This window comes from Nocardia sp. NPDC056064, from assembly GCF_042266925.1.
In the GTDB taxonomy this organism is placed as follows: Bacteria; Actinomycetota; Actinomycetes; order Mycobacteriales; family Mycobacteriaceae; genus Nocardia.
The window spans coordinates 57,672-112,271 of sequence record NZ_JBHJWO010000002.1 but is presented as its reverse complement, the minus strand read 5'-3'; the positions used below and the strand labels follow the sequence as shown (position 1 = coordinate 112,271).

The window sequence follows — 54,600 nt, the reverse complement described above, 5'->3', positions numbered from 1 at the left end:
TGCAGGGCGCGGTGCTCTCCGGTGCCTCGAAAGTCGTCGCCATCGACCCGAATCCGTGGAAGCGGGAGCAGGCGCAGAAGTTCGGCGCCACCCACACCTACGAGAGCATGGCCGCCGCGATCATGCCGCTGATGGAGGCCACCGAGGGCCGGATGGCCGAGAAGGTCATCCTCACCATGGGTGAGATGCACGGCGACTACGTCGAGGAGGGCCTGATCCTCACCGGCAAGGCGGGCACGCTGGTGGTCACCTCGATGGGCCGCATGGACGCCGGCGACGTGAAGATGAACAGCTTCCTGCTGTCCATGCTGCAGAAGACGGTCAAGGGCTGCATCTTCGGCGGCGGCAATGCCCGCCAGGACGCGCCGCGGCTGCTCTCGCTCTACAAGGCCGGCCAGCTCAACCTCGACGACATGGTCACCCGCAGCTACTCGCTCGAGGAGATCAACCAGGGTTACCAGGACATGCTCGACGGCAAGAACATCCGCGGCATCATCCGCTACACCGAAGCCGACTGGTAGCTCAGCCCCGACGTTCCCGCCCGGCGAGCCGGACCACGATCTGCGCGATCAGGTCGTACGGAATCGGTTCGCCGAGCGGGAATTTCACCGTTCCCCGCCCCGACACGTACGGGGCGACGGCCCGGTCGAACTCCGCGTCGCCCTCGGGGACGGGATAGAGACTCACATGGGCCTTCCAGCCCGCGAAGGAGACGAACGCCCGGCCGTCCAGGGTGGCCGTCGCCGATTCTAGGCGCCGACCAGCACGTCTTCCGGAAGACCCGCGGCGATCAACTGCCCGTCGCGCAGCAGCAGGCAGTGGTCGGCGCGGGCCGCCTCGTCGCGATCATGGGTCGCCTGCACGACCGTCACCCCGGACTCGGCCACCTCGGTGAGCACCCGCGAGATCGCGGCCTGGGAGGCCGTGTCCAGGCCGGTCGCCGGTTCGTCGAGCAGCAGCAGCTCCGACCGCTGGGCCAGGGCCTGGGCGAGCAGGGTGCGCTGGCGCTGACCGCCGGAGAGGGTGTCGAGGCGTCGTGACGCCAGATCCGTGAGATCCATCCGCTCCAGGCACTCGCCGACGACGGCGCGGTCCGCGCGCGTGAGCCGCCGCCACGGGCCGCGGTGCGCCCACCGTCCCATCGCCACCGCGTCGCGCACGGTGAGGGGCAGGGTGGGCGGAATCGCGGTGTGCTGCACCACGAATGCCGGGCGGCCCAGCGTGTGTTCGACCGTTCCCGACTCGATCGTCACGGTGCCCGCGAGCACGCCGAGCAGGGTCGATTTCCCCGAGCCGTTGTGTCCCACGATCGCGGTGACCTGCCCGCGCGGGATCGTCGCCGACAGCCCGCGCAGCACCGTGGTGCGCGCGTAACCCGCCGTCAGTTGGTCGATTCGGACCGCTGTGTGTTGCATCTCACCCCAATTGAAACGATAACCATTTTCAGTATAGCCTTCCGCGCTATGGATTGGCTGATCGCCCCGTTCGAGGTGGCATTCGTGCAGCGTGCGCTGTGGGGCGGACTGCTCGTGTCGTGCGTCTGTGCCCTGGCCGGGACCTGGGTCGTGGTGCGCGGCATGGCGTTTCTGGGTGACGCCATGGCTCACGGCATGCTGCCCGGTGTCGCGGTGGCCGCGCTGCTCGGCGGGAACCTGATCGTCGGTGCCGCGGTCAGTTGCGCGGCCATGGCCTTCGGTGTGTCCGCGCTCGGGCGCAGTCCCCGGTTCGGTGCCGATACCGCGATCGGGCTGCTGTTCGTCGGCATGCTCGCGGCCGGGGTGATCATCGTGTCGCGCTCGCAATCGTTCGCGGTGGATCTCACCGGGTTCCTCTTCGGCGACGTCCTCGCGGTGCGGTCCCAGGATCTCGGCTTCCTCGCCGCGGCCGTGGCGATAGCCCTGGTGGTGGCCGTGCTCGGCCATCGCTCGTTCGTCGCGCTGACCTTCGATCCGCGCAAGGCGCACACGCTGGGCCTGCGCCCGAAGCTCGCCAACGCCGCGCTGATCGGCCTGGTGACGCTGGCCATCGTCGCCTCGTTCCACGTCGTAGGGACGCTGCTGGTCTTCGGCCTGCTCATCGCGCCTCCCGCCGCCGCGCTGTACTGGTCGGACCGCATCCCGGTGGTGATGCTGCTCGCCGCGGGCATCGGTGGCCTGTCCACCGTGGTGGGCCTGCTCATCTCCTGGCACGCGCAGACGGCGGCCGGGGCGACCATCGCCGCCGTCGCGGTCGCGACCTTCTTCCTCTCGGCGATCGCGTCGTCGCTGCGGTCGCGATTGGGCCGCGCGGGGGCGGCCTCGGTCGCGGCGCTGGCCGCAGTACCGCTGGTCGGTTGTGGAACCGCCGAACCGCCGGTGCTGCCGGAGGAGACCCCGCACGGTTTCGTCGCGGGCGCCGAGGAGATGAGCGAGGTACAGACCCGGCTGATCCTGGCCGACCCCGCCGGTGCGACACGGGTGCTCGACCTGCTGACCGAACAGGTCACCGAGGTGAAAAGCATTACCGCGCAAGCTGTTCCGGCCGTCACCTCGATCGCCACGGACGGCCGCTTCGCCTACCTGGGCTCCGGCGACCGAACTGCCGTCGTCGACGGCGGCGCCTGGACCGTCGACCACGGCGACCACCGGCACTACTACAGCGCGCCGGTCCGCACGATCGGCGCCGTCGAGCAGACTGTCCCCGGTTCACCGTCCGCGCCGGACGCAGTGAACGCGTCGCCCACTCCGAGCGCTCCGCCAGCGCCGGGCGCTTCGCCTGCGCCGAGCGATCCGGCCGCGCCGAGTGGATCGGCCGCGTCGAGCGTGCAACCTGTGCCGAGCGTGTCGACAGCCCCCGGCTCGCAGGGGGAGCCGGGGGCACGAGTCGATGGTGACGTGGTGGTCGGCGCCTATGCGGACGCGGTGGTGGTGACGGTGGTGTCGGCGAGCGGACAGTCGACAGTGCTCGACCGGGCCGCGCTGGAGGCGGGGACCATCCCCGAGGCGCGGCCGGTGGCGGGTATCGCGGTGCCGTACGGCGAGCGGATCATCGTGGCCAACGGTGACGGACGTGTCGAGGTGCGTGCGCGGAACGAGCCCAGCGGACAGGCGCAGGCCGAGCGGTGCGCCCAGCCACAGGGGCAGGCGGTGACGCGGCGCGGTGTCGTATTCGGTTGTGCGGACGGGGCGCTCGTCGTGGCCCAGCGCGACGGCGAGTTCGTCGCGGAGAAGATCCCGTATCCGGGGCCTGCCGCCGACCGGGCCACCGCCTTCACCCACCGCCCCGGCAGCACCACGCTGACCGCGCTCGCCGGAGGCGACGGCGTGTGGACCCTCGACATCCGGAAGAAGACCTGGTCCAAGACTCCGATCGCCGACGCCGTCGCGGTGAACACCGCGGGCGAGGGCGCACCGCTGCTGGTCCTCACCGGTGACGGTGTCCTGCACGGCATCGATCCGGAAACCGGAACGCGGACAGCGCGGGTCCCGCTGATGGACGGCCCGGTGACCGGCACCCCGGCCATCCGTGTCGACCCGGAACGCGCCTACGTCAACGACATCCGCGGCCGCGAGATCCACGAGATCGCCTATAACGACAACCTGCGCGTCGCCCGTGTCTTCCCGCTCGACATCGAGCCCGCGCTGATGGTGGAGACCGGACTGTGAGCACGAGAACCCGCGCTGTCGCGGCGATGCTGATCCTGGCGCTCACAGCGCTGCTGGGCGCCTGCGCCACCGAGCCCGAACACACCGGCATCGTGGTGACCACCAATATCCTCGGTGACCTCACCCGCACCATCGTCGGCGACGCCGCCCCGGTCACCGTCCTCATGCAGGCCGGGGCCGACCCGCACTCCTTCGCCATCTCGGCCCGGCAGGCCGCCGACATCGAGCGCGCGGCACTGGTGGTGCACAACGGGCTCGGCCTCGAGGAGGGCATCGCCAAGCACGTGAGCGCCGCCGCGGCCGCGGGCGTGCCGACCCTGGCCGTCGCCGAACACGTCGACCCGATCGACTACACCGCCGACGACTCCGCGGGCACCCCCGACCCGCACTTCTGGACCGACCCGCGCCGTGTCCGCACGGCCGTGGAGACCATCAGCGCCGAGGTGCTCGCCCGCGTCGAGGGCATCGACGCCGCGGCCGTGCGCGCCAATACCGAGCGCTACCTCACCGAACTCGATCAGCTCGACCGCTGGATGACCGAACGCTTCGCCACCATCGCCCCCGAACGCAGGCAGCTGGTCACCGACCATCACGTCTTCGGCTATCTCGCCCAGCGCTTCGGCTTCCGGGTGATCGGCGCGGTGATCCCCAGCGGCACCACCCTGGCCTCACCCAGCGCCGCCGACCTCGACGGCCTGGCCACCGCGATCAGAACCGCGGGAGTCTCCGCGGTCTTCGCCGATTCCGCCCAGCCCGACCGCCTCGCGCGCGTGCTCGCCGAACACACCGGACTGCACGTCCGGGTGATCGCGCTGCACACCGAATCGCTGTCCGCCCCCGGCGGCGGCGCGGCCACCTATCCGGAGATGGCGCGCACCAATACCGAGGCCATCGTGCGCGGGCTGACGACCTAGTTTCACGCAGCAGAAATGGAGCAAGACATGCACACTCGGACCCGGACCACCACGCTGGTGGCCATGTCGGGGGTCCTCGCCTCGGTGGTCGCGCTGGCCGGTTGCGGCAGTGACGACACCGAGCACGACCACGCGCACACCCCGGGCGCCGAGCCCATCGCGCTCACCTACGACGGCGGCATCTACGTCCTCGACGGCGCCACCCTCGCCCAGCGCGGCCAGGTGGAGCTGCCCGGCTTCAACCGCCTCAACCCGGCGGGCGACGACGAGCACCTCATGGTCTCGACCAAGGACGGCTTCCGCGTCTTCGACGCCTACGACGCCGCCTTCACCGGTACCGAGTTCCCCGCGAACAAGCCCGGCCACGTCGTGCGGCACGCGGGCAAGACCGTGCTGTTCGCCGACGGTTCGGGCGAGGTGACCGTCATCGATTCCGGCGAACTCGGCGAGGACAAGCCCGCGACCGAGGTCTACAAGGCCGCCGCGCCCCACCACGGCGTCGCGATCGAGCTGAGCAACGGCAACCTCGTGCTGACCCTCGGCACCGAGGACAAGCGGGTGGGCATCGTCGCTCTCGACGGCGACCGCAAGGAACTCACCCGCAACGAGGACTGCCCCGGCGTGCACGGTGAGGCCACCGCGCAGGGTGAGGCGGTGGTGGTCGGCTGCCAGACCGGCGCGGTCGTCTACCGCGACGGCAAGATCACCAAGGTCGCGAGCCCGACGGCCTACGGCCGGATCGGCAATATGGCGGGCAGCGACGCCTCGCCCATCGTGCTCGGTGACTACAAGAAGGACAAGGACGCCGAACTCGAACGCCCGCAGCAGGTCTCGCTGGTGAACACCACCGACGGCACCCTGCGCCTGGTCGACATCGGCACCAGCTACACCTTCCGCTCGCTGGCTCGCGGCCCGCAGGATGAGGCGCTGGTGCTGGGCACCGACGGCAAGATCCACGTCATCGATCCGGTCGCCGGGACCGTCACCCGCACCATTCCGGTGCTCGGCACCTGGACCGAACCGCTGGACTGGCAGGCCGCGCGGCCCGCGCTGTTCGTGCGCGGCGGCATCGCCTACGTGAGCGACCCGTCCGCCAAGCAGGTGCATCGCGTCGACCTGGCCGAGGGCAAGGTCACCGCGAGCGCCACGCTGGCCTCGGCACCGAACGAGATCAGCGGCGTCAGCGGGCACTGACCCCCGCGGCACCGGCTGACGGCGGTCACCGTCACCGACCCCAGCGCCCGCTCAGCGGCTGCCCGCGTTCCCCGAATCACCTGGGGGACGCGGGCATTCGTCGCGTCAGCGGGTGGCGCACCGGATGACGGCCTCGCGCAGATTCCGGCTGCGCACATCGTCGAGGATCGCCATGCCGAGCCGGTTCATGCTGTAGCCGAAGCCGAGACCCGTTGCCGGATCGGCGAATCCGAACGATCCACCCAGGCCGGTGGTCCCGTAGGCGCGCTTGTCGGAGCCGAACCGGAAACTGCCGCGCGACTTGCGGAAACCGAGGTGGTAGCGGCTCTTGGTGTGCAGTACCAGGTCGTCGTCGGGGATCGCGGCGGTCTCGGCCGCGGCGAGCAGATCCAGGACCTCGTCGCCGATCGGCAGCGCGCCGGTGCGTCCGGCCGCCGCGCCGTACACCCGGGCCAGTGCCCTGGCATTGCCCACGCCGTTCATCCCCGGCCACTCGACTTCGAGGAACTCCCGGCGGGTGGCCCGGGCGGGCGCGCCGGGACGCGGATTGGTCAGCGCGGCATAGGAATACCCGCGCTTGGCGTAGACCTCGGCGCCGATGCGCAGCGGCACGTCGGCGAGCTCGTAGCGCAGGATGTCGAGGCCCTTGGTGGCCGAGAGCACGGCGATGCGCTCCATCGGCTCGCTCGCGGGCAGTCCGATGAACAGATCGGCCTCGACCTTGTCGGCGATCTCCTCGGCGAAGAACCGGCCCAGACTCCGGCCCGCCGGATCGACCCGGCGCAGCAGCTCGCCCTGGTACAGCCCCAGGGTCAGCGCGTGGTACCCGTGCCGGGTGCCCGGCGTCCACGCCGGTTTCTGCGCCGCCAGGATCCGCGCGAGCGCGTCCCGGTCGGCCAGCTCGTTCAGCTTCACCACGCGGTCGAGCCCGGACAGCCCGGCCTGGTGATCGATGAGCTGGCGCACGGTGATCCGCTCCTTGCCGTGCGCGCCGAACTCAGGCCAGTACGTCGCCACCGGCGCCTCGTAGTCGAGCAGACCGCGCGAGACCGCCACCGCCAGGGTGAACGCCGACATCCCCTTCGACGAGGAGAACACCGGCACGAGGGTGTCGCGCTCCCAGGCGACCTCCCGCGCGCGGTCGCGGTGCCCGGCCCACAGGTCGACCAGGGGCTGGTCACCGGCATAGACGGCGACGGCGGCGCCGATCTCGCCGTGGGCGGTGAAGTTACGGCGGAAGGCATCGGCGACAGGGCCGAAACCGGCCGCCACGTCACCGTGGATCGAGGGTGCGGGACTCATGGTGACCCGATCGTAGCCGCGTCTCGTACGCTGCCGGTATGCGTTCCTTCGAGCAGCTAGAGCACTGGCCGGTGCGCCACGCCGCCGCCGCGGTGCGCACCGCGGACGGAATCTCCACCACCGGCGACATCGACCGCGTCTTCCGGCTGGCCTCGGTGACCAAACCGCTGGTCGCCTACGCCGCGCTGGTCGCGGTCGAGGAGGGCGCGATCGAACTCGACCAGCCGGCGGGCCCACCCGGCGCCACCGTGCGCCACCTGCTCGCCCACACCTCCGGAGTCGCCTTCGCCACGCCCGAGGTGATCGCCGCGCCCGGGGCCCGGCGCATCTATTCCAGCGCGGGCTTCGAACTGCTCGCCGATTTCCTCGCCGCCGAGACCGGCATCGCCTTTCCCGAATATCTGCGCGACGCGGTGTTCACCCCGCTGGAAATGACCACCGCGGAGCTCGACGGGTCGGCCGGGCACGGCGCGCGGGCCTCGGTCCGTGACCTGACCCGGTTCGCCGGGGAGTTGCTGACACCCGAATTGATATCTCGGCAAACGTTCGACGAGGCGACCTCGGTGCAATTCCCCGGCCGCGACGGCGTGCTCCCCGGATTCGGTTCCCAGCGCCCCAACGACTGGGGATTGGGTGTCGAAATCCGCGACGGAAAAGCCCCGCATTGGACCGGATACCGCAATTCCGCGCGCACCTTCGGACACTTCGGGCAGTCCGGGACGTTCCTGTGGGTCGACCCCGAAATAGGGGTGGCGACCATCGCGCTGAGCGACGAGAATTTCGGCGACTGGGCGCGAACGGCGTGGCCGAAATTCAGCGATTCCGTTATCGCAGAGACATCCAACACGCAGTGAAGTAACACCCGCAACACCGAACACTTCAGTACACTCGGGCCACGCCAGTCCGCGACGGGTCGTTGGGGAAGACGCTCCTTGTCGAGGCTGGAGGTGTTGGTAGTGCGCGCATCGAGTCAGTTCGCTGACGCGACGGCGGGTGTGGTCTACATCCACTCGTCGCCCGCCGCGTTGTGCCCGCACGTGGAATGGGCACTGTCGACGGCACTCTCGTCGCCGGCGAAATTGCGCTGGAACGCGCAACCCGCCGACGGGCATCTGCGCGCCACCAGCGATTGGATCGGTCCGGTGGGCACCGCCGCCCGGATTGCCCAATCATTGCGCGCCTGGCCCGTGCTGCGCTTCGAGGTCACCGAGGACCCCAGCGACGGCGTCGACGGCGAGCGCTACAGCTTCGTCCCCGCCCTGGGTCTCTGGCACGGTTCCACCGGCGCCAACGGTGACGTGATGCTGGGCGAGATGCGATTACGCGCCCTACTGCAGACCGCGAACGAACTCGGCTCCCACGGCACCTACGACCTGTCCGCCGAGATCGACCGCGCGCTGGGCACCGCCTGGGACGACGACCTGGAGGCCTACCGGCAGGGCACCGACGGCGCGGGCGCCGAGGTCACCTGGCTGCGTCGCGACGTGGGCTGACCGGCCGCTTCGCTGGCCGGTGTCGGTGGGGGCTGCTAGCGTCATCGACATGAACTGTGGGGGTGGGGATGTCGTCGCCGTACGCTGAAATTCCGGAGGTGCGCGCGGCGACCCGGCGCGCGGGTGGGGCCGGGCTCGCGCTCGCCGCGGTCTTGCTGATCTGCGCGCTGGGGCTGGTCGTGTCCGGACTGAACTCGTCGTATCTGATCGTCGTGTGCGTGGTGGCGCTGGTGCCGGGCATGCTCGGGCTCGGCCTGCTCTCGGGCTCCCGGCGCATCCTGCGCGGCGAGATCCAGGGCGCGACGTACGCGATCGGGCTGCTGGCGACCATGTCCGGGCTGGCGGCGCTGGGCACGGTCGGCGCCCTGATCGACGGACCGTGGGGCGCCAAGATCATCATGGTCGTCCTGCTCTCCGGCACGATCGGTACCGCCGTGCTGGTCGCCCGGGCCGAGCGCGCGCTCAAGGGGCAGTACAGCGCGCGGTGATCAGCCGCGTCGGCGTCGCCATTGCGCCACCGTCACCGCCGCGGTGAACAGGACGACGGCCACGGCCACGAAGTAGAGCAGCGAACCGTTGCGCCCGAAGCGGGGCAGGAACGCCAGCTCCTGCCCGGTGGCGGCGACCGCGTTGAGGAACGGGGCGTAGGCCTGCAGGGTGTAGCCGTCGGGGAACAGGCTGATCGAGTTCTCCGCCACGTACACCCAGAACAGCAGCACCGCGATCGCGGCCGGTGGCGTCCGGATGACCGAGCCGACCGCGATACCGATCCCGCACGCGGTGAACGCATAGGTCGGCACCGTCCACAGGTAGCGCCACCCGGCGGGGTCGCCGAGCGAGACCTCGCCGTAGACCAGCGGGAACAGCGCGGGCAATGCCGTGAGCACGACAACGAGCAGCACCAGCGAGCAGACCGCCGCCAGCGTGCCGTAGAAGATCCAGCGGGCCAGCGCCGCGGTCCATATCCGGGGGAACAGGAAGGCGTCGAGGTCGCGCAGGTTCTCCCGCGAGCGGGTGGCGTGGGCGAACGCGGCGGTCACCATCATGATGCCGGTGGCGAAGGTGATCACCCAGTACACGGCATTGGTGGTGCTCACCGAGGTCACCTGGAGCTGGCCGGGAATCGCGGCGAATCGTTCGGCGACACCGGCGATCCCGAAGGTGATCAGCAACGGAAGGCCGAGTGTGAGCGGCACGGCGACCAGCCACAGGAAACCGCGACCACCGGTGCGGGTCCACTCGGCGGCCAGACCGCGACCGATATCGGCGAGGGGGTTTCTCATGCCGCGGCACCCGTGATGCGCAGGTAGGCGTCTTCGAGGCGGTCGCCGTCGCGGACCAGTTCGGTCAGCGGGGCGTCGGCCAGCACCCGGCCCGCACCGAGCACGACCACCCGGTCGGCATTGCGTTCGGCCTCGTCGAGCAGGTGCGAGGTGACCAGCACGCAGGTGCCCGCGTCGGCGAGTTCGCGCAGCAGCGCGCGGATCCAGTGGATGCCCGCGATGTCGAGGCCGTTGAGCGGTTCGTCGAGCAGTAGTGTGCGCGGCCGGGCCAGCAGCGCCGCGGCGATACCGACGCGCTGGAGCATGCCCAGGGAGTACTGCGCCAGCCGGCGATCGGCGACCTCGTCGAGTCCGGTCGCGTCCAGAACCTCGCTCACCCGCGCCGTGGGCAGTCCGCGGGAGCGGGCGATCCAGCGCAGATGACGGCGGGCGGTGTGCCGGGGATCGAAGGCCCGGTAGTCCAGGTGCATGCCGAGCCCGGCCGGGGTGGTGTGCCCGGCCCGCACCCGGACGCCGTCGACCGTGACGGTGCCCGCGGCCGGGGCGAGGATTCCGCACACGCAGCGCAGCAGGGTGGACTTGCCGGTGCCGTTGAGGCCGAGCAGATAGGTCACCGCGGCGTCGGGGACGCTGAGCGCGGGGATGTCGAGCACCGTGGTGTCCGCGTAGCGCACGGTGAGGTCGCGGATATCGATCACCGTCAGAAATCGCAGGGAATCGGCAGGCCGACAGTCTTCACTCCGGCGCACAGCGATTCGTTGGCCAGCTTCCAGCTGCCGTCGATGCGCTTCCAGGTGACCTGCATGGTGATGGTCGGGCGCCCGGCCGAGCCGCTGTGCAGGATCGCGGTGTGCACGTCGCCCTGGTGGGTCTCGGGACCGGTCACCTCGTTCCAGCCCCGGGGCGCGCGGAACAGGCCGAGGTTGTAGACGGTGCGCGGCACGATCACCGCGTTCACGCCGCCCTCCAGATTCGCGGCCTTGGCCTCGTCGGAGGCCGGGGTCTCGACCAGGAAGCGCACCTGCTCGTTGAGCTCGGCCAGCGTCGGGACATCGCTGGTGATGCGGAAGGTCCCCGGTTCGGCCATCGCCGCCGGGCTGCTCATCAGCACCGCCGCGGCGGGGACGGCGAGGGCGAGGGCGGACCGCAGGACTCGGCTGCTCATCATTTATTCAACCCTTCGGGTGAGCGGAGTTACACTCCGGATTCCTGGCAAAATGCCAGTTGATGGCAGTAAGTTAGCCTAGCCTTATGACTTCGGTCAAGACTCATTTAAATAAGATCGATCCCAGGCCGGGCAGTGCCCCGGCCGGGTGACCCGAGACGGGAAGGTGGTGGTGACGGTGCGGTGCTCAGCCCGCGATCGGCGCGCGGTGCGTCGATCGGGTGGTCAGGCGCAGCGTCACACCGCAGTCGCCGGCGGGGTCCGGACGCACGTCGACATCGAATTGTGTTGCCAGCGTGGGCGAGTGACGCTCGAGGACGCGTTCGATCATGCCCTGCTGGATGCCGCTGACGATCTCGGGCGCGTTGCGCGCGATGCGCCGCAGCGGGCAGTTGCACAGCTGGATCTCGTGCGTGCCGAAACTCGACACCGCCGCGGACACCTGGAATCCGAGCCGGGTCAGCGTGGTGGTCACCAGCGTCACCGGGTCCGGCAGATCGGCCTGCGGTTCGCCGGGATCGCTGAGGCTGTCGGCCCACATCCGCCCGGCCGCCGCGGCTTTGGCGCGCCGCGCGGCGGGGGTGTCACCGAGCTGGGCCAGCAGCGCGTCCAGCACGGGCGCGGCGGGGTCGGCGCCGACCGCCACATATCCCTTGCGCGGGCGGCCCACCGTCTCCGACGGCAGCCAGGTGCCCTCCACCAGACCCGCGTCGATGAGCGCGTTGAGATGGAAGCGCGCGGTGGTGATGTGGATGCCCAAGGTCTGCGCGATCACCGGCGCGTCCAGGGGTTCCAGGGAATCACGCACCAGCGCGAACACCCTGTCCCGCTGCCGGGGTGTGCTGACCATCGGCGCTCCTCTCACGCCGTGACCGGCGACTTCCCCTTCGATTGTAGGACCGCCGCACCCCGCGGCCGCACCGACAGGAGCACATCATGACCACACCACTGCCCTTCGACCATCGCGATTCCGCGCACATCCCCGGGCACTGGCTGCTCGCGCGCCTCGGCAAACGGGTGCTGCGACCGGGCGGGATCGAGCTCACCGAGCGCATGCTCGACGCCGCCGCGCTGCCCGGTGCCGAGGTGGTGGAACTCGCCCCCGGCCTCGGTCACACCGCCGAGGCCATCCTGCGCCGCGAACCCGCGGGCTACCGGGGCGTGGAGGCCGACGACGCCGCCGCCGCGCGCAGCGCCGAGGTCGTCGGCACCCGCGGCGCCGTCACCACCGGCGACGCCGCCGACACCGGCCTGCCCGCGGACTCCGCCGACGTGGTGGTCGGCGAGGCCATGCTCACCATGCAGACCGACCCGCACAAGGCCGCCATCATCGCCGAGGCGTTCCGGGTGCTGCGCCCCGGCGGCCGCTACGCCATCCACGAGCTCGCGCTGCACCCCGACGACCTCGACGACGCCGTCAAGACCGAGATCCGCAAGGCGCTGGCCCGCTCGATCAAGGTCAATGCCCGGCCGCTGACCCGCACCGAGTGGACCGACCTGCTCACCGCGGGCGGATTCGTCGTCGAGACCGTCGATTTCGCGCCGATGGCGCTGCTGCGACCGCGCCGTGTGCTCGCCGACGAAGGTCTGCTCGGCACCGCCCGCATCATCAAGAACGTGCTGCGCGACCGCGCCGCCCGGCAGCGTGTGCTCGCCATGCGCGCCACCTTCACCACCCACGCGAAGGCGCTCACTGCCATCGCGGTCATCGCCAGGAAGCCGAACGCATGAGCACTCTCGTCACCGACACGACCGCCTGGCAGCCCAGGGACGGCGAGCTGCCCAATATCCAGCGCCTGCTGGCCGGGCCCGGGATCACCCTGGTCCGCCTCAGTTTCCGGCAGGGCCAGGTGCTCGACGAGCATCGCGCGCCGGGCCCGATCCTGATCAGCTGTGTCTCCGGAGTGATCGATCTCGACGTCACCGCGGGCGGGGCGGTCGAGGCGCACCGGCTCGAACCCGGCGCCACGATCTATCTCGCCGCCGGTGACCCACACCGCCTCGAAGCCCGCGCCGACGCCGTCGTGCACCTCACGCTCCAGCGGAACCTGACTCCCGCGTGATCAGGCGGTGGTGAAGGCCGCGGTGTTGGCGGCCGCCCAGGCGGCGAAGGTGGTCGGTGGGCGGCCGGTGATGTCGGTGACGCTGGTCAGCGGGAGGGTGGCCGGGTCGGGGGAGTAGCCGGTGAGGACACTGTCGACATACCAGTTCGCCCGCTCACCCATGCTGGGCGCCAGCGCGGCGACGGTGTCGTCGCGGGAAGCCTGCTCGAAGGTGAGCTCGCGCCCGAGCGCGGTGGCGATGTGGTCGAGAAGCTCTACGCGGGTGAGGACTTCGGGTCCCGACAGGGTGAGGGCCCGGTTGCCGGTGTCCTCGGCGAGCAGGGCGGTGGCGGCGACCGCGGCGATGTCGTCCATGGCGATCGGTGCCGTCGCGGCCTGCGGATACGGCTCACGCACGGTGCCGGTCTCCCGGATCTGGTGCGCCCACATGATCGAGTTCTCCATGAAATCCGCGGGCCACAGATGCGTCCAGGACAAGCCGCTGTTCTCGACCGCCGTGCACACCGTGCCCCACCAGCTCTCCGGTTCGCCCGACAGGTCGACCACGTGCCGCACCCCGGCCGCGCGCGCCAGCGCCAGCACCTCGGTGACGGTGCCGGGCGAGGGCGCCAGATACATCCGGTCGACACCCTCGAATGCCGCGCCGAGGCTGTCCGGGCGGCCGATATACCCCTCGGCCACCTCCACTTCCGGCGGCAGGGCGGCCCGGCGGGGGTCGGTGGTGAGTGCGCGGACGTCGCTACAGCCGGCGGCCAGCACATGGTCGACGACCTTGCGGCCGATATTGGCGGTGGCTCCGGTCACCAGGATGGTCATGGGTTTCCTTCCGGTCGGGCTCGGTGAACCACCGATTGTGCCGACGGAATCGTCCTCTGGCACATGGCCTCAGCAGCCGTCCGGCAATCGGTGATGTTTTTCCGATATCACCGCAGGTGGTTCCGCTCGGGCGTGACCGATGCGAAAATGTTCGCGGACCGAGATCCGGTCCAGCAGAGGATGTTCCGCCGTCACCGGCGGGCAGACTGGAGGGGCACGATGACATTTTCGTCTCGAACTAGTTCCAGTGCACGGCGTATCGGAGCGGTCGCGGTTCTCGCGGCCGGGGCACTCGGTCTCGCGGCCACCACCGCGCACGCCGGACCCGCCGCGGCCGCTCCGATCGTCCAGGGTTCCGAAGGGGGAGTGGCCTTCACGGCGAGCCCGCTCGCCGACGGTTCCGGGCTCACCGCGTCCGTCGCCGACGGCACCTTCCGCCTCGCGGGCGGTGTGGTCACCCTCGCCGACCGCAGTGGTCGGGTGGTCGCGTCGGTGCCGACCAGGATCGTCACCGGCGCGGGCGATTTCGACCTCGCGGCGGGTGTCGCCGCCGACGGGCAGTCGGTCACCCTGCGTCCGGTCGCGGCGCCCGCGCTGGTCACCGACAATCTCGCGTCCTTCGTCGACGAGGCGAGTGACACCCAGGCCCGCAAGCAGTACAACGCGGGCATCGGCGCCCTGGTCGGCGCCGGGATCGGCGCGGTGCTCGGCTTCTTCCTCGGTGGGGTCGGCGCGCTGATCACCATTCCGATCGGTGCGGGCATCGGCGCTCTCATCGGTTACTCGACGCCGTAGTGAATCGGTGGTGGCCGGTGCCGACCGGTCACCACCCGCGTCGGCCTCGGTAGGTTGTCCGGGACGGGACAGCAACGGAGGCAGGCGATGACGTTGTTCGACTACGACGCGGAACTGCGGCGACACAACATCGCCCTGCGCGCCGCCGCGGGCGTCCGCGCCGGTGACCGGGTGCTCGACATCGGATGTGGCACCGGTCTGACGAGCCGCGAGGCGGCCCGCGCCGCCGTCGGCGGACAGGTGCTCGGTGTGGACATCACCCCGGCGATGCTCGCGGAGGCCGAGCGCGTCAGCGCCGGAGAAGGCTTGTCCCACCTGAGCTTCGAACTGGCCGACGCCCAGTCGCACCCGTTCCCACACGCCGGTTTCGACCTGTGTATCAGCCGCTTCGGCACCATGTTCTTCGCCGATCCGGTGGCCGCGTTCACCAATATCGGTCACGCGCTGCGCCCCTCGGCCCGCCTGGTGATGCTGGTGTGGCAGGGCTACGACCGCAATGCCTGGGCCACCGAGATCCTGCCGGTCCTCGGCGCCGCGCCCTTCCTCGGCAGCCCGGGGCCGTTCTCCCTCGCCGAACCCGCCGTCATCGAGAACATCCTCACCGCGGCGGGTTTCCGCGATATCGGCATCACCGATCTCGACGAGCCCGTCTACTACGGCCCCGACGCGGCCGCCGCTCTCGACAACCTGCTGCGTCTGTCGTATTTCCGGGTGAACTTCGCCGCCCTGGACGCGGCCGCCGCCGAGCGGGCCCGCCGCCGCCTGCTCGCCGTCCTCGCCGCCCACGAGACCGGCGACGGCGTCGCGTTCGATTCGCGATCCTGGATCGTCACCGCCCGTCGGTGAATCCTTTCGCTCCGCGCCCGCCTCTCATCTGTGTCCCGGCACGGTGCCCGGACGGAGACGGAGGTTGTCGTGGTCATCGGAATCGGCGTGGTGGTCGGCTTGACGGTGGTGTGTACGTGCCTGGTGGTCGTGCGTCGCGGGCGGGCCGGGCGTGACTGACCCGCGCTGGCCCGACGACACCGTGATCCGGGCCGCCCAAGGCGGTGACGTCGAATCGATCGCCGTGCTGGTCTCGGGCGCGCACCCGAATATCCGGCGTTTCGCGCTGTCGCTGTGCGCCACCCCGGAGGACGCCGAAGACGCCGCCCAGGAAGCGCTGATCATCCTGTATCGCAAGATCGGGATGCTACGCGCCTCCGGGGCTCTGGCGTCGTGGATGTTCCGCATCGTGCGCAACGAGTGCCTGCGGCGCGCACGACTCCCCGGTGGCCGCCTGCCGCTCCCCGACCGCGATGTCGCCGACTCCGCCGAGGACGAGATGCTGCGCCGCGCGGAAGCGAGCCGGGTGGCGGCCGCGGTGGCCGCGCTGCCCGCCGAACAGCGTCACGTGCTGGTCATGCGCGACATCCAGGGCTACAGCGGGCGCATGGTGGCCGACACCCTCGGCCTCAGCACCGCCGCCATGAAGTCCCGCCTGCACCGCGCCCGCGCGACCGTGCGCGAAACGCTGCGTCCGGCGCTCGAGCCCACTCCAGGAGAACACCGTGCCGAACACTGACAGCCCCGGCTTCGCCGGCACGTCCCTCCCGGCGCACCTCGTCCGCAGCGCGGTGGGTTTCGGCGCGCTCGCCGGCGCCCTCGCCCTCTACCCGATCCTCGGCCTGCTCAGCGTGGCACTGCTCCCGCTCGGCCTGTTCGCCCTGCGCGGCTGCCCGATGTGCTGGGTGATCGGCCTGGCGCAGACCGTGTCCCGCGGCCGGGTGCGGCGCAGTTGTCAGGACGGGCAGTGCTCGCTGACGGTCGCTCGGTCCGAAGAGCATTCCAGCAGCGAACGTGTCGGAGGTGTCACCTAGAGTTCGGCCGCGAACGGCAAGCGGCTGAAAGGGGACAGGCATGGGGTGGCCGAGGTCGACGGCTGGACCTTTCTCGCCGATCCCGACATGCGGGTGACCTTCGACGACGAAGTGCTGGAAGGGCTGTCCGGCTCCGGGGGCGTGCCGGCCTGCACCGAGGAGACGGCCGGTTAGCCGGTGCGGCGGAGTTGGTTGCGGTATCGCTCGCCCCAGGCTTCCATCAGGGCGATGATCGGGATGAGGTCGCGGCCGAAGCTGGTCAGCTCGTATTCGACCCGGGGCGGGACCTCGGGGAACACGGTGCGGGTGAGCACGCCGTCGCGTTCGAGTTCGCGCAGCTGCGCGGTGAGCATGCGCTGGGTCACCTGCGGCATGGCGCGGCGCATCTCGTTGAACCGCGCCGTGCCCTCGCTGAGCAGATAGACGATCATGCCCTTCCACTTGCCGCCGAGCACATCGAGGGTGACCTCGACCGGGCAGTCGAAATCGAGATCTTGCTTACGTGTGGCCATGCGCGTCCTCGTCTCACCGGCAAAGGTATGGAAAAGGGTACCGGGTAACAGAAATGTGCGTTCTTACGCGGAAATTCCCGGTCGGGCAGGCTCGGTCGCACACCCCGATCCAGACCTGAGGAGTTCCGAGATGGCCCAGCTACTGCGGCTCGACGCCAGCCCGCGCCAGTCCCGCTCACACACCCGCACCCTCGTCGGCGAGTTCGTCGACCAGTGGCGCGAGGCCAGGCCCGACGACACGGTGATCCACCGCGACCTGGGCCACCGACCGCCCCCGCACCTCACCGAGGACTGGATCGCCGCCGCCTTCACCACCCCCGACCGGCGCACACCCGCCATGCACGCCGCGCTGGCCGACAGCGACGAACTGGTCGACGAACTGCTCGACACCGATGTGCTGGTCCTGGGCGTCCCCATGTACAACTTCGGCATCCCCGCGATGCTCAAGGCCTACATCGACAACATCGTCCGCGTCGGCCGCACCTTCGCCTTCGACCCCGCCGCCGACGCGCCCTACACCCCGCTCACGGCGGGCAAACGCGCGTTCGTCATCGTCGGCACCGGCGACGCGGGCTACGACGCGGGCGGCCCGCTGGCCCACATGAACCACGTGGAGCCGTACCTGCGCACCGCGCTGGGATTCATCGGCATCGACGACCTCGAGTTCGTCTACACGGGCAACGACGAGTTCGGCGGCGAACGCCTGCGCCGTTCGCTCGAATCCGCCCGCGAGCGGGTCGCGACGTTGACCGCCGATCGTGAGTCGGCGATGGCGAGCTGACGGGTGGTTCAGCCGAGTGGAGCGAGGATCGCGACACCGGCACGGACGGCCGCCCAATCCGTTTCACCCTGGGCGGCCAGCGCCCGCGACAGCCATGTCCGGCGCTGGGCCTGTTCCCGGACCAGCGCCGGGAGGTCGAGTTCGATGTCCCGGGCGAGACCGGTTTCTGTGAGCCGGTCGATACGTTCCTGCATGGCGTCGAGCAGCCGTCGGTCGAAATCTGTCATGGCTGAGACGAATTCGGATGTCCCGATGGTCCGGCGTCCGGAAGGTGGTGCGGAGAACGCGATCTCACCCTCCGGATCGGCGTTTTGCTGCCAGGCCACGGTGATCGTGTCCTCTGGGCCGAGGGTGCGCCACCAGTGAAACGAGGGCCCGAACCGGAGGTACCCGCTGTCGGTCCAGCGCACGCCGTAGGCATCGGTGGCGGCATCGACCGCCGGGTCCTCGGTCTCGGCCCAGTGCCCTGACCCCGCGGCGAAGAACTCCACCAGGTCATCCGGGACCGGCTCCAGAGCCGACGGCAGCACACCGAGCAGGTCCTCCCACAGCCGCACGACGTAGTAGTCGGCCCAGGCGGTGGAACCGCTCTCGTCCGGCGAGTCCGTGGGCGGCGTCGCGTACCGCAGGAACTCGACACCGCCGATGTCCAGGCAGTACCGGCCCTGCGTGAGCGCGAACCAGTGCAGACGGCGATGCTCACCCCACGGAACGACCTCCTCGAGAGCCGACAGCTCGAACCGCACACCCATCCCGCCCCGCGTCACCTTTCACCGGTCTGGTGGTTGATATCGGGCACGGACCCATCGTGCCGCAGTGCCGGTTCGGTGGCAGGGCGACTGGCACATCCCGGCGGACCGTGCGAGCCGGGGCTAGGGTTGGTCTTCGAATCCAGGAGGCGCACCATGACGGAATCGACCATCGAACTCGCCGGATATCGACTGCCGCGCACAGGTTTCGGGGCGATGCGGCTGCCGACCGAACCGGCTGATGAGCGGGCGGCCTCGATCGCGCTGCTGCGGGAGGCCGTCGAGCTCGGGGTGCGGTTGGTCGATACCGCGCATCTGTACGGCTGGGGTGCCAACGAGGAGCTGGTGGCGGAGGCGTTGTCGCCGTACGCGGACGGGCTGCTCGTGGCGACCAAGCTCGGTGTCGAGCAGCGCGTCGACCATCCCGACGGCGCGGTGTACAACGGCAGCGAGAAGTTCCTGCGCACCCAGGTCGAGGACGCGTTGCGGCGCCTGCGCGTCGAACGGATCGATCTGATGCAGCTACATCGCGTAGACCCGCAGATCCCGGTGGCCGAACAGGTCGGCACCCTGCGCGATCTGCGCGACGAAGGAAAGATCGGCCACATCGGCCTCTCCGAAGTGGACACCGCCCAGCTCGCCGAAGCCCGGTCGGTCGTAGAGATCGCCAGCGTGCAGAACCGCTACAACATCCTCGACCGCGAACACGAGCCCGTCGTCGACGCCTGCACCGAAGCCGGAATCGCCTTCCTCCCTTGGCGACCCATCGCCGCGGGCATCACCGGCAAGAGCACCGCCATCACCGAGATCGCAACCGAACTGAACGCCACCCCCACCCAGATCGCCCTCGCCTGGCTCCTCCACCACTCACCCGTCATCACCCCCATCCCCGGCACGGCCGCACGAACACACCTCACCGAAAACCTCGCCGCGGCCCACCTGGACCTCACCGCCGAGCAGTACGAACGCTTGAACAACCTGGCCACGGCCGAGCAGAGATAGTGCGGCCCGGTCGAGAGCTGACGCGGGGCCGGGGCAGATCGAAGAGTGCGGGAACCGTCCCGCACTCTCAGGGGGTGGGCGCAGAGGGGTTCGAACCCCCGACCGCTGGTGTGTAAAACCAGTGCTCTACCGCTGAGCTATACGCCCGGGCACCGCCGGGGAACCGGCGGTGACGGTTTATGAATCTAGCGCGGCGAGCGCTTTCTCCCAAGCCGCCTGGTCACGGGCCTCTCCGGGGCCGTTCATCTCGGCGAAAGTGATGTAGCCGGACTTGTCGATGACGAAGGTGCCGCGGTTGGGGTAGCCGGACTTCTCGTTGAAGACGTCGTAGGCCTGGGTGACCGCGCCGTGCGGCCAGAAGTCGGACAGCAGGGGGAACAGGTAGCCCTGTTCGGCCGCCCAGATCTTGTGGGTGGGTGGGGGGCCGACGGAGATCGCGAGGATCTCGGCGTCGTCGTTCTGGAATTTGGGCAGCTCGTCGCGGACCTTGCACAGCTCGCCCTGACAGATGCCGGTGAAGGCGAGCGGATAGAACACCAGCAGGACGTTCTTCTTGCCGCGGTAATCCGACAGGGTGACAGGCTGGTTGTTCTGGTCCTTGAGCGTGAAGTCCGGCGCGAGCGTGCCAACCTCTAGCGGCATACGGGGATCCTGTCGTCGTGTCGGGTCTCAGCCGAGCGTTCTCGTCCGGCTGAGACCTTAGCGAACGCCGGGATCAGCGCTGCTTGGACGGTGCCTTCGGCTGGACCAGGCGCGAGCCCGTCCAGCTGCCGAGGCTGATGGTGGATGTCTGGGTCAGGCCGGCCGTGGGCGCGGCTTCGGCGATCTCGCTCGGATCGACATGGCCCGGATGTCCGGTCTTGGGGGTGAGGACCCAGATGAAGCCTTCGTCGGACAACGGGCTGATGGCGTCCATCAGCTCGTCGGCCAGATCGCCGTCTCCCTCTCGCCACCACAGCAGGACGGCGTCGACGACCTCATCGGAGTCGACGTCGACCATCTCCGCGCCGCTGACCTCCTCGATCTCGGCGCGCAAAGCGTCGTCGGTGTCTTCGTCCCAGCCCAATTCCTGAACAACCAAGCCGTGAGAAATGCCAAGCTTCTGAGCGTAGTTCTGCGCGTCCGCCGCGGCGACCACGGTGGTGTCCTCCCTAAACTGCCGACAATAAGATAGGTGCAAGCGAACATGGTTATCGGCCGTAGCGCAAGCCGATCGGATGAATCGGTACCGTATGCCGCGTGTCGGAGGGGTGGATTCAGCGGCTCTGGCAGGCGTCGTGCACGGCGGTCCGGGCCTGGTTGATCGCCCTGCTGGCGGCGTTGAGCTTGTCCACCTGCGAGCTGTAGGTCATCTTCCTGGTTTCGGCGGCCAGTGCGCGCGCGGCGATCACGTAGTCGGTGAATTTCGCGGCCAGATCCGCGGGCAGGGCGGCGCCCGCGGCCGTCACGCCGGACTCGACTTCGGTGGCGGCGGTGTCGAGCGTGCTCGCGGCGGCCTCGCGCTTGGCGGCGTAGTCGGCGGCGTTGTTGTCGTGGGCGGTGACGAACTCGTTGAAGGCGGTGACCGCGGCGCCGGTGGTGGTGGGGAAGCGGGTGCAGTTGTCCTCGATCGCGCGCTCCTGCGCGGCCGCCGCCTTGGACGAGGCCGCCGCCGAGGACGAGGCCGCGGCGCTGGTCTTGTAGGCGGCCACCTCGGCGGGATCGGTCGTGGGCGTACCAGGGATCTGCTCGGCGCACCCCGCCACCACCGTGCCCGCGATCACCGCGGCGGCGGCACAGGCCAGCCCCAACCGGCGCGCGTCCAGCAGCCTCATCGTCGTGCCGATCCCTCTCACTCGCTCCATCGCTGTCGGTGTTTCCCCCGCTGAACTTAGTTGATCACCGACATGCGGTCGTCGGCGGAATACCCGGCAGTACCCGCCGGAGAGGATGACCTGTGCCACCTTTTCGGTAAGGATGGTGGGGCGCCCGAAACTTTCGTGACGGGTGGCCCGCACACCAAGCGGGCAGGCCCGGGGATAGCGACGCCAACAAGCAGTTCAGCCCCCTGTACGAGGAGCAGATTTGACCGACCTGATCCACCCTGTCTCAGCGAATTCCGCGCAGGAGCCGCCCCCGTCCGACGCCGGACCCACCACCGGAACCACCGGCGAGCGCGTTCGGGTGATCCGCGAGGGCGTGGCGTCGTATCTTCCCGACATCGACCCGGAGGAGACCAGCGAATGGCTGGAATCCTTCGACGACATGCTCGACCGGGAAGGCCCGGGCCGCGCCCGCTATCTGATGTTGCGCCTGCTCGAGCGCGCGGGCGAACGCCGCGTCTCGATCCCGGCCCTCACCTCCACCGACTACGTCAACACCATCCCCACCGAGAACGAGCCCTGGTTCCCCGGTGACGAGGAGGTCGAGCGCCGCTACCGCGCCTGGATCCGGTGGAACGCCGCGATCATGGTGCACCGCGCGCAGCGCCCCGGCATCGGGGTGGGCGGGCACATCTCGACCTACGCGTCCTCGGCGGCGCTCTACGAGGTGGGCTTCAACCACTTCTTCCGCGGCAAGGACCATCCCGGCGGCGGCGACAGCGTCTACATCCAGGGTCACGCCTCGCCGGGCATCTACGCCCGGGCGTTCCTGGAGGGCAGGCTCGGCGCCGACCGGCTCGACGGCTTCCGCCAGGAGTACAGCCACGGCGGTCTGGGCAAGGGCCTGCCGTCCTACCCGCATCCGCGCCTGATGACCGACTTCTGGGAATTCCCCACGGTCTCGATGGGCCTGGGCCCGATGAACGCCATCTACCAGGCCCGGTTCAACCACTACCTGCACGATCGCGGCATCAAGGACACCTCCGACCAGCACGTGTGGGCCTTCCTGGGCGACGGCGAGATGGACGAGCCGGAATCGCGCGGGCTGATCCAGGTGGCCGCCAACGAGGCCCTGGACAACCTGACCTTCGTCATCAACTGCAACCTGCAGCGCCTGGACGGACCGGTGCGCGGCAACGGCAAGATCATCCAGGAGCTGGAGTCGTTCTTCCGGGGCGCGGGCTGGAACGTCATCAAGGTGGTCTGGGGCCGCGAGTGGGACGCGCTGCTCGGCGCCGATCGCGACGGCGCGCTGGTGAACCTGATGAACACCACCCCCGACGGCGACTACCAGACCTACAAGGCCAACGACGGCGCCTACGTGCGCGATCACTTCTTCGGCCGCGACCCGCGCACCAAGGCGCTGGTGCAGCACATGTCCGACAGCGAGATCTGGAATCTCAAGCGCGGCGGGCACGACTACCGCAAGGTCTACGCGGCCTACGCGGCGGCGATGGCGCACAAGGGCCAGCCGACGGTGATCCTGGCCAAGACCATCAAGGGCTACACCCTGGGCAAGCATTTCGAGGGCCGCAACGCCACCCACCAGATGAAGAAGCTGGCGTTGCAGGACCTCAAGGACTTCCGCGATCTGCAGCGCATCCCGATCAGCGACGCCGAGCTGGAGAAGGACCCGTACCTGCCGCCGTACTACCACCCCGGCATGGACAATCCGGCCATCCAGTACATGCTGGCCCGCCGCCAGGCGCTGGGCGGTTTCGTGCCGGAACGGCGCTCGCAGGCCAAGCCGCTGACGCTGCCCGGTGACGAGGCGTACCGCTCGGTGCGCAAGGGCTCGGGCAAGCAGAAGGTCGCCACCACGATGGCGCTGGTGCGGCTGATGAAGGAGCTGCTGCGCGACAAGGAGATCGGCAAGCGGATCGTGCCGATCATCCCGGACGAGGCCCGCACCTTCGGCATGGACTCCTGGTTCCCGACGCTGAAGATCTACAACCGCAACGGCCAGCTCTACACCTCGGTCGACGCGGAACTGATGCTCGCCTACAAGGAGAGCACCGTCGGCCAGATCATGCACGAGGGCATCAACGAGGCCGGGTCCACCGCGTCGTTCACCGCGGCGGCCACCTCCTACGCCACCCACGGCGAACCGATGATCCCGCTCTACATCTTCTATTCGATGTTCGGCTTCCAGCGCACCGGCGACAGCTTCTGGGCCGCGGCCGACCAGCTGGCGCGCGGGTTCGTCCTCGGGGCCACGGCGGGGCGCACCACGCTCACCGGTGAGGGCCTGCAGCACAACGACGGGCAGTCGCTGCTGCTGGCCTCGACCAACCCGGCGGTGGTCACCTACGACCCGGCGTTCTCCTTCGAGATCGCGCACATCGTGCGCGACGGGCTGCGCCGGATGTACGGGGGCGGCACGGCGGCGCCGAGCAAGCTGCCTGGCGCGCATCCCCAGCCCACCGGCACCTTCGGCGGCGAGGACATCTTCTACTACATCACCCTCTACAACGAGCCCTACCAGCAGCCGGCCGAGCCCGAGGGGCTGGATGTGGCCGGGTTGCTCAAGGGCCTGTACCTGTACCAGGCCGGTGGTGAGGGCGAGGTGCGCGCGCAGATCCTGGTCTCCGGTGTCACCGTGCCCGACGGGTTGCGGGCCCAGGAGATCCTGGCCGAGCAGTGGGGTGTGGCCGCGGACGTGTGGTCGGTGACCTCCTTCGGCGAGCTGCGCCGCGAGGCGCTGGACAAGGAGATCGCCGCGCTGGAGCAGCCGGACCAGGAGCCGGGCGTCCCGTACGTCACCGAGGCGCTGGCCCCGGCGCGGGGACCGGTGGTGGCCGCGACGGACTGGATGCGCGCGGTCGCCGACCAGATCCGCCAGTGGGTGCCCGGCGACTACACCACCCTGGGCACCGACGGGTTCGGCTTCTCCGACACCCGGCCCGCCGCGCGGCGCGTGTTCAAGGTCGACGCCGAGTCGATCGTGGTCGCGGTGCTCGAGGGCCTGGTGAAGGACGGCACGTTCGACAAGGCCAAGGCGGTGGAGGCGGCCGAGAAATACCGCATCCACGACGTGGCCGCCGCGCCGAAGCCGAGTGCGGACGCGGGCGAGGAACTCGCGTAGCGGACTATTGGACTGTGGAGCGTAAACCGCCGCGGCCCCGCCGGATCACCGAGGGAACCAGCGAGCACGAGGTCTATCTGCCGACCGGGGCACTGTCCCCGAACCGGCAGACCCGTGATCCGCTGCCCGACACGCTGCTCAAGCGGGTCAAACAGTTCTCGGGACGGCTGTCCACCGAGGCGGTGGGGTCGATGCAGGACCGGCTGCCCTTCTTCGCCGATCTCGACGCCGCGCAGCGTGCGGGCGTGCAGATGCTGGTGCAGACCGCGGTGGTGAACTTCCTGGAGTGGTTGCAGGACCCCGACTCCGATATCCGCTTCAGCCTGGACGCGTTCCAGGTGATCCCGCAGGATCTGGCGCGGCGGCTCACGCTGCGCCAGACCGTGGACATGGTGCGGGTGGCCATGGACTTCTTCGAGCAGTGGCTGCCCGCGCTGGCCCGTAACGACCGGCAGCTGGTGGCGCTCACCGAGGCGGTGCTGCGCTACGGGCGTGAGCTCGGCTTCGCGGCCGCCTCGGTGTACGCCAGTGCCGCCGAATCGCGGGGCGCGTGGGACACCCGGCTGGAGGCCCTGGTGGTCGACGCGGTGGTCCGCGGGGACACCGGCCCGGACATGCTCTCCCGGGCCGCCACGTTGAACTGGGACGCCACCGCGCCCGCCACCGTGCTGGTCGGTACACCCCCGCCGGATCAAGGGGTGTCCACGGTGGGCGCGGTGCACACCATCGCGAGCAGGCACGGCCGGGCCGCGCTGGCGGTGGTGCAGGGGGCGCGGCTGGTGATGGTGGTCAGCGGGCATCTCGGTGACGCGGGGATCGGCTCGGCGTTCCTCACCGATCTGCTCATCGATGTCTTCTCCGACGGGCCCGTGGTGATCGGGCCGACCATGCGCACCCTGGGCGCCGCGCACGCCAGCGCGATCGAGGCCTTGGCGGGCATGGAGGCCGTGGTGGGCTGGCGGGGCGCGCCAAGGCCCGTTCACGCCTCGGAATTGCTGCCCGAACGCGCCCTGCTGGGCGATAGAGCTGCGGTGGAGGCGCTGAACGAGTATCTTGTCGTCCCGTTGGCCTCGGCCGGATCTTCGTTGTCCGACACACTCGACGCCTACCTGGATTGTGGTGGAGCAGTAGAAACGTGCGCGCGTCAGCTGTACGTCCATCCAAATACCGTTCGGTACCGACTCAAACGAATCGGCGAGATCACGGGACGGGATCCGATGAATCCGCGTGACGCGTATGTGCTCCGAATCGCGGCCACAGTGGGCCGTTTGACACGAACGCATAACGAATCGTCACCCCCCGTCACAGAAACCCCGCCTGCCCCAGTGGGTCAAGAGCCCCTGTAACGCGATCGGGGAATCGGTCGATCAGGACAGTCCACCTCGGATTTTGTGGAACCCCTACAAAACCCATCAGAAAGCTTCATTCGCGCCGACATCTCGTGCGGCGGGGGTCACAGTGTTTTCTTAGGGAGTGATCGCGTTGTTCACCCCTGGACAGGGGTCCCAGACTCCCGGCATGCTCGCGCCCTGGCTCGCCCTTCCCGGTGCGACCGACCGTCTCGAGCTGTGGTCGAAGGCCGCCGGCCTCGACCTGGTTCGTCTCGGCACCACCGCGACCGCGGAGGAGATCGTCGACACGGCGGTCACCCAGCCGCTCGTCGTCGCGGCCGCGCTGCTCGCGTTCGCCGAAATCGCCCCGGAAACGCTGCCGGCGGATACCATCGTCGCCGGACACTCGGTCGGCGAATTCGCCGCAGCCGCTGTCGCCGGCGTCATCACCGCCGACGAGGCGGTCTCTCTCGCCGCCATCCGCGGCCGGGAGATGGCCAAGGCGTGTGCGCTGGAACCGACCGGCATGTCCGCGGTGCTCGGTGGCGACGAAGCCGCCGTGCTCGCCCGGCTCGCCGAACTCGATCTCGTCCCGGCCAACCGCAACGCGGTCGGCCAGATCGTCGCAGCGGGCCGGATGGACGCTCTGGCGGAGCTCGCCGCGAACCCGCCGGAGAAGGCACGGGTCCGCGCATTGCCCGTCGCCGGTGCGTTCCACACCGCCTTCATGGCCCCGGCGCAGGAAGCTGTCGCCGAGGCCATCGCCCGGATCACGCCGCACGACCCGGCGCGCACCCTGCTGTCGAACTTCGACGGCAAGCCCGTCACCTCGGGCGCCGACGCGATCGACAAGCTCGCCGCGCAGGTCACCCGGCCCGTGCGCTGGGACCTGTGCACCGAGACCGTCCGCGCCGCCGGTGTCTCGGCCGTGGCCGAACTGCCACCGGCGGGCACCCTCGTCGGTATTGCCAAGCGGGAGCTGAAGGGCACGCCCAATCTGGCCCTGAAGACTCCGGAAGACCTCCCCGCGTTGGTCGAACTGACCACCTCCGGCTAGCTTTCCCCCCGGCGGTCACGCACGACGAAGTGCCGACCGTCCACGACCCCTATCAATGAGAACAAGAAGGGAGCCACCAAAGTGGCCGCTCTGACCCAGGAACAGATCGTCGAAGAACTCGGCAAGATCATCGAAGAGGTGACGGGTATCGAACCCTCCGAGGTGACCATCGAGAAGTCCTTCGTCGACGACCTGGACATCGACTCGCTGTCCATGGTCGAGATCGCTGTGCAGACCGAGGACAAGTACGGCGTCAAGATCCCCGACGAGGATCTGGCCAGCCTGAAGACCGTGGGCGACGCCGTTGCCTACATCCAGAAGCTCGAGGCGGAGAACTCCGACGCCGCCGCGGAGCTCAAGGCCAAGTTCGACGCCGAGTAGGGCCGACACTGTGACCACTCCTTCCACCTTGAACGGGAATTTCCCCAACGTCGTCGTCACCAGCATGGCGGCGACCACGTCGATCGCGGGTGATGTCGATGCGACGTGGAAGGGACTCCTCAACGGTGAGAGCGGAATCGACGTTCTCGAGGATTCCTTCATCGAGGAATACGACCTGCCGGTGCGCATCGGCGGTCACCTGAAAGTCAGCCCCGACACCCTGCTGAGCCGGGTCGAGATCCGCCGCATGGCGTATGTCGAGCGCCTGGCGACCGTCCTCGGTCGCGAGGTGTGGAAGAACGCGGGCAGCCCGGAGGTCGACCCCGACCGCCTGGGCGTCGCGATCGGCACCGGCCTCGGTGGCGGCGACGCGCTGATCGACTCGGTCGACAAGCTGAAGAACGGTGGCTACCGCAAGATCTCGCCACTGGCTGTTCAGATGGTCATGCCGAACGGTCCGTCGGCCGTCGTCGGTCTCGAGCTGAAGGCCAGGGCGGGAGTGGTCACTCCGGTCTCGGCGTGCTCGTCGGGTTCGGAGGCCATCGCCAACGCGTGGCGGATGATCGTGATGGGTGACGCCGACATCGTCGTCACCGGCGGTGTCGAGGGCTTCATCGACTCGGTGCCGATCGCGGCGTTCTCCATGATGCGCGCGATGAGCACCCGCAACGACGATCCGAAGGGCGCCTCGCGTCCGTTCGACAAGGATCGTGACGGCTTCGTCTTCGGCGAGGCCGGTGCGCTCATGGTCATCGAGACCGAAGAGCATGCCAAGGCTCGCGGTGCCACCATCCACGCGCGTCTGCTGGGTGCGGGCATCACCTCCGACGGCTTCCACCTGGTCGCTCCCGATCCCGAGGGCACCGGTGCGGCCCGGGCGATGACCCGCGCGATGCAGACCGCCGGTCTGACCAAGAGCGACATCACCCACATCAACGCCCACGCGACCGCGACCCCCATCGGCGACACCGCCGAGGCCAACGCGATCACCAAGGCCGTGGGCAACCACGCTTCGGTCTACGCGCCGAAGTCGGCACTGGGTCACTCGATCGGCGCCGTCGGCGCGCTCGAGTCGGTACTCACCGTGCTCGCGATCCGGGACGGCATCGTCCCGCCGACGCTGAACCTGGAAAACCAGGACCCGGAGATCGACCTCGATGTGGTGCACGGGCAGGCCCGGCACCAGGAGATCGAGTACGCGATCAACAATTCCTTCGGCTTCGGTGGGCACAACGTCGCGCTCGCCTTCGGTCGGGCCTAGCCGCACCGATCGACTGCATCACGATCCCCGGTGGGGGTCGCGCCAACTGAATGGTTCGACCCCCACCGGCGGTTCGCCACACGCAGCCGCCGCAGCGGCCAGAATCTCACACGAAGGTAGGAGTAAACGCGATGACCATCATTGCTCCCGCGTTTCAAGACACGACGACCGATCCGCGTGACCCGCTCGGTCGGCTCCAGCGATTCTTCGACCCCGGCACCGTCCTACCGCTGCACCCGCGGGACAAGTCCGGTGTCCTGGCCGCGATCGGCGAGGTCGACGGTGTGCGCACCGTGGCCTACTGCTCCGACGCCACCGTCATGGGTGGCGCCATGGGCGTCGACGGCTGCAAGCACATCGTCGACGCGATCGACACCGCCATCGATTCCGGCATCCCGGTCGTGGGCCTGTGGCACTCCGGTGGCGCCCGCCTGGCCGAGGGTGTCGAGGCCCTGCACGCGGTCGGCCTGGTCTTCGAGGCCATGGTCCGCGCGTCCGGTCTCGTCCCGCAGATCTCGGTGGTGCTCGGCTTCGCCGCCGGCGGCGCCGCCTACGGCCCGGCTCTGACCGACGTCGTCATCATGGCGCCCGAGGGCCGCGTCTTCGTCACCGGCCCGGACGTGGTCCGTTCGGTGACCGGCGAGAACGTCGACATGGAGACCCTGGGCGGTCCCACCACGCACTACAAGAAGTCCGGCGTGTGCCACATCGCCGCCGACGACGAGGCCGATGCCATGCACCGGGCCCGCCGCCTGGTCTCGATGTTCGCCGAGCAGGGCGAGTTCGACCTGGTCGCGGCCGAGCACGGCGACGTCGACCTCAAGGCGATGCTGCCGGAGTCGGCCAAGCGCGCCTACGACGTGAAGCCGATCATCCACGAGCTGCTCGACAACGTCGACGGTGAGTCCTCGTTCGAGGAGCTGCAGGGCGGTTACGCGCGCAGCATGGTCGTCGGTCTGGGCCGGCTCGGTGGCCGCACCGTCGGCGTGCTGGCCAACAACCCGCTGCGCCTGGGTGGCTGCCTCAACTCCGAGAGCGCCGAGAAGGCCTCGCGTTTCGTGCGCCTGTGCGACGCGTTCGGCATCCCGCTGATCGTGGTCACCGATGTGCCCGGGTACCTGCCGGGTGTCGGTCAGGAGCTCGAGGGCGTGGTCCGCCGCGGTGCCAAGCTGCTGCACGCCTTCGCCGAGGCCCGCGTCCCGCGCGTCACCCTGGTGACCCGCAAGATCTACGGCGGCGCCTACATCGCGATGAACGCCCGCTCGCTGGGCGCGACCGCGGTGTACGCCTGGCCCGGTTCCGAGGTGGCCGTGATGGGCGCCAAGGCCGCGGTCGGCATCCTGCACAAGAAGGCACTGGCCGCCGCGCCCGAGGACGAGCGCGAGGCCCTGCACGAACGCCTCACCGCCGAGCACGAGAAGATCGCGGGCGGCGTCGAGCGCGCCGTCGCCATCGGCGTGGTCGATCAGGTCATCGACCCGGCCAAGACCCGCAGCATCATCGCCGCGGCCCTGGCCTCCGCCCCGGCACGCAAGAGCCACCACAAGAACATCCCGCTGTGACCTGACAGCACCGCACCACCTTCGGGCCCCGGACGACCTCCGGGGCCCGAACCCGTTTCCTGGGCATAATCGGGGGGTGCGCTATGAGGAGTTGGCGGAGGTTCCGTGTTCGATCACGCGGGGGTTGGTGATCTTCGGGGATCGGTGGACGTTGCTGATCCTGAAGTATTGCTTCGCGGGGGTGCGGCGGTTCAATGGGTTGCAGGGGGCGTTGGGGATTTCGCGGAGCCGGTTGGGGGATCGGCTGGATCGGTTGATCGAGCACGGGATTCTGGTGAAGGGGCCGGTGGCGGGTGGGGCGTACGAGGAGTACCGGCTGACCGAGAAGGGGCATGCCATCTATCCGATTCTGATGGCGATCCGGGAGTGGGGTGACGTGTACACGGCACCGGACGGTCCGCCGGTGGAGTATCGGCATCGTGACTGTGCGGGGGAGGCGCATGTGCATCTGACCTGCGATGTCTGCGCGGCCGAGCTCACCGCCCGCGACATCGTCCCCGAACCGGGGCCGGGGCTCACCCGCTCCTGAGCCGGGAGTTCAGGCGGTGTGCCAGGTGACCTGGTCGTCCAGTGGCGCGCGGGCGGTGCGGAAACCGTTGACGGGATGGTCGGGATCGGGGTGGCCGAAGGAGACACCGAAGACCACCTTGCGGTGCTCGGGGATGCCGAAATACTCGTGCAGGAACGGCGAATACGAGGCCAGCGCCGCCTGGGGTGCGGCACCCAGACCCAGCGCCTGGGCGCCGAGCAGGAAGTTCTCCAGCCACAGCCCGCAATCGATCGCGCCGTACACACCGAGATCGGCTTCGGAGGTGACGATCGCGACGTGCGGGGCGTCGAAGAACTCGAAGTTGCGCACCATCTGGCGCATCGTCTTCTCGTGGTCGCCCTTGACGATGCCGAGCGAATCGTAGAGCTGGAACCCACAGGCCCGCCTGCGTTCCTTGTAGACCCCGGCGTACTCGGCGGGGAACTCGAAATCGGGTGCGGTGCCGTGGCTCTGAATGTAGGTGAGCAGTTCCTTGCGGAAGCGTTCGGTGCCCTCGCCCTCGGTCACCACGACCTGCCACGGCTGGGTGTTGCACCACGAGGGGGTGCGCTGGGCGAGTCCGAGCAGGCGCTCGATCGTGGCCCGCTCGACCGGCTCGGGCAGGAACTGGCGGCAGGTCCAGCGGTCGTCGGCCAGCCGTCGCAGGGTGGCGAAATCGGAGTCGGTCGGCGCCATCGTGCGGCCCCCTCGCTGCAGAACTGGTCTCTTTTCGAGACCAAAGTAGCACCCGGGTCACGCACGCGGAACCCCGTCGGCACCGCGAATTCCGGTGCCGACGGGCGAAATCGACGAATTCAGGCGCGTCGGCGCACGATCCAGACGGCGAGGCCCAACCCGGCCAGCAGCACGACACCGGCCGCGCCGAGGGCATAGGCCGTCCACGGCCGGGCGGTGGCGGGGGCGCCGCTCACCGACGCGGGCGGGGTCTGCTCACCGAGGACGTCCGCGCTCCCGGCCACATAGACCGGCCCCGGCTCCGGTGTGCCCGCGACGGTCAGGTCGAGCCGCACCGGCGTCGGCGGCATGGCGTCGGCACCCAGGGGCAGCCCGACCTTGACCGCGAGGTAGTGCCACCCCGCCACCGACTGCTGCCGCACCGTGGCGTCGTTCGCGTCCCGGTTGGCGTAGCGGACGGGGATCGAGGCCACCTCCAGGTCGGTGGTGGAACGTCCGGTGTAGGCATTGGTGTCGGACTCGATCTCGCGGCCCAGCGGCGAGTACAGCGAGGTCTCCACATTGGTGGCCGAGGTGCGGCCCGCGCCACCGGTCTCGGCGAAGTGGACCCGGTAGGCCAGGCCCTGGCCCCAGTCCAGGCGCACCTTGTAGAAGACGTACTCGCCCGGCCGCACCGTGTCGGTGTAGCTGCCGCTGCCGTCGAGTTCGGCCGCCACGGTGAAGGCGCCACCACCGCTGACGGGGCGTGGCTCGCCGCCGGGAGCGGTGAACGGTGTGGCGCGGGTGTCGGCGGGCGGGCCCGCGTCGGTGACGCCCGGTTCGATGCCGACCAGCAGCTCCACCGGCAGCCGGGCGGGCGCACCGGTCGGCGCGAGGTCCCAGTTCAGTTCGTAGTAGTAGCGGCCCGCGCCCACGCAGTCGCCCGAGCCGTCCTCGGCCGCGCCCTCGAAGGTGTTGGCGACCGTGAGCGCCACTCCGTCACCGGCCCTGGTCTCCAGTTCGCGTTCGCGAATATTGCAGGAGGTGCCGTTGCGGCCGTAGACGCGCAGTTCCAGGGCGGCGAGGTCCTCGGTGATGGAGACCTCGGGCGCGCGGGGGAAGGAGACGATGCCGGTGAAATAGGCGGTGGCGCCCGCGGGCACGTCGACCGCGTAGAAGCGCTTCTCCTGCCGGCCGATGGTGTCGAGGTACTGGCCGGGCTCGGCGACCGGCGCGGTGGCAAAGCTGGCGGTGCCGGTGATCGGGGTGCCGGTGGCCTCGTAGTTGCGCAGGGCGGCCGCGCTCACCCGGGGCAGGACGCGTTCGAGCGCGGCGCCGTCGGCGGCGTCGGTGTAGGTGCCGCCGGTGGCCTGGGCCATGCAGGTGAGCTGGGCGCGGGCCTTGTCGTCGACGGCGAAACCGATCGAGTGCACGACCAGATCCACCCCCTGCCGCTTCAGCTCCGCGGCGACCTCGCACGGGTCCGGTGGCGCGCAGGTGTCGTCACCGTCGGAGACCAGCACGATCGAGCGCGGACCCGCGTCGGGCAGCGCGTCGGCGGCTTGGCGCAGCGCGGTGCCCATCGGGGTCCAGCCGCGGGCCTTGATGCTGTCGACGGCGCTGGTCAGGCCGGGTTTGTCGAGGGTGGTCGGTGGGTGCAGGACCTGCACGTCGCGGCAGCCGGCGGCCTTGTCCGCCTCGGCGTTCGAGGTGCCGGTGCCGTAGGTGGTGAGGCCGACGGAGGACTCGGCCGGCGCCGATTCGACGAACCCGCGCACCGCCCGCTTGGCCGAATCCATCATGGTGCCGCCCTGATCCGGGCGTTCCATCGAGCCGGAGGCGTCGAGGATCAGCATGGTCGGCGCGTACTGTCCCGGGTCGGCGTGCGCGGGGGTCGCGGTGGGCGCGACGGCGATCGCGGCGGCGGTGAGCGCGATGGTCAGCGGGCGGAATCTCGGCATTGTCCTCGACTTCGACGATCCAGGGGTGAAACCGGACAGACGTTACCGATCGTGCGGGTCGGCCTCCACCCCCGAAACTGGTGGCACCGCCCACCGTTTGCCGGACGAAATGCCGTTCGGGCTGGTGACGCGGGCTTTTTCCGGCACCGTCGCGCACAATCGACCCATGGCTTCGCAGGCCCGTGCCGCTCAGGAGCGCAAGCGGCACGGCAGGCACTACACGCCGCCGGACCTCGCGCGGTTCCTGGCGCGCCGGGCTCTGCGGCATCGCCCGCCCGGCGTGGAGCTGCGGGTGCTCGACCCGGCCTGCGGCGATGGGGAACTGCTGCTGGCCGTGCGGCGCGAGCTGGCGGTGAGCGCGCCCGAGGTGCGGGTGCGGCTGACGGGCTACGACCTGGATCACCCGGCCTTGCGCCGGACCGCGCGCCGCGCCGCGGACGAGGGCGTCGAGATCGACTGCCGTCCCGGCGATTTCCTCGCCGCCGCACCACATCTGCCCGAGTCCTCGTTCGACCTGATCATCAGCAATCCGCCGTACGTGCGCACCCAGCAGCTCGGCGGCGCGACCGCCCGCCTGCTGAGCAAACAGTTCGGCCTGCGCGGCCGGATCGACCTCACCCACCCGTTCGTGGCCGTCGCGCCCCGGCTGCTGGCCCCCGCCGGGGTACTCGGATTGCTGTGCGCCAACCGGTTTCTCACCACCAGGGCGGGCGCCAATCTGCGCCGCATCCTCACCGCCGAACTGACCCCGGTAGAGCTCTACGACCTCGGCGACACCAAGCTGTTCACCGCCGCGGTGCTCCCGGCGATCACCGTCGCCACCCGCGACACCCGGCCGGGACCGTGCCGGTACGTCTCGGTCTACGAGCAGGTGGGCGCCGAAGCCGACGGCGGCACCGAGTTGTTCGAGGCGCTGGCCGGTGACGACGGCTGCCTGGTCGGCGCCGGTGGGCGGGTGTTCGCGGTCGAGGTCGGCGTCCTCGCGACCGGCTCGCCGATGGGGCGCAGCGTCACCGGGCCCGCGGCGATCGCCGGGGTCGATGGGGCGAGTGCGCGCATGGCCGCCGCAACCGAATCGGGGGCCCGTGCGGTCGGCGGCGACAATGCACGCACGGCCGAGATCGAACCGGGGGCTCGGGCGGTCGGCGGCGGAAGCGGGAAGGCGGTCGCGCGCTTGAAGCCCGTACGGCGGGACCGCGCGGACGATCGGCACGCACAGGGCGAGGACGCCTGGCGGATGTCGCGTCCGGATCTCGACCGGTGGCTGGCCCGGATCGGCAACCGCACCTGGCGCTCGTTCGGGGACACCGCGCGCATCCGGGTGGGGATCAAGACGACCGCCGACCGGGTGTTCATCTCCGATCGCTGGGAGCAGAAGGAGCCCATGCCGGAGCCGGAACTGTTGCGGCAGTTGATCACTCATCACGATCTGCAACCGTGGCGGATCGCGCGGGATCGCGGCACCCGCGTGCTCTACCCCTACGATCTGGCCCAGCCCCGCCGCACACCGATCGACCTGGCCGAATTCCCGGACGCCGCACAGTATCTGCGCTCCCACGAGCAGGCGCTGGCCGGGCGGCGCTATGTGCTCGACGGTGGCCGCCAGTGGTTCGAGATCTGGGTGCCGCAGCGCCCGCATCTGTGGGGCGCGCCCAAGCTGGTGTTCCCCGATATCAGCGAGCGGCCCCGTTTCGCGCTGGACCGCTCCGGCGCGGTGGTCAACGGCGACTGCTACTGGATCTCGCTGACCGATCTCGGCGACGACGACCGAGCCACCGATCTGGCGTATCTGCTGATGGGCGTGGCGAATTCGGCGCTGGGGCTGCGCTTCTACGACGCGGTCTGCGGCAACCGCCTGTATTCGGGCAGGCGCCGCTGGATCACCCAGTACGTGGCGCGGCTGCCGCTGCCGGACCCGGGCGGGCCCGCGGCGCGGGAGATCGTGCGCCGGGTGCGCGCGGTGCTCGACGAGGGGGTCGGCGCCGCGGGCATCGATGAGGCGGTGGCCGCCGCGTTCGGCGTGCCGGTTCAGTGAGCGGTGCGGATACCGACCATCGGGAGCAGGGTGCGCCGGGCGAACTCGCGACCCGCGGCGGCGTCGTCGAGGGGGATGAGCCCGTCGGGGGTGAGGGCGAGCGAGAGCGCCAGGCGGGCGAGCACCTCGGCGACCAGGTCGGGGTCGAAGGTGAGCTCGGGCATGTCGGCCTGGAGTTCGCGCAGCTTCTCCGCGAGATAGGCGCGCCCGACCGCGAGGATGGGCCCGGCGTCGGTGGTGAGCCGGGGCAGGATCATCTCCGGTTCGGTGCCCAGCAGCCGCCGCAGCAGCTCGTTGCCCGCGATGGTGCCCACGAACGCGACGAAGATCTCGACGAGCTGGTCGTCGGGTTCGGTGACGGCCCGCACCCGCTCGTCGATCTCGGCCACATAGCGCTGGGCCTCCCGCACACCGACCGCCTCGACCAGCTCGTTCTTGGATTCGAAGCGTCGGTACAGGGTGGCCGGACTGATCCCCGCGCGCCGCGCGATCTCGCCCATACTCGTGCGTTTGATCCCGAAATCCAGGAACGCCGACAGCGCGCTGTCGAGCAGCTTCTCACCGTCGGACCCGGGCTTCTCCAGTATCCGCGCGAGGATGGACGAAACGGTAGGCATCGCCCCATTATCCCCGGGGGGACAGATCCAGGGCGACCATCTCCTGTTCGATCGCGTTGGCGGCGAAGTGCACGCCGCGGGAACGTAGTTCGTGGACGCGGCACCGTAGTGCCTCGATCCCGCCGGGCTGGGCCGCGATATCGGCCACGCTGAGCGGTCCCCCCGCTCGGTGCACACCGGAGTGCCTGTATGCCACCGTGATACCTCCTGCCTCGCGTTACCGGCCCGGCCGCGGAACCTGGTGGCCGGGCACGATACGCAGGGAAAATGCTATCAGGTATCCCTACTGGTCGCTTGATCAGTGTGGCGTGTCACAAGATCTCGGCGTCGCGGTGGGTGGCGAGATTGTGCAGGTACACCGCCGCGTTGAGCTTGATCCCGTCCTGCTGGGCCTCGTTCAGCTCCCGGCGCACCTTGCCCGGCACGCCCGCCACGAGCGAACCGGGCGGGATCTGGGCACCCTCGGGAATCAGGGCATTGGCCGCGATCAGGCTGCCCGCGCCGATCACCGCGCCGTTGAGCACGGTGGCGCCCATGCCGACGAGCACGTCGTCACCGATGGTGCAGCCGTGCAGTATCGCGTTGTGCCCCACCGAGACTCCGGTGCCGACGGTGAGCGGGAAACCGGGGTCGGCGTGCAGCACGCAGCCGTCCTGGATATTGGTGCGCGCGCCGATGCTGATCTGCTCGAGGTCGCCGCGCAGCACCGCCGAATACCAGACGCCCACCTCGGCGGCCAGGTTCACCCGGCCGATCACGGTCGCGTTCGGCGCGACCCAGGCAGTGTCGTCGATTTCCGGCGTGAATCCGCTCACCTTGATGATCATGAGGACAGTATGACGCCCCGGAATTGGGCCCGATGGGCGGCCGGGCTGGTGCCGAGCGTGCGGTGGAAATGGTGACGCAGGCTCACCGCGCTGCCGAATCCGGTGTCGGTGGCGATCCGGTCGACGGTGTCGTCGGTGGATTCCAGCAGCAGCCGGGCGTGATCGATGCGCTGTTGCAGCAGCCACTGCTGGGGGCTGGTGCCGGTGCGTTCGCGGAAGCGCCGGGTGAAGGTGCGCCGCGACATGTGCGCCCGGCGCGCCCAGCTGTCCAGGTCGACCACGGTGTCGAGATTGCCGCGCGCCCAGACCATCGCGCATTCGATCGGGTCGTCGGTGGCCGCGTCGGGCACCGCGATCGGGATGAACTGGGCCTGTGAGCCGCTGCGGTGCGGGGCGGTGACCAGCGCGCGGGCCAGGTCGGTGGCGGCACGGGCACCGAGATCGCCGCGCACGATGTGCAGGCAGCAGTCCAGCGCGGCCGCCACACCCGCGGAGGTGATCACGTCGCCGAGGTCGGTCCAGAGGGTGTCGGCGCGCACGCGCACCGCGGGGAAGGCCGCGGCCATGGCCTCGGCGGTGGCCCAGTGCGTGCTGAGCTCGCGCCCGTCGGCCAGGCCGGTGGCCGCGATGGCCCACGCGCCCAGGCACAGCCCGACCAGCCGGGCGCCGCCCGCGTACGCGGTGCGCACGGCGTCGAGCAGGGCCGGTGAGGGATCGAGGTCGAGCTGCCAGCCGGGGAAGACCACCAGGTCGGCGGTGGCCACGGTGTCCAGGCCGTCGCGCACGGTGATGTCGAATCCGGCGGCGGTGGTGAGGGTTCCGGGGTGTTCGGCGCAGACGTGGACGTCGTAGGGCCAGTCGGGGTCGTCGATCCCGGTGCCGCGGCGGCCGAGGACCAGGGTGGGTACCGCGAGGTGGAACGGACTGATCCCGTCGAAGGCGACGACCGCGACCTTGTACATGGCCCGATCTTAGCGATGGATGGCCTGCAGGCCACTGTCCGGTGCGGGCTGCGTGGGCGAAAGTTGATCGCATGACCGAGATGCTCACCCGACCCGCCCTCGCGGCCGCCCTGCACATCGGCGGCCCGACCCTGCGCTTCCGCTACGCCGGACTGACCTGGCTCACCGATCCCACCTTCGATGAGCCGGGCGTGTATCCCGGCCCGGTCACCCTGCGCAAGCTCAGCGGTCCCGCGGTGCCGCCCGAGGATCTCGGCGTGATCGATGTGGTGCTGCTGTCGCACGATCAGCACGCCGACAACCTCGATACGGCGGGCCGCGCGCTGCTGCCGCGGATCGAGACCGTGCTGTCGACGCCGGACGCGGCGAGCCGGATCGAGGGCGTGCGCGGGCTCGAGCCCTGGGAGACGGTGCCGGTCGGCGCCGTGGAGGTGACGGCGGTGCCCGCGCTCCACGGGCCGGAAGGGTGTGAACCGGATACCGGGGTGGTCACCGGATTCGTGCTGCGGGCGGCGGGGGAGCCCACGGTCTACGTCTCCGGGGACAACGCGTCGGTGGAGCTGGTGCGCCGGATCGTCGAGCGGGTCGGCCGGATCGACGCGGCGGTCCTCAATATCGGCGCCGCCAATGCGGGCCTGTGGGGTGACACCGACGCGACGCTCAACGCCCGCACGGCCGTGCAGGCCGCCATCGCGCTGGGTGACGCCGTGATCGTGGCCGTGCACGCGGAGGGCTGGGCGCATTTCAGCGAGTCGCTGGACTACCTCGAACGCACCTTCGCCTACGCCGATCGCGCCCATCAGCTCTACATCCCGGTCCGGGGCGAGCTGTTCTCGGTCTGAGGTCGTCGTTGTCCGCTCCCGCGCCGACGTGGATCGGCGCGGGATATCCGTTGTGTGAGAAGAGGTTCGCAGTGCTGAACAGGGAACAGGGCAGGCGCGGGGCAGCTCGGCTGCTGCTGGCCGTGCTCGCGCCGATGCTGGTGCTGGCCGGGTGCTCGTCGGGCGGGGACGGCGACGACGGGTCGGTGTCGAGCACGGTCTCGGCCACGTCGGTCGCGCGCACGACGACACCGACGAGTTCCACTCCCGCCCCGGCCGATCCGGGCGGCGCGGCACCCGGGACATCGTCGGCGACCCCGCCCGCGCCGGGCACCCCGGACACGCAGGCCCCCTCCGAGATCCCACCCGGCTACAACTGCGTGCCGGGACCGGACTGCGGCACGGACACCTGCGGCCACAACGAATGCGGCGTCCCACAGATCCCACCGGGCCACAACTGCGTCCCCGGCCCCGACTGCGGCACCGACACCTGCGGCCACAACGAATGCGGCGTGACCACACCCCCGGCCACCACCACCCCGGCCCCGGCGACCACCACCCCACCACCACCACCGACCCCCACGGTGACCACCTCACCCGCCACCCCGTCGACCACGGCCCCCGCCGCGGACACCACCACCGCGCCCGCTCCACCTCTCCCGGCTTGACCGTGGTTGCTGCTTCCGGTCCACCCGGGCTCGATGTGACTGCCATGCCGACCTCACCGTGCCGGACCGACACGCACCATCGTCGGGCCGGTTCGTCGTCGTCACCGTCCTAGGCTGGGCGGATGACGCGAACTGGCGGGATCGTGGGTGTGCCGAGGGAGGTCAAGCCGCAGGAGTTCCGGGTGGCGCTGACCCCGGCAGGCGCGGCGGAGCTGCGGTCGCACGGGCACGAGGTGCTCGTGCAGGCCGGGGCGGGCGTCGGGTCCGGTTTCGCCGATGACGACTATCTGGCCGCCGGCGCGCGCATCGCGGACACCGCCGCGGGGGTCTGGGGTGAGGCCGATCTGGTGCTGAAGGTGAAAGAGCCCATCGCGCAGGAGTATTCGCTGCTGCGACGCGGGCAGGTGCTGTTCACGTATCTGCATCTGGCGGCGTCGAAGGAGTGCACCGACGCGATCCTCGCCTCGGGCATCACCGCCATCGCCTACGAGACAGTGCGGGCACCGGACGGCTCGCTGCCGCTGCTCGCGCCGATGAGCGAGGTGGCGGGCAAGCTCGCCACCCAGGTGGGCGCCTATCACCTGATGGCGCCGCTGGGTGGCGAGGGCGTGCTGCTCGGCGGCGTGCCCGGCGTCCGGCCCGCCGACGTGGTGGTGCTCGGCGGCGGGGTGGCCGGGACGAACGCGGCGAGCATCGCGGTCGGCATGGGCGCGCGGGTGACCGTGCTCGACACCGACCTGGCTCGCCTGCGGGTGCTCGATGCCCGCTTCGCCGGTCGGGTCGGCACCCTCGCCTCGCACGCGCTCGAGATCGACCGTGCCGTGACCGGCGCGGATCTGGTGATCGGCTCGGTGCTGGTGCCGGGGGCCAAGGCGCCCAAACTCGTCTCCGACGAGCTCGTCGCGCGCATGCGGCCCGGCGCGGTGCTCGTCGACATCGCCGTCGACCAGGGCGGCTGCTTCGCCTCCACCCGCCCCACCACCCACGCCGACCCCACCTTCCCGGTGGCGAACGCGCTGTTCTACTGCGTGGCCAATATGCCCGGCGCGGTCCCGCACACCTCCACCGTCGCCCTGACCAACGCCACCCTGCCCTACGCCCGCCGCATCGCCGACCGGGGCTGGCGCGCCGCCTGCACCGCCGACCCCGGCCTGGCCGCCGGGCTCACCGCCGACGCCGGCCGGCTCCTCTCCGCCGAAGTGGCCGCCGCCCACGGGTATTCGCTGGAGGCGTGAGCCTCTCAGCGTCCGCCGCCCAGATACCAGTCGGGGGCGCCCTCGACCGGCAGGTCGCGCAGCTTGTCGGGATTGCGCACGACATTGATGGCCACGATGTGCCCCCGGTCGACGACGAAGGAGAACACGCCGATATTGCTGCCGTCGAAGACGACCAGCCCGGGCAGTCCGTTGACCAGCACCGCGCGGCCCCAGCCGTCGGTGGCCGAGGGCGCGTGGTACCAGCCCAGCAGCAGCTTGGCGATGAGTTCGGCGCCGCGCACCGGCTGCCGGATGGCGGGCACCTTGCCGCCGCCGTCGGCGGTGAGCACGACCTTCTCGTCGAGCACGCCCAGCAGTGCGCTCAGGTCGCCCGAGCGCCAGGCCAGCGCGAAGGCCGAGACCACCTGTTCCTGTTCGACGGGGGAGGCGGGGAAGCGTGGCGTGCCGTTCTCGACGTGCTTGCGGGCCCGCGAGGCGAGCTGACGCACCGCGGCCGGGGTGCGGCCGACGACCTCGGCGACCTCGGGACCGGTCATCCCGAACACGTCCTGGAGCACGAAGGCGGTGCGCTCGGCGGGGGACAGCGATTCCAGCACCACCAGCAGCGCGGTGGTGACCCGCTCGTCCTGGGAGAGCCGGTCGGCGGGGTCCTCCCAGGTGGTGACCTCCGGTTCGGGCAGCCACTCACCGACGTACTGCTCGCGGCGGGCCCTGGCCGAGCCGAGCTGGTCGAGCGCGAGCCTGCCGGTGACGGTGCTGAGCCAGGCGCGCAGATTGTCGATCTCCCCGGCCCGGCCCGCCTCGTGATGGCGTTGCAGGCGCAGCCACGCGTCCTGCACTACGTCCTCGGCGTCGCTGAGACTGCCCAGCGTGCTGTAGGCGAGGCGGCGTAGGTACGGGCGGTGCTCCTCGAAGCGGCGGGCCAGTTCGGCCTGGTCGAGGGGGTGCGGTGCGTCGGTCATCGTGGTCGCCGTTCGGTCGTGAGGCCCGGTGTGGGTGAGTGTAGGAGTGCCGTCACAGTGAGGACGAACCATCACGGCCGGGTGTGACATTCCCGCGTTCGGGCTACTCTCGCCCGGTGCAGAAGGGGACATCGACGGCGGCCGGGTTGCTGCTGGGATTCACACTCGACCGGGTCTTCGCCGATCCGCGCCGCTGGCATCCGGTAGCCGGATTCGGCACGGCGGCAGCGGCTTTGGAGCAGCGCACCTATCTCGACGCCCGGTGGGCCGGGATCGTGCACGAGGTCGTCGCGGTGGGGTCGGTCGTCGGGTTCGGGGTGCTGGCCGCGCGCGGCGGCACGGTGGCGACGGCGCTGGCGACCTGGACCGCGCTCGGTGGCCGCAGCCTGGCGCGGGCCGGTCACGACATGGCCGACCGGCTCGACGCAGGCGACCTGACCGGCGCCCGCGAACTGCTCCCGTCACTGTGCGGCCGCGACCCTTCGGTCCTCGATGCCGACGGCCTGGCCCGCGCCGCGCTGGAATCCATCGCCGAGAACACCTCCGACGCGACCGTGGCGCCGCTGCTGTGGGGTGGGGTCGCCGGGGTGCCGGGCCTGCTCGGGTACCGGGCGGTGAACACCCTCGACGCCATGATCGGCTACCGCAACGAGCGCTACCGCAAGTTCGGCTGGGCCGCCGCCCGCGTCGACGACGCCGCCAATCTGGCACCGGCCCGCGTCACCGGGGCGCTCACCGCCCTGCTCGCGCCCCTGGTCGGCGGCACCCCCGCGGCGGCTTGGCGGGCGTGGCGCCGCGACGCCGCCAAGCACCCGAGCCCGAACGCCGGGGTGGTCGAGGCGTCGATGGCGGGCGCGCTCGGCATCCGGCTGGGTGGTCGCACGCAGTACCGGCACGGCGCCGAACTCCGCCCGACCCTGGGCGACGGGCCCGCACCGACGACCGCCGACCTGCGCCGCGCGGTGCGGATGTCGGAGGCGGTGCAGGTGGGCGCCCTGGTGGTGTCGATGGTCGTGGCGTTGCGCCGGTGAGACGGTCGTCCGGTCCGGAGACGATGCGGCTCCGACGACGATCCGCGCTCCGTGCTGGGCAGCATGGCCCGACGTCCCGATGCCCACCTGGACAAGGCGGCCGAGCACGAGCGTTCGCCCGGCTCGGTAGCGGATGCGCACGCCTCGACGGAGGCGCCGCGACGGGCGCGGGCCCGTGACAGGTCAGCGGTTGCGGCCGTAGCGGTCGGCGAGCCGTGCTTCGGTGGTCGGCGCCGTGGGCTCAGGCTTCGCGGTGCTCTCGTCGCGATGCGGGGTCGCCGGGGATTCGGCGCGTTCGCGGCGGCGGGCGCGGAGCTCGGCGAAGACGAAGTAGCCGAGGCCGAGCGGGGCCATGATGCCGAAGGCCAGCCATTGCAGGCCGTAGGAGAGGTAGGGGCCCGCGTCGAGCTGGGGGAGCGGGGACGGGGTGAAGGCGCCGGGCTGGCCCTCGTCGAGCTGGAGGTAGCCGCCCTTGTCGGTGCCGGTGGGGACGGGGGTGAGCGCGATGTCGAGGACGGCCGATTCCTGGGTGGTGTCGACCGTGTAGACCTGGCGATACCCGTCCTGCGTGCTCGGTGCCTTGTCGGGGACCACACCCTCCGACGCGCGCACCCGCGCCTCGAGCCGCTGCGGCCCGGCGGGCGGTTCGGCGATCGCGGGCGGACGGGTGCCGTCCACGGCGGCGACCAGGCCGCGGTCGATCAGGACGGTGCGGCCGTCGTCGAGCCGGAACGCCGACAGCACAGCGTACCCGGGCGCGCCGTCGAGGTGGCGCAACCGGACCAGCACGGTCGAATCCGGCACATAGCTGCCGGTCGCGGTCACCTTGCGCCATTCGGTGTGGGTGTCCGGATCGCCGGCGAGCACCTCCGTCACGGCCAGCGGGTCGGCCTGGACGGAATCGGCGATCAGCTGGTTGCGATGCTCGGTGCTGGTGTTCTTGCCCAGCTGCCAGGGCGCCAGCACGGTGAAGCACAGGTAGGCGAACGCGGCCACGATCACCGCGAGAATGAGCCAGCTGGGTCGCAGCAGGAACGTGAGGCGGCGCATCAGTGCGGCGCGTCCGCGGGCGTGCGGGCGTCGAGCGCGGCGCGCACCCAGTCGAGCAGGCCGGGGACCGCGGCCTCGATCTGGTCGCGGACCAGGTCGAATCCGGCCTGGTCGCCGTAGTAGGGGTCGGGCACGTCGGCGCCGTCGGCGTCGGGGTCGAAGCTGCGCAGCAGCCTGCGGCGCTCGCTCGGGACGCCGCGGTGGGCCAGTTCCCGGTCGTGTCCGGTGTCGAGGGCCACGATCAGGTCGGCGTCGCGGTGCTCGTCGCCGAAGGTGGCCGCGATGTGCTCGGTGGCGTAACCGGCCCGGCGCAGGGTCGCCTCGGTCCGCGGGTCGGCCGGATCGCCGACATGCCACGAGCCGGTGCCCGCGCTGGTGACCCGCACGCGATCGGCCAGACCCGCCCGGTACAGATGGGCCGCGAACATGTTCGCGGCCATCGGCGAGCGACAGATGTTCCCGGTACAGACAAACGTCACGTGAATCGCTCCCACGCGACCCATTGTCGCCCGTGCCGCCGGATCGCCGCCACGTAGGGTGTTCAGTTGTGTTCGAGGACTCGGTCGACCCCGCGATGCTGCGCCACCACGGTGACGTCGACGCGCGCCCGGGCATGCTCGACTTCGCGGTGAACGTCCAGGGCCTGGCCCCACCGGCCTGGTTGCGCGAGCGCCTCGCCGCCCGCCTCACCGACCTCGGCCGCTACCCGGGCGCCGACGACGACCGCACCGCCCGCGCCGCCGTGGCCACCCGCCACGCCCGCACCCCCGACGAGGTGCTGCTGCTGGCGGGCGCCGCCGAGGGCTTCGCCCTGCTGCCGCGCCTGCGCCCGCGCCTGGCCGCCGTGATCCACCCGTCCTTCACCGAGCCCGAACTGGCCCTGCGCGAGGCAGGCGTCCCGGTCACCCGCGTGCTCCTGGAACGCCCCTACACCATGGACCCCGCCCTGGTCCCCGACGCGGCCGACCTGGTCGTCGTCGGCAACCCCACCAACCCCACCTCGATCCTGCACCCCGCCGCCACCCTCCACGCCCTGCGCCGCCCCGGCCGCCTGCTCGTCATCGACGAAGCCTTCGCCGACGCGGTGGCCGGCGTGGGTGAACCCGAATCCCTGGCCGGGATCGCCGCGCCGGACGTGCTCGTGCTGCGCAGTCTCACCAAGACGTGGGCGCTGGCCGGATTGCGCTGTGGCTATGCCCTCGGCGCGCCCGAGGTGCTCGCCCGGCTGGCCCACGGCCGTCCGCACTGGCCGCTGGGCACCCTCCAGCTCGAGGCCGTCACCGCGACCGCCGAACCCGCCGCCGTCGCCGAGTCCCGGCGCTACGCGGCGCGCATCGCCACCGACCGCGCCGCCATGATCGAACGCCTGGCCGCCCTCGGCCTCGACGTGCACACCCCCGCCACCGGCCCCTTCCTCCTGCTGCGTGTCCCGGACGGTCCCCTGCTGCGCAAACGCCTCGCCGACCGCTGCATCGCCGTCCGCCGCGCCGACACCTTCCCCGGCCTCGGCCCGGATCACCTGCGGCTGGCGGTCCGCGGACCCGCCGAGGTCGACCGGCTCGTCGCGGCCCTGGGCGAAGCACTGTGGTGAGTCCGCTGCGCCACCCGGTGACGCCGCGTAGCACTCGCATCCTGACCGGCGACCTCCGACCGCGACCGTGGCGCCGTAGTCACGGCGAGGTGCGGACTCCCGGTCGGTGTCCGCGTCGGCGCCGTGGCACACGTAGGACACCGGTCCCGCCTGCTCGCGTGGGCCCGGTCGGTCCCTGTGGCGGGGCACCGGGGACCCTGGACAGGCGGTCGACCATGCTTGGTGCGCACCGGATTCGGGGCGTGCGACCATGACGGCAACTCGGGTGGAGCGAAGGAGACAGTGGTGACCGACCTGGCCGAACTGATCGGGGTGCTCGACGCGGCGTATCCGCCGAAGCTGGCCGAGTCGTGGGATTCCGTCGGACTCGTCTGCGGTGACCCCACCCAGGAGATCACCAAGGTGGTCTTCGCCGTCGACGCCACCGCCGCCGTGGTCGACGAGGCGATCGGCTGGGGCGCACAGGCTCTCGTGGTGCACCATCCGCTGCTGCTGCGCGGGGTCGACACCGTGGCCGCCGACACCCCGAAGGGCGCGCTGCTGCACCGCCTGATCCGTTCCGGCTGCGCCCTGTTCTCCGCGCACACCAACGCCGACTCCGCCGACCCCGGTGTCTCCGACGCGCTCGCGGCCGCCGTGGGCCTCACCGTCACCGGCCCGCTCGACCCCAAACCGCTGGTGCCGGTGGACAAATGGGTCATCCAGGTGCCGCAGACCCACACCGCCTCACTGATGTCGGCCCTGTTCACCGCGGGCGCGGGAGCGATCGGCGACTACCGCGAGGCCGCCTGGTACACCTCCGGCACCGGCCAGTTCCGGCCGGTCGCGGGCGCGAACCCGGCGATCGGCGCGATCGGCACGGTGGAGACCGTCACCGAGGACGCGGTGGAGGTGGTGGCCCCGCCGACCTCGCGCCTCGCCGTGCTGGCCGCCCTGCGCGCCGCGCACCCCTACGAGGAACCGGCCTACCACGTCACCGAACGCGCGCCCCTGCCGTCCTCGCTCGGCATCGGCCGCATCGGCGAACTGCCCGCACCCGAAAGCCTGCGCGCCTTCACCGAGCGCGTCGGCGCGGGCCTGCCCCGCACGGTCTGGGGCGTGCGCGCCGCGGGCGACCCCGATCGCCTCGTCCAGCGTGTGGCCGTCTGCGGCGGCGCGGGCGATTCGTACCTGAACGCCGCGATCCGCGCGGGCGTGGACGCCTACCTCACCTCCGACCTGCGCCACCACCCCGTCGACGAACACCTGCGCCGCGGCGGCCCGGCCATCATCGACGCCGCCCACTGGGCCACCGAGTTCCCCTGGTGCGCCCAGGCCGAACAGTTCGTCCGCGCCGCCCTCCCCACCCTCACCACCCGCGTCTCCACCCTGCGCACCGACCCCTGGACCGTCACCGGCTGACCGGGCGCACCTCTTTTCATCGAGCCTGGTCCAGCTCCGGGCATGCCCTGGCGAACTCCGGGTGTACCCGGAGCGTGACCGCGCTCGCGTCCGGGGCCAGCGACGCGGTGAGATAACGGTCGGTACCGGCGAAGATCGGGCCGTGGAAGTGCGCCATGAGGAAGATGAACAGGAACCCGAGGAAAGCGGTCAACCAGGCGTACACCGACGGGGCGGCGACCAGCAGGCCCAGACCGATGGTCATGGGCGCGAGCGTGCACATCCAGAACGCGATTTCCTTCCTGGTTCGCGCGTCGTTTCGCGTCGAGCACTGCGCGCACTGCGGCCAGCGTGCCTTGATCATCGCCGTCGGTTCGTTGCATTCGGAGACCAGGGACCCGAGAACGTCCTTCTTCACGACTTCCAGCAGCAGGCGCGCGGCTCCTTCCTGGCGATAGGAGCCGGGCTTGCCCCAGAACCGCAGAAACTCGTCCTTCGGGCCGGTCGCCGGGTCGCCGTGTGCGGGACATACCGGCGGCAACGACGCGGCCAGGGTCAGCTGTAGCTGCCGTGCCTCGGCGAGATGGTCGAAGGCGTGCGGTCGCAGCGGCAGGACCAGGTCGGTACTCGGATTCGATGCGGTCACATCAGGTTGGACGCGCGCCGGACCTGATCGGTTCCCTCACACCCCCGGGTCCTTCGGGTCCTGGCATGACCACCCCCCTCGGCGCGGTACGGTTGACCAACCCATCCGTCCACCGTGTTCAGGAGTTCGTGCGCGTTGAATGTCGAACCGTCGGTCCAGTCCAAGCTGTTGCAGCTCGCCGCCGTCGATGCCGAGTTGACGCGGATCGCCCATCGCCGCACCGCGCTGCCCGAACAGCAGGAAGTGGCCCGGCTGGCGGCCGAGCGCACCGGCTACAAGGACGCCGCCGTCGCGGTGGAGATCGGCATCGACGACCTGGATCGCGATATCCGCAAGCTCGAGGGTGAGGTCGACGCCGTGCGCAAGCGGGAGGACCGCGACCGCGGCATGCTCACCGCAGGCACCGTCGCGGCCAAGCAGCTCTCCGAGATCCAGCACGAGCTGGGCAGCCTGGAGCGGCGCCGCTCGGTTCTCGAGGACGAGCTGCTGACCGTGATGGAACAGCGCGAGGCGATGGCCGCCGACCACGATCACGCCGGGGCCCGGCTGAGCAAGGCCGAACAGGACCTGGCCGACGCCGAACGCCTGCGCGACGAGGCGATGGCCGACCTGGCCGTGGCCCAGCAGCGCTGCGAGACCGACCGCGAAGGGCTGATCGGCCTGTTCCCCGGCGAACTGCTCGCCGTCTACGACAAGCAGCGCGCGGCGCACGGTGTGGGCGCGGCCCTGCTGCAGGCCCGCCGCTGCGGCGCCTGCCGGATCGAGATCGACCGTGGCGAGCTGCAGCGCATCGCCAAGGCCGCCCCCGAGGCGGTGCTGCGCTGCCCCGAGTGCAGCGCGATCATGGTGCGCACCAAGGAATCCGGGCTCTGACGTGCCGGTGACCGAGGTGATCGTCGAGGCCGACGGTGGCTCGCGCGGCAATCCCGGCCCGGCGGGCTACGGCGCGGTCGTCTTCGACACCGACCGCGCGCGGGTGCTGGCCGAGCGCAAGGAGTACGTGGGCGTCGCCACCAACAATGTGGCCGAATATCGCGGTCTGCTCGCCGGTTTGGCCGCCGCGGCCGAACTCGGTGCGCGGGTGGTCGCGGTGCGGATGGACTCCAAGCTCGTCGTCGAGCAGATGTCGGGACGCTGGAAGGTCAAGCACGCGTCGATGATCCCGCTCGCCGAACAGGCCCGCGCGCTCGTCGCCGGGTTCGACCGGGTGAGCTTCACCTGGATTCCGCGCGCGCAGAACTCCCACGCCGACCGGCTGGCCAACGAGGCGATGGACGACGGCGCGCTCGTCGGCACGGTCCGCGAGGCCGTGGCGGCGGGACACGCACCGGGCGACCAGGAGCCCGCCGTCACCGATCCCGCGACCGAACAACGGTTCACCGCGACCGAACCCGCGAAAACCACCGCCGCCCAGCCGCTGTCGTCCCCGGGTTGGACCGGCGCCGTCGGGAGGCCCACCCGTCTGCTGCTGCTGCGCCACGGCCAGACCGCGCTCTCGGTGGAACGCCGCTACTCCGGCCGCGGCAACCCGCCGCTGACCGACCTCGGCCGCGAACAGGCCGAACGCGCGGCGAAGATGCTGGCCGCCAAGGGCGATATCGCCGCTGTCGTGAGCTCGCCGCTGCAGCGCGCCCGGTCCACCGCCGACGCCGCGGCCACTGCGCTCGGCCTGCCCGTGCGCGTCCTCGACGGACTCACCGAAACCGATTTCGGCAGTTGGGAAGGACTCACCTTCGCCGAGGCGGCCCAGCGGGACCCGGAGCTGCACAGCGCCTGGCTGGGTGACCCGTCGCTGTCCGCGCCCGGCGGCGAGAGCTTCGACCAGGTGCGTGAGCGCATCGAGGCCGTCCGCCGTGACCTGGTGGCGCTGTATCCGGAGCAGAACGTGGTGGTGGTCAGCCACGTCACCCCGATCAAGACCCTGCTGCAACTGGCGCTGGGCGTCGGCCCGTCGCTGCTGTACCGCCTGCATCTGGACCTGGCCTCGCTGTGCGTGGCCGAGTTCTATCCCGACGGCGGCGCCTCGGTGCGGCTGGTCAACGACACCTCGTACCTGGCCGGTTAGCCGCGCCCACCCCCGCGGGGTACGGTCGGCCCTGGCCTGCGGCCTGCGTAACGATCACGCGCGCGCACCCGAAAGGTTCACGGGCGCGCGGAATGCCGCGGCCATCGAGAAAGGTACTTGATGAGGTTTCTACGGATGGCGGCGTTCGCGGCGGCCATCGCGGGGGCGCTCACCGCATCCGCCGGTGTGGGTAGCGTGTCGGCCGACCCGAGCGTGGTGCTCGGCGCGGCCTCGGGCATCGTCTTCGACAACAACTCCGGCTGCTCGCTGACCACCATCGGGCACGACAACGCGGGCAGGCTGGTCGGCATCACCGCCGGGCACTGCGCCCCGACCGGGGCGAAGGTCGGCGCCGAGCAGGCGCTGCACGCCGGCGTGATCGGCACCGTGGCCTTCTCCGACGACGGCGAATACCTGGATTTCGCGGTGCTGCAACTGGACGCCGCCAAGGTGCTGCCGGTGCGCACGGTCGGCCAGACCACCGTCGCCGGGATCGGCTCCGCGCCCGCCCCCGGCACCACGGTGTGCTCGGACGGCCGGACCAGCGGCCGCAGCTGCGGGGTGGTGTGGGGTGAGCTCGAGGGCACCTCGATCAACCAGTACTGCTCGCAGCCCGGTGATTCCGGCGGCCCGGTCGTGGTCGGCGATCGTCTGGTCGGTATGAACCAGGGCAGGCTCACCGGCCTCGGCCCGATCGATTTCGACGTCCCGTGCACCGGCGGCGCGAACCCGATCCACTCGCCCGCCTACTTCCAGCCCATCCAGGTCATCCTCGATGTGCTCAACCGCGCGGGCGGTGTCGGCGCGGGCTTCCAGCCCATCTGACCGGCGAACCCCACCGGGGGCGCGGCGGCCGAACGAGGCTGCCGCGCCCCCGGTCTCGTTCAGGGGCGCAGGACCGAGACCAGGAAGTCGGTCTGGTCGCGCACGACCTGCTCGAACACGTCGTCGAAGTAGACGTCGAAGTGCCCGACCGGATACTGCTTGACCACCGCGTGCTTGGTGCGCTCGGCGGCCTTGCGGGTGGGGGCGGGCGGGGCGATCGAATCGTGCTCGGCGATCGCGTAGAACACCGGCACCTTCACCGCCTTGGCCCGGCGGCCCGGCGCGTCGAACAGCGTCGAGAACGCCACGCGCGCCGAGACCTTCGGCTCGTAGGTCGCGCTCTCCTCGGCCAGCCTGCCGTAGCCCTCGGGCACGTCCGAGGCGCTCATCAGCGCCGCCGAGCGCTTGCGCCCGGCCAGCCGGATGCCGATCGGCTTGCGCCGGATCGGGCCCACCAGCAGGTCGGTGGCGGCGAGGGTGGCCACCTTGGTCAGGCTGATCGGGCCCTTGGCCATCGACGAGGCCCAGCCGCTGGTGAACGGCACCTGCGCGACCACCGCGGCGATGTAGTCGTCATCCGGTGCCACCGCGAGCACGTGGCCACCGCCGAACGAGGTGCCCCACAACGCGATCCGGGTGGCGTCGAAGCCCCGGATGCTGCGCGCGTAGGCGATCGCGGCCTTCCAGTCCTCGCGCTGGCGGGCGATGTGCAGCAGCTGGCGCGGCGCGCCCTCGCTGGCCCCGAAATGCCGGTAGTCGAACGCCAGCACCCCCATCCCCGCCGCGACGAACCGCCGCGCATACCGATCCAACCCCATTTCGCGGGTTGCCCCCAGCCCGTGTCCCATGATCACCAGCGGGCGCGGCCGGGGCGCACCGTCGGGCAGGTAGAGCCAGGCAGCGCACTGCTGGTCACCCGAGGGGAAACTGACGTCGACACGTTCCATGAGAGCTAACCGTACCGAGTAGGCTGTCACTGCGGACGAGTCGGCCGGGCGACCGCGGCGACGGGAACGGGTACACAGTGCCGCTGCCCGTGGCCGAGGAAAGTCCGGACTCCACAGAGCAGGGCGGTTGTCAACGGCAACCCGGGGCGACCCGCGGGACAGTGCCACAGAAAACAAACCGCCGCGCGCAGGCGCGGTAAGGGTGAAACGGTGCGGTAAGAGCGCACCAGCGCCCCGGGTGACCGGGGCGGCTAGGTAAACCCCGCCCGGAGCAAGGTCGAAGGTCGCACCTCGCGGTGCGGCTGCGCAGGTGTTCGAGGGCTGCTCGCCCGAGCCTGCGGGTGGACCGCTCGAGGCACCCGGCGACGGTGTGTCCAGATGGATGGTCGCCCCCCGGTGCGAACCGGGGACAGGATCCGGCTTACAGGCCGGCTCGTCCGCCCGCACAGTCGAGGCGGCGCCCCCCACCCGGGGAGCGCCGCCTCGTGTGCGCCGGCCTCAGCACATGAACTTGGACATCTCGTAGATCGCCTGCGCCTCTTGGGTGGTCGCGGTGGTGGTGCCGTTGGTCGCGTTCTTCTCGATCCCGGCGACCACGTCGTCCTTGGATTTGCCCGCGGTGATGTCACCACAGGTCTTCGAGAGCAGTCCGCTCAGCGCGGCGTCGTCGCGGCCCTCGGCCAGTTTCGGGAAGGCGTTGCGGTAACTCACCACGAACATGCCCGCCTTGCTCGCGTCGAGCTGGCCGGTGGCGGCGGGGGTGGTGGTCGGCGCGGACTCGGTGGCCGCGGAATCGTCGCCACAGCCGGCCAGCAGCAGGGCGAAGACGGTGGCACTGGCCGCGAGGGCGGCGGTAGTTCTACTCACGAGGCGGGATGCTAATGGCCCGGAAAACGCGCCGCCTCCCGTCGGATGAACGGGAGGCGACAGGTCGAAGATCTGTTAGGCGTCAGCTATGCGGGGTTGATCACCAGCAGCTGGGCCCAGTACGCAGCCTGGTCCGGGCCGAGGATCGGCAACAGGTAATCGAAAAGCAGCGACGACATACGCTCGGAACTCCCCTTTATCGAAGTGGGTGCTGCACGGCCCCGGCGTCTGCCGGGGGTGCCGCCGACACAGTAACAACTGCCGCCGCACGTGTGTCGGGTCGGTGAATATGCGCGGGAACTCGCCGGGAACGTGAGGGAGGTCATAGAGTGTTCGCCGTCGGTCCGGCTCGCCGCCGATCGTGGCGAGTCCAACACATTCGATCGCGGAAGCAGGTCACATTCACATGCGGGTAGTTCGTTCCATTGTCGCCGGTGCACTGATCGCCGGAGCCGCTGCGGTTCTCACCTCGCTGGGCGCGGGCTCGGCGAGCGCGGTCGCGGTGACCCCGCTCTCCGGTGGGGTCCAGGTGGACCTCAGCCCGGCCGATACCGCCTGGGTCCACCAGACCCGGTTCGGCCTGACCGTCGCCGGTCTGCCGCACCCGTCGGCGGCCTCGTTCGGTCAGGCGCTCGACGCCGCGGCTGCGGTGTCCTCGTCGGTGCCCAACGGCCGGGTCACCTTCACCGTGTACGGCCCGTTCGACCAGCTCAACGGCACCATGCTGGCGCTGCAGTAATACGCTGCACGGATGGAACTCCATCCGCGGATCGTCTCGGCGCCGGTCGACTTCGGCGCCATCCGTTCCGAATTCGGGCTGGCCTCGGACTATCCGGCCGAGGCCGTCTCGGAGGCCCGCGACGCGGTCGACGCGTTCGCGGGCACCCGGGTCGACCGGACCGACATCGAGTTCGTGACCATCGACCCACCCGGCGCCATGGATCTGGACCAGGCGCTGCATCTCGTCCGCACCGATACCGGCTTCACCCTGCACTACGCCATCGCCGATCTGGGCGCGGTGATCGTGCCGGACGGTGCGCTCGCCCGCGAATCACTCGCCCGCGGCCAGACCTTCTACCTTCCCGACGGCACCGTGCCGCTGCATCCGCCGGTGCTGTCCGAGGACGCCGCCAGCCTGCTGCCCGGCCGCGACCGGCCCGCCGCCCTGTGGACGATCGAACTCGACGCGGCCGCCATTCCCCGCTCCGTCACCGTGACGCGCGCGCTGGTGCGCTCCCGGCAGCGGCTGGACTACGCGCGCGTGCAGGCCGACGCCGACGCGGGCACCCTGCATCCCTCGATCGCCGCGCTGCCCGAGTTCGGCAAGCTGCGCGTCGAGGACGGGTTCGACCGCGGCGCCATCTCGCTGCGCCTGCCCGCCCAGGACGTGGTCCGCGACGGCGGGAACTGGCGGCTGGAGCTGGAACCGCGCACCGAGGCCGACGACTGGAACGAGCAGGTCTCCCTGCTCACCGGCCTGTGCGCGGCCCGGATCATGCTGGAGCACAAGGGAACTCCGCTGGGCCTGCTGCGCACCATGCCTCCGCCCCCACCGGGCGCCGTCGAGTCGATGCGCCGCACCGCCGCCGCCCTCGGTGTCGCCTGGCCCGAGGGGATGCCGGTGGGCCGGTTCCTGGCCGGGCTCGACGCCAACTCGGCGGAGTCGCTGGTACTGATGTCGGAGGCCACCTCGCTGCTGCGCGGCGCGGGCTACACCCTGCTCGCCGAGCTCGACGACCCCAGCCCGGATCGCCTGACCCACAGCGCCATCGGCGCCCCCTACGCCCATGTCACCGCCCCGCTGCGCCGCCTGGCCGACCGCTTCACCACCGAGATCTGCCTGGCCCACTGCGCGGGCACCGAGGTCCCCGGGTGGGTCCTTGACGGCCTCGGGGCGGCGGTGGACACCATGCGCCGCACCGACGCCGTCGCGGGCAAGGTCGACCGTGCCTGCGTCGACCTGACCGAGGCCACCGTGCTGCGCCCCCGGCTGGGCACCCCCTTCGACGCCGTCGTCCTGCGCGCCGCGGAGGGCTCGCGCGAAGCCGAGATCTTCGTCGCCGACCCACCGATCCTGGCCCGCTGCACCGGCGCACCGCCCGAGGGGCACACCGTCCGGGTCCGCCTCACCGCCGCCGACCCCGCGACCCGCACGATCGCCTTCGCCTACGGGGACTGATCGTCACCGCCCACCTGTCGGTGCCCGTGGTTATAGTGACCGCCGAAGGGGTTCCGGGAGGACAACAGGGGGGCACGATGACTGTCGGCGCGCAGCAGACGGCGGGAACACTCACCACCACACAGGTACTGGCCTGGCAACCGGCCACACTCACCGCACGCGGTGACACCTGGTCGGCCCAGGCGGGCGAGCTCACCGCTTTCGACGACGCGAGTCATCGCGCGGTCGACGCGGGCCGCGACTTCTGGCAGGGCAGCGCCGGTGACGCGATGCGCACCGCGCACGAGCAGCGGCGCACCACCACCAGGACGTTCCTCACCGCACTGCAGGACGGTGCGGCCGCCGCGCAGTCGGGAGCGGGCAGCCTCGACGCCGCCCGCACCGCGCTGGCCGACGCCATCCGCTCGGCGGAGGGCAAGGGCTACACGGTCGCCGAGGACGGCACCGTCAGCCTGTCGGCGAGCACGCACCAGACCCTGCTCTCCCAGCTGCCCGACGCCTCGTCCTACACGACCGCCGCCGGTGCGCTACAGGTCGACGCCGACGCCGCCACCGCCTCGGTGAAGCAGGCGCTCGAATCCGCGCGTACCGCCGCGGAATCGGTGGCGAGCGCCGTCGAGAAGGCTTTCGCGGG

General features: G+C 70.7%; 61 protein-coding genes, 1 tRNA gene and 1 other RNA gene (2 of these 63 running past the window's edge). 37 read left to right on the top strand and 26 right to left on the bottom strand.

What is annotated here, in order from left to right; all coding sequences use genetic code 11:
• A protein-coding gene (locus ACFC06_RS24350) for an NDMA-dependent alcohol dehydrogenase (protein WP_375936079.1) crosses the window boundary here: on the top strand, window positions 1-521 show its end. Its footprint begins 610 nt before the window's first position; the window shows 521 of its 1,131 coding nt (coding positions 611-1,131); its start codon lies beyond the left edge, outside the window; its stop codon occupies window positions 519-521.
• Between the two features lies 1 nt (window position 522).
• On the opposite strand, the gene ACFC06_RS24345 is transcribed toward ACFC06_RS24350, so the two are convergent.
• Entirely contained in the window at window positions 523-687 is a 165-nt protein-coding gene (locus tag ACFC06_RS24345) for a hypothetical protein (protein ID WP_375936076.1), read from the bottom strand.
• A gap of 62 nt (window positions 688-749) precedes the next feature.
• Window positions 750-1,415, bottom strand: a complete 666-nt coding sequence (gene aztA, locus ACFC06_RS24340) for a zinc ABC transporter ATP-binding protein AztA (RefSeq protein WP_375936073.1) — start codon at window positions 1,413-1,415, stop codon at window positions 750-752.
• Between the two features lie 48 nt (window positions 1,416-1,463).
• Here aztA and aztB point away from each other — a divergent pair, with 48 nt between their 5' ends.
• Genes aztB through aztD form a run of 3 tightly spaced genes read left to right on the top strand, consistent with a single transcriptional unit; the run spans window position 1,464 to window position 5,752 of the window.
• Window positions 1,464-3,644, top strand: a complete 2,181-nt coding sequence (aztB, locus tag ACFC06_RS24335) for a zinc ABC transporter permease AztB (RefSeq protein ID WP_375936072.1) — start codon at window positions 1,464-1,466, stop codon at window positions 3,642-3,644.
• Between the two features lie 26 nt (window positions 3,645-3,670).
• Window positions 3,671-4,558 (top strand): zinc ABC transporter substrate-binding protein AztC, encoded by an 888-nt coding sequence (gene aztC / locus ACFC06_RS24330; protein WP_375937296.1) that lies wholly within the window; start codon window positions 3,671-3,673, stop codon window positions 4,556-4,558.
• 27 nt (window positions 4,559-4,585) lie between these two features.
• Window positions 4,586-5,752 (top strand): zinc metallochaperone AztD, encoded by a 1,167-nt coding sequence (gene aztD, locus ACFC06_RS24325; protein ID WP_375936069.1) that lies wholly within the window; start codon window positions 4,586-4,588, stop codon window positions 5,750-5,752.
• A 105-nt stretch (window positions 5,753-5,857) separates the two neighbouring features.
• Here aztD and ACFC06_RS24320 read toward each other — a convergent pair whose 3' ends face one another.
• Window positions 5,858-7,054, bottom strand: a complete 1,197-nt coding sequence (locus ACFC06_RS24320) for a serine hydrolase domain-containing protein (protein ID WP_375936066.1) — start codon at window positions 7,052-7,054, stop codon at window positions 5,858-5,860.
• A gap of 38 nt (window positions 7,055-7,092) precedes the next feature.
• Between ACFC06_RS24320 and ACFC06_RS24315 the strand changes: the two genes are divergently transcribed.
• From ACFC06_RS24315 to ACFC06_RS24305, 3 genes are all read left to right on the top strand, one after another.
• Window positions 7,093-7,908 (top strand): serine hydrolase domain-containing protein, encoded by an 816-nt coding sequence (locus tag ACFC06_RS24315; RefSeq protein ID WP_375936063.1) that lies wholly within the window; start codon window positions 7,093-7,095, stop codon window positions 7,906-7,908.
• A 102-nt stretch (window positions 7,909-8,010) separates the two neighbouring features.
• Window positions 8,011-8,547, top strand: coding sequence for a DUF3145 domain-containing protein (locus ACFC06_RS24310; RefSeq protein ID WP_375936060.1), 537 nt, complete (start codon window positions 8,011-8,013; stop codon window positions 8,545-8,547).
• Window positions 8,548-8,645: 98 nt separating this feature from the next.
• Entirely contained in the window at window positions 8,646-9,035 is a 390-nt protein-coding gene (locus ACFC06_RS24305; RefSeq protein ID WP_375936057.1) for a hypothetical protein, read from the top strand.
• Here ACFC06_RS24305 and ACFC06_RS24300 read toward each other — a convergent pair whose 3' ends face one another.
• The 4 genes from ACFC06_RS24300 to ACFC06_RS24285 form a co-directional block, all read right to left on the bottom strand.
• Window positions 9,036-9,830 (bottom strand): ABC transporter permease, encoded by a 795-nt coding sequence (locus tag ACFC06_RS24300; RefSeq protein ID WP_375936054.1) that lies wholly within the window; start codon window positions 9,828-9,830, stop codon window positions 9,036-9,038.
• A complete protein-coding gene (locus ACFC06_RS24295; protein WP_375936051.1) occupies window positions 9,827-10,528 on the bottom strand; it encodes an ABC transporter ATP-binding protein in 702 nt (233 codons plus the stop codon). Before ACFC06_RS24295 ends, ACFC06_RS24300 begins: the two co-directional genes overlap by 4 nt.
• 2 nt (window positions 10,529-10,530) lie before the next feature.
• A complete protein-coding gene (locus tag ACFC06_RS24290) occupies window positions 10,531-10,998 on the bottom strand; it encodes a hypothetical protein (protein ID WP_375936048.1) in 468 nt (155 codons plus the stop codon).
• 184 nt (window positions 10,999-11,182) lie between these two features.
• Entirely contained in the window at window positions 11,183-11,845 is a 663-nt protein-coding gene (locus ACFC06_RS24285; RefSeq protein ID WP_375936045.1) for a helix-turn-helix domain-containing protein, read from the bottom strand.
• A gap of 86 nt (window positions 11,846-11,931) precedes the next feature.
• Between ACFC06_RS24285 and ACFC06_RS24280 the strand changes: the two genes are divergently transcribed.
• Complete coding sequence (locus tag ACFC06_RS24280) at window positions 11,932-12,726, top strand: methyltransferase domain-containing protein (protein ID WP_375936042.1); 795 nt, start codon at window positions 11,932-11,934, stop codon at window positions 12,724-12,726.
• Window positions 12,723-13,058, top strand: coding sequence for a cupin domain-containing protein (locus ACFC06_RS24275; RefSeq protein ID WP_375936039.1), 336 nt, complete (start codon window positions 12,723-12,725; stop codon window positions 13,056-13,058). The genes ACFC06_RS24280 and ACFC06_RS24275 overlap by 4 nt, the downstream gene beginning before the upstream one ends.
• Here the strand turns inward: ACFC06_RS24275 and ACFC06_RS24270 are convergent, their stop codons facing one another.
• A complete protein-coding gene (locus tag ACFC06_RS24270; RefSeq protein ID WP_375936036.1) occupies window positions 13,059-13,874 on the bottom strand; it encodes an NAD(P)H-binding protein in 816 nt (271 codons plus the stop codon).
• A 219-nt stretch (window positions 13,875-14,093) separates the two neighbouring features.
• Between ACFC06_RS24270 and ACFC06_RS24265 the strand changes: the two genes are divergently transcribed.
• The 5 genes from ACFC06_RS24265 to ACFC06_RS24245 all read left to right on the top strand — a co-directional run bounded on the left by ACFC06_RS24265 (window position 14,094) and on the right by ACFC06_RS24245 (window position 16,702).
• On the top strand, window positions 14,094-14,669 hold the full coding sequence (locus tag ACFC06_RS24265) for a hypothetical protein (protein ID WP_375936034.1): 576 nt from the start codon (window positions 14,094-14,096) through the stop codon (window positions 14,667-14,669).
• Window positions 14,670-14,756: 87 nt separating this feature from the next.
• Window positions 14,757-15,515: a class I SAM-dependent methyltransferase gene (locus ACFC06_RS24260; protein WP_375936031.1), complete on the top strand. Its 759-nt coding sequence runs from the start codon at window positions 14,757-14,759 to the stop codon at window positions 15,513-15,515.
• 151 nt (window positions 15,516-15,666) lie between these two features.
• Window positions 15,667-16,233, top strand: coding sequence for an RNA polymerase sigma factor (locus ACFC06_RS24255; protein WP_375936028.1), 567 nt, complete (start codon window positions 15,667-15,669; stop codon window positions 16,231-16,233).
• Window positions 16,220-16,528, top strand: coding sequence for a hypothetical protein (locus ACFC06_RS24250; RefSeq protein ID WP_375936025.1), 309 nt, complete (start codon window positions 16,220-16,222; stop codon window positions 16,526-16,528). Before ACFC06_RS24255 ends, ACFC06_RS24250 begins: the two co-directional genes overlap by 14 nt.
• A 45-nt stretch (window positions 16,529-16,573) precedes the next feature.
• A complete protein-coding gene (locus tag ACFC06_RS24245) occupies window positions 16,574-16,702 on the top strand; it encodes a hypothetical protein (RefSeq protein ID WP_375936023.1) in 129 nt (42 codons plus the stop codon).
• On the opposite strand, the gene ACFC06_RS24240 is transcribed toward ACFC06_RS24245, so the two are convergent.
• Window positions 16,699-17,040 (bottom strand): winged helix-turn-helix transcriptional regulator, encoded by a 342-nt coding sequence (locus ACFC06_RS24240; RefSeq protein ID WP_375936020.1) that lies wholly within the window; start codon window positions 17,038-17,040, stop codon window positions 16,699-16,701. The genes ACFC06_RS24245 and ACFC06_RS24240 overlap by 4 nt on opposite strands.
• A 130-nt stretch (window positions 17,041-17,170) precedes the next feature.
• Between ACFC06_RS24240 and ACFC06_RS24235 the strand changes: the two genes are divergently transcribed.
• On the top strand, window positions 17,171-17,821 hold the full coding sequence (locus tag ACFC06_RS24235; protein ID WP_375936018.1) for an FMN-dependent NADH-azoreductase: 651 nt from the start codon (window positions 17,171-17,173) through the stop codon (window positions 17,819-17,821).
• Window positions 17,822-17,829: 8 nt separating this feature from the next.
• Here ACFC06_RS24235 and ACFC06_RS24230 read toward each other — a convergent pair whose 3' ends face one another.
• Window positions 17,830-18,573 (bottom strand): DUF5984 family protein, encoded by a 744-nt coding sequence (locus ACFC06_RS24230; protein ID WP_375936015.1) that lies wholly within the window; start codon window positions 18,571-18,573, stop codon window positions 17,830-17,832.
• Between the two features lie 153 nt (window positions 18,574-18,726).
• Here ACFC06_RS24230 and ACFC06_RS24225 point away from each other — a divergent pair, with 153 nt between their 5' ends.
• On the top strand, window positions 18,727-19,572 hold the full coding sequence (locus ACFC06_RS24225) for an aldo/keto reductase (RefSeq protein WP_375936012.1): 846 nt from the start codon (window positions 18,727-18,729) through the stop codon (window positions 19,570-19,572).
• A gap of 75 nt (window positions 19,573-19,647) precedes the next feature.
• On the opposite strand, the gene ACFC06_RS24220 is transcribed toward ACFC06_RS24225, so the two are convergent.
• The 4 genes from ACFC06_RS24220 to ACFC06_RS24205 all read right to left on the bottom strand — a co-directional run bounded on the left by ACFC06_RS24220 (window position 19,648) and on the right by ACFC06_RS24205 (window position 21,386).
• A tRNA-Val gene (locus ACFC06_RS24220) sits at window positions 19,648-19,719 on the bottom strand.
• A gap of 30 nt (window positions 19,720-19,749) precedes the next feature.
• Entirely contained in the window at window positions 19,750-20,214 is a 465-nt protein-coding gene (locus ACFC06_RS24215) for a peroxiredoxin (protein WP_375936009.1), read from the bottom strand.
• Window positions 20,215-20,287: 73 nt separating this feature from the next.
• Window positions 20,288-20,710, bottom strand: coding sequence for a DUF3052 domain-containing protein (locus ACFC06_RS24210; RefSeq protein WP_336083461.1), 423 nt, complete (start codon window positions 20,708-20,710; stop codon window positions 20,288-20,290).
• Between the two features lie 118 nt (window positions 20,711-20,828).
• A complete protein-coding gene (locus tag ACFC06_RS24205; protein ID WP_375936006.1) occupies window positions 20,829-21,386 on the bottom strand; it encodes a hypothetical protein in 558 nt (185 codons plus the stop codon).
• Window positions 21,387-21,636: 250 nt separating this feature from the next.
• On the opposite strand from ACFC06_RS24205, the gene aceE reads away from it, so the two are divergent.
• From aceE to ACFC06_RS24170, 7 genes are all read left to right on the top strand, one after another.
• Window positions 21,637-24,519 carry a pyruvate dehydrogenase (acetyl-transferring), homodimeric type gene (gene aceE, locus ACFC06_RS24200; RefSeq protein WP_375936003.1) on the top strand — a complete coding sequence of 961 codons (2,883 nt, stop codon included), beginning with the start codon at window positions 21,637-21,639 and terminating at the stop codon, window positions 24,517-24,519.
• A gap of 14 nt (window positions 24,520-24,533) precedes the next feature.
• The gene (locus tag ACFC06_RS24195) at window positions 24,534-25,865 is read left to right on the top strand and encodes a PucR family transcriptional regulator (RefSeq protein ID WP_375936000.1); all 1,332 of its coding nucleotides are present in this window, start codon (window positions 24,534-24,536) and stop codon (window positions 25,863-25,865) included.
• 127 nt (window positions 25,866-25,992) lie between these two features.
• Window positions 25,993-26,907 (top strand): ACP S-malonyltransferase, encoded by a 915-nt coding sequence (locus tag ACFC06_RS24190; RefSeq protein WP_375935997.1) that lies wholly within the window; start codon window positions 25,993-25,995, stop codon window positions 26,905-26,907.
• Between the two features lie 81 nt (window positions 26,908-26,988).
• Complete coding sequence (gene acpM / locus ACFC06_RS24185) at window positions 26,989-27,288, top strand: meromycolate extension acyl carrier protein AcpM (RefSeq protein ID WP_043649469.1); 300 nt, start codon at window positions 26,989-26,991, stop codon at window positions 27,286-27,288.
• 10 nt (window positions 27,289-27,298) lie between these two features.
• Entirely contained in the window at window positions 27,299-28,549 is a 1,251-nt protein-coding gene (locus ACFC06_RS24180) for a KasA/KasB family beta-ketoacyl-ACP synthase (protein WP_375935993.1), read from the top strand.
• Window positions 28,550-28,680: 131 nt separating this feature from the next.
• Window positions 28,681-30,111, top strand: coding sequence for an acyl-CoA carboxylase subunit beta (locus ACFC06_RS24175; RefSeq protein WP_375935990.1), 1,431 nt, complete (start codon window positions 28,681-28,683; stop codon window positions 30,109-30,111).
• A 76-nt stretch (window positions 30,112-30,187) separates the two neighbouring features.
• On the top strand, window positions 30,188-30,640 hold the full coding sequence (locus ACFC06_RS24170) for a winged helix-turn-helix transcriptional regulator (protein WP_375935988.1): 453 nt from the start codon (window positions 30,188-30,190) through the stop codon (window positions 30,638-30,640).
• A 9-nt stretch (window positions 30,641-30,649) separates the two neighbouring features.
• Here ACFC06_RS24170 and ACFC06_RS24165 read toward each other — a convergent pair whose 3' ends face one another.
• Both ACFC06_RS24165 and ACFC06_RS24160 read right to left on the bottom strand, forming a co-directional pair.
• The gene (locus ACFC06_RS24165) at window positions 30,650-31,336 is read right to left on the bottom strand and encodes a nitroreductase (protein ID WP_375935985.1); all 687 of its coding nucleotides are present in this window, start codon (window positions 31,334-31,336) and stop codon (window positions 30,650-30,652) included.
• Window positions 31,337-31,455: 119 nt separating this feature from the next.
• Window positions 31,456-33,276 carry a VWA domain-containing protein gene (locus ACFC06_RS24160; protein ID WP_375935982.1) on the bottom strand — a complete coding sequence of 607 codons (1,821 nt, stop codon included), beginning with the start codon at window positions 33,274-33,276 and terminating at the stop codon, window positions 31,456-31,458.
• 166 nt (window positions 33,277-33,442) lie between these two features.
• Between ACFC06_RS24160 and ACFC06_RS24155 the strand changes: the two genes are divergently transcribed.
• Window positions 33,443-35,311, top strand: coding sequence for an Eco57I restriction-modification methylase domain-containing protein (locus ACFC06_RS24155; RefSeq protein WP_375935979.1), 1,869 nt, complete (start codon window positions 33,443-33,445; stop codon window positions 35,309-35,311).
• Here ACFC06_RS24155 and ACFC06_RS24150 read toward each other — a convergent pair.
• The 4 genes from ACFC06_RS24150 to ACFC06_RS24135 form a co-directional block, all read right to left on the bottom strand.
• Window positions 35,305-35,928 (bottom strand): TetR/AcrR family transcriptional regulator, encoded by a 624-nt coding sequence (locus tag ACFC06_RS24150; protein ID WP_375935975.1) that lies wholly within the window; start codon window positions 35,926-35,928, stop codon window positions 35,305-35,307. The two genes, ACFC06_RS24155 and ACFC06_RS24150, sit on opposite strands and share 7 nt — an antisense overlap.
• A gap of 7 nt (window positions 35,929-35,935) precedes the next feature.
• Window positions 35,936-36,124 (bottom strand): hypothetical protein, encoded by a 189-nt coding sequence (locus ACFC06_RS24145; protein ID WP_375935972.1) that lies wholly within the window; start codon window positions 36,122-36,124, stop codon window positions 35,936-35,938.
• A 115-nt stretch (window positions 36,125-36,239) separates the two neighbouring features.
• Window positions 36,240-36,755 (bottom strand): gamma carbonic anhydrase family protein, encoded by a 516-nt coding sequence (locus tag ACFC06_RS24140; protein ID WP_375935969.1) that lies wholly within the window; start codon window positions 36,753-36,755, stop codon window positions 36,240-36,242.
• On the bottom strand, window positions 36,752-37,717 hold the full coding sequence (locus tag ACFC06_RS24135; protein ID WP_375935966.1) for a GlxA family transcriptional regulator: 966 nt from the start codon (window positions 37,715-37,717) through the stop codon (window positions 36,752-36,754). Before ACFC06_RS24135 ends, ACFC06_RS24140 begins: the two co-directional genes overlap by 4 nt.
• Window positions 37,718-37,788: 71 nt before the next feature.
• Between ACFC06_RS24135 and ACFC06_RS24130 the strand changes: the two genes are divergently transcribed.
• The 3 genes from ACFC06_RS24130 to ald all read left to right on the top strand — a co-directional run bounded on the left by ACFC06_RS24130 (window position 37,789) and on the right by ald (window position 40,441).
• The gene (locus ACFC06_RS24130; protein ID WP_375935963.1) at window positions 37,789-38,559 is read left to right on the top strand and encodes an MBL fold metallo-hydrolase; all 771 of its coding nucleotides are present in this window, start codon (window positions 37,789-37,791) and stop codon (window positions 38,557-38,559) included.
• Window positions 38,560-38,630: 71 nt separating this feature from the next.
• A complete protein-coding gene (locus ACFC06_RS24125; RefSeq protein WP_375935960.1) occupies window positions 38,631-39,206 on the top strand; it encodes a hypothetical protein in 576 nt (191 codons plus the stop codon).
• A gap of 122 nt (window positions 39,207-39,328) precedes the next feature.
• A complete protein-coding gene (ald, locus tag ACFC06_RS24120; RefSeq protein ID WP_375935957.1) occupies window positions 39,329-40,441 on the top strand; it encodes an alanine dehydrogenase in 1,113 nt (370 codons plus the stop codon).
• A gap of 5 nt (window positions 40,442-40,446) precedes the next feature.
• On the opposite strand, the gene sigJ is transcribed toward ald, so the two are convergent.
• The gene (gene sigJ, locus ACFC06_RS24115) at window positions 40,447-41,385 is read right to left on the bottom strand and encodes an RNA polymerase sigma factor SigJ (protein WP_375935954.1); all 939 of its coding nucleotides are present in this window, start codon (window positions 41,383-41,385) and stop codon (window positions 40,447-40,449) included.
• Between the two features lie 116 nt (window positions 41,386-41,501).
• Here sigJ and ACFC06_RS24110 point away from each other — a divergent pair, with 116 nt between their 5' ends.
• Window positions 41,502-42,416 carry a cobalamin biosynthesis protein gene (locus ACFC06_RS24110; RefSeq protein ID WP_375935951.1) on the top strand — a complete coding sequence of 305 codons (915 nt, stop codon included), beginning with the start codon at window positions 41,502-41,504 and terminating at the stop codon, window positions 42,414-42,416.
• A 183-nt stretch (window positions 42,417-42,599) separates the two neighbouring features.
• Here ACFC06_RS24110 and ACFC06_RS24105 read toward each other — a convergent pair whose 3' ends face one another.
• Both ACFC06_RS24105 and ACFC06_RS24100 read right to left on the bottom strand, forming a co-directional pair.
• On the bottom strand, window positions 42,600-43,466 hold the full coding sequence (locus ACFC06_RS24105; RefSeq protein WP_375935948.1) for an SURF1 family protein: 867 nt from the start codon (window positions 43,464-43,466) through the stop codon (window positions 42,600-42,602).
• Window positions 43,466-43,969: a low molecular weight protein-tyrosine-phosphatase gene (locus ACFC06_RS24100; RefSeq protein WP_375935945.1), complete on the bottom strand. Its 504-nt coding sequence runs from the start codon at window positions 43,967-43,969 to the stop codon at window positions 43,466-43,468. Before ACFC06_RS24100 ends, ACFC06_RS24105 begins: the two co-directional genes overlap by 1 nt.
• A 44-nt stretch (window positions 43,970-44,013) precedes the next feature.
• On the opposite strand from ACFC06_RS24100, the gene cobC reads away from it, so the two are divergent.
• Both cobC and ACFC06_RS24090 read left to right on the top strand, forming a co-directional pair.
• Window positions 44,014-45,057 (top strand): Rv2231c family pyridoxal phosphate-dependent protein CobC, encoded by a 1,044-nt coding sequence (gene cobC / locus ACFC06_RS24095; protein ID WP_375935942.1) that lies wholly within the window; start codon window positions 44,014-44,016, stop codon window positions 45,055-45,057.
• A gap of 285 nt (window positions 45,058-45,342) precedes the next feature.
• Window positions 45,343-46,458 carry a Nif3-like dinuclear metal center hexameric protein gene (locus tag ACFC06_RS24090; RefSeq protein WP_375935939.1) on the top strand — a complete coding sequence of 372 codons (1,116 nt, stop codon included), beginning with the start codon at window positions 45,343-45,345 and terminating at the stop codon, window positions 46,456-46,458.
• Window positions 46,459-46,474: 16 nt separating this feature from the next.
• Here the strand turns inward: ACFC06_RS24090 and ACFC06_RS24085 are convergent, their stop codons facing one another.
• Complete coding sequence (locus ACFC06_RS24085; protein WP_375935937.1) at window positions 46,475-47,083, bottom strand: hypothetical protein; 609 nt, start codon at window positions 47,081-47,083, stop codon at window positions 46,475-46,477.
• A gap of 135 nt (window positions 47,084-47,218) precedes the next feature.
• Between ACFC06_RS24085 and ACFC06_RS24080 the strand changes: the two genes are divergently transcribed.
• The 3 genes from ACFC06_RS24080 (at window position 47,219) to ACFC06_RS24070 (ending at window position 49,973) form a co-directional block, all read left to right on the top strand.
• Window positions 47,219-47,956 (top strand): zinc ribbon domain-containing protein, encoded by a 738-nt coding sequence (locus ACFC06_RS24080; RefSeq protein WP_375935934.1) that lies wholly within the window; start codon window positions 47,219-47,221, stop codon window positions 47,954-47,956.
• A gap of 7 nt (window positions 47,957-47,963) precedes the next feature.
• Complete coding sequence (locus tag ACFC06_RS24075) at window positions 47,964-49,148, top strand: bifunctional RNase H/acid phosphatase (protein WP_375937292.1); 1,185 nt, start codon at window positions 47,964-47,966, stop codon at window positions 49,146-49,148.
• 135 nt (window positions 49,149-49,283) lie between these two features.
• Window positions 49,284-49,973 (top strand): S1 family peptidase, encoded by a 690-nt coding sequence (locus ACFC06_RS24070; protein ID WP_375935931.1) that lies wholly within the window; start codon window positions 49,284-49,286, stop codon window positions 49,971-49,973.
• 59 nt (window positions 49,974-50,032) lie between these two features.
• Here the strand turns inward: ACFC06_RS24070 and ACFC06_RS24065 are convergent, their stop codons facing one another.
• Complete coding sequence (locus ACFC06_RS24065; RefSeq protein WP_375935928.1) at window positions 50,033-50,920, bottom strand: alpha/beta hydrolase; 888 nt, start codon at window positions 50,918-50,920, stop codon at window positions 50,033-50,035.
• A 36-nt stretch (window positions 50,921-50,956) separates the two neighbouring features.
• Between ACFC06_RS24065 and rnpB the strand changes: the two genes are divergently transcribed.
• Window positions 50,957-51,360, top strand: an RNA gene (rnpB, locus tag ACFC06_RS24060) — RNase P RNA component class A.
• A gap of 58 nt (window positions 51,361-51,418) precedes the next feature.
• Here the strand turns inward: rnpB and ACFC06_RS24055 are convergent.
• Window positions 51,419-51,787: a hypothetical protein gene (locus ACFC06_RS24055; RefSeq protein ID WP_375935925.1), complete on the bottom strand. Its 369-nt coding sequence runs from the start codon at window positions 51,785-51,787 to the stop codon at window positions 51,419-51,421.
• Between the two features lie 406 nt (window positions 51,788-52,193).
• Here ACFC06_RS24055 and ACFC06_RS24050 point away from each other — a divergent pair, with 406 nt between their 5' ends.
• The 3 genes from ACFC06_RS24050 to ACFC06_RS24040 all read left to right on the top strand — a co-directional run.
• Window positions 52,194-52,526, top strand: a complete 333-nt coding sequence (locus ACFC06_RS24050; RefSeq protein ID WP_375935922.1) for a hypothetical protein — start codon at window positions 52,194-52,196, stop codon at window positions 52,524-52,526.
• A gap of 12 nt (window positions 52,527-52,538) precedes the next feature.
• On the top strand, window positions 52,539-53,966 hold the full coding sequence (locus ACFC06_RS24045; RefSeq protein WP_375935919.1) for an RNB domain-containing ribonuclease: 1,428 nt from the start codon (window positions 52,539-52,541) through the stop codon (window positions 53,964-53,966).
• 77 nt (window positions 53,967-54,043) lie between these two features.
• On the top strand, window positions 54,044-54,600 hold the start of the coding sequence (locus ACFC06_RS24040; protein ID WP_375935915.1) for a WXG100 family type VII secretion target. 904 nt of this gene lie beyond the right edge of the window; only the first 557 of its 1,461 coding nucleotides appear in the window; its start codon is at window positions 54,044-54,046; the stop codon falls past the right edge of the window.

Coding starts and splice junctions, on each gene's coding strand:
- ACFC06_RS24045 (WP_375935919.1), top strand. CDS start 52,539: ATGGAACTCCATCCGCGGATCGTCTCGGCGCCGGTCGACTTCGGCGCC.
- ACFC06_RS24275 (WP_375936039.1), top strand. CDS start 12,723: ATGAGCACTCTCGTCACCGACACGACCGCCTGGCAGCCCAGGGACGGC.
- ACFC06_RS24270 (WP_375936036.1), bottom strand. CDS start 13,874: ATGACCATCCTGGTGACCGGAGCCACCGCCAATATCGGCCGCAAGGTC.
- ACFC06_RS24150 (WP_375935975.1), bottom strand. CDS start 35,928: ATGCCTACCGTTTCGTCCATCCTCGCGCGGATACTGGAGAAGCCCGGG.
- aztA (WP_375936073.1), bottom strand. CDS start 1,415: ATGCAACACACAGCGGTCCGAATCGACCAACTGACGGCGGGTTACGCG.
- ACFC06_RS24225 (WP_375936012.1), top strand. CDS start 18,727: ATGACGGAATCGACCATCGAACTCGCCGGATATCGACTGCCGCGCACA.
- ald (WP_375935957.1), top strand. CDS start 39,329: ATGACGCGAACTGGCGGGATCGTGGGTGTGCCGAGGGAGGTCAAGCCG.
- aztC (WP_375937296.1), top strand. CDS start 3,671: ATGCTGATCCTGGCGCTCACAGCGCTGCTGGGCGCCTGCGCCACCGAG.
- ACFC06_RS24315 (WP_375936063.1), top strand. CDS start 7,093: ATGCGTTCCTTCGAGCAGCTAGAGCACTGGCCGGTGCGCCACGCCGCC.
- ACFC06_RS24050 (WP_375935922.1), top strand. CDS start 52,194: ATGCGGGTAGTTCGTTCCATTGTCGCCGGTGCACTGATCGCCGGAGCC.
- ACFC06_RS24155 (WP_375935979.1), top strand. CDS start 33,443: ATGGCTTCGCAGGCCCGTGCCGCTCAGGAGCGCAAGCGGCACGGCAGG.
- ACFC06_RS24235 (WP_375936018.1), top strand. CDS start 17,171: ATGGCCCAGCTACTGCGGCTCGACGCCAGCCCGCGCCAGTCCCGCTCA.
- ACFC06_RS24160 (WP_375935982.1), bottom strand. CDS start 33,276: ATGCCGAGATTCCGCCCGCTGACCATCGCGCTCACCGCCGCCGCGATC.
- ACFC06_RS24215 (WP_375936009.1), bottom strand. CDS start 20,214: ATGCCGCTAGAGGTTGGCACGCTCGCGCCGGACTTCACGCTCAAGGAC.
- ACFC06_RS24230 (WP_375936015.1), bottom strand. CDS start 18,573: ATGGGTGTGCGGTTCGAGCTGTCGGCTCTCGAGGAGGTCGTTCCGTGG.
- ACFC06_RS24280 (WP_375936042.1), top strand. CDS start 11,932: ATGACCACACCACTGCCCTTCGACCATCGCGATTCCGCGCACATCCCC.
- ACFC06_RS24100 (WP_375935945.1), bottom strand. CDS start 43,969: ATGGGTCGCGTGGGAGCGATTCACGTGACGTTTGTCTGTACCGGGAAC.
- ACFC06_RS24165 (WP_375935985.1), bottom strand. CDS start 31,336: ATGGCGCCGACCGACTCCGATTTCGCCACCCTGCGACGGCTGGCCGAC.
- ACFC06_RS24240 (WP_375936020.1), bottom strand. CDS start 17,040: ATGGCCACACGTAAGCAAGATCTCGATTTCGACTGCCCGGTCGAGGTC.
- ACFC06_RS24070 (WP_375935931.1), top strand. CDS start 49,284: ATGGCGGCGTTCGCGGCGGCCATCGCGGGGGCGCTCACCGCATCCGCC.
- ACFC06_RS24265 (WP_375936034.1), top strand. CDS start 14,094: ATGACATTTTCGTCTCGAACTAGTTCCAGTGCACGGCGTATCGGAGCG.
- ACFC06_RS24140 (WP_375935969.1), bottom strand. CDS start 36,755: ATGATCATCAAGGTGAGCGGATTCACGCCGGAAATCGACGACACTGCC.
- ACFC06_RS24290 (WP_375936048.1), bottom strand. CDS start 10,998: ATGATGAGCAGCCGAGTCCTGCGGTCCGCCCTCGCCCTCGCCGTCCCC.
- ACFC06_RS24285 (WP_375936045.1), bottom strand. CDS start 11,845: ATGGTCAGCACACCCCGGCAGCGGGACAGGGTGTTCGCGCTGGTGCGT.
- ACFC06_RS24105 (WP_375935948.1), bottom strand. CDS start 43,466: ATGCGCCGCCTCACGTTCCTGCTGCGACCCAGCTGGCTCATTCTCGCG.
- ACFC06_RS24130 (WP_375935963.1), top strand. CDS start 37,789: ATGACCGAGATGCTCACCCGACCCGCCCTCGCGGCCGCCCTGCACATC.
- ACFC06_RS24260 (WP_375936031.1), top strand. CDS start 14,757: ATGACGTTGTTCGACTACGACGCGGAACTGCGGCGACACAACATCGCC.
- ACFC06_RS24320 (WP_375936066.1), bottom strand. CDS start 7,054: ATGAGTCCCGCACCCTCGATCCACGGTGACGTGGCGGCCGGTTTCGGC.
- sigJ (WP_375935954.1), bottom strand. CDS start 41,385: ATGACCGACGCACCGCACCCCCTCGACCAGGCCGAACTGGCCCGCCGC.
- aztB (WP_375936072.1), top strand. CDS start 1,464: ATGGATTGGCTGATCGCCCCGTTCGAGGTGGCATTCGTGCAGCGTGCG.
- aztD (WP_375936069.1), top strand. CDS start 4,586: ATGCACACTCGGACCCGGACCACCACGCTGGTGGCCATGTCGGGGGTC.
- ACFC06_RS24300 (WP_375936054.1), bottom strand. CDS start 9,830: ATGAGAAACCCCCTCGCCGATATCGGTCGCGGTCTGGCCGCCGAGTGG.
- ACFC06_RS24175 (WP_375935990.1), top strand. CDS start 28,681: ATGACCATCATTGCTCCCGCGTTTCAAGACACGACGACCGATCCGCGT.
- ACFC06_RS24065 (WP_375935928.1), bottom strand. CDS start 50,920: ATGGAACGTGTCGACGTCAGTTTCCCCTCGGGTGACCAGCAGTGCGCT.
- ACFC06_RS24135 (WP_375935966.1), bottom strand. CDS start 37,717: ATGTACAAGGTCGCGGTCGTCGCCTTCGACGGGATCAGTCCGTTCCAC.
- ACFC06_RS24205 (WP_375936006.1), bottom strand. CDS start 21,386: ATGAGGCTGCTGGACGCGCGCCGGTTGGGGCTGGCCTGTGCCGCCGCC.